General features: G+C 71.7%; 54 protein-coding genes and 1 pseudogene (2 of these 55 cut by a window edge). 31 read left to right on the plus strand and 24 right to left on the minus strand.

Annotated elements, in window-relative coordinates; translation table 11 throughout:
• Both ACZ561_RS14825 and ACZ561_RS14830 read left to right on the plus strand, forming a co-directional pair.
• On the plus strand, positions 1-145 hold the 3' end of the coding sequence (locus ACZ561_RS14825) for a sodium/solute symporter (protein ID WP_470994205.1). It extends 1907 nt beyond the left edge of the window; the window shows 145 of its 2052 coding nt (coding positions 1908-2052); its start codon lies beyond the left edge, outside the window; it ends in the stop codon at positions 143-145.
• A complete protein-coding gene (locus ACZ561_RS14830; protein WP_470994208.1) occupies positions 142-1359 on the plus strand; it encodes a sensor histidine kinase in 1218 nt (405 codons plus the stop codon). Before ACZ561_RS14825 ends, ACZ561_RS14830 begins: the two co-directional genes overlap by 4 nt.
• Here ACZ561_RS14830 and ACZ561_RS14835 read toward each other — a convergent pair.
• The 3 genes from ACZ561_RS14835 to ACZ561_RS14845 all read right to left on the minus strand — a co-directional run bounded on the left by ACZ561_RS14835 (position 1341) and on the right by ACZ561_RS14845 (position 3050).
• A complete protein-coding gene (locus ACZ561_RS14835; protein WP_470994211.1) occupies positions 1341-1847 on the minus strand; it encodes a hypothetical protein in 507 nt (168 codons plus the stop codon). The genes ACZ561_RS14830 and ACZ561_RS14835 overlap by 19 nt on opposite strands.
• A 218-nt stretch (positions 1848-2065) precedes the next feature.
• Complete coding sequence (locus tag ACZ561_RS14840; protein WP_470994214.1) at positions 2066-2479, minus strand: PaaI family thioesterase; 414 nt, start codon at positions 2477-2479, stop codon at positions 2066-2068.
• Positions 2480-2483: 4 nt separating this feature from the next.
• Positions 2484-3050, minus strand: a complete 567-nt coding sequence (locus ACZ561_RS14845) for a sigma-70 family RNA polymerase sigma factor (RefSeq protein WP_470994217.1) — start codon at positions 3048-3050, stop codon at positions 2484-2486.
• Between the two features lie 260 nt (positions 3051-3310).
• Between ACZ561_RS14845 and ACZ561_RS14850 the strand changes: the two genes are divergently transcribed.
• Positions 3311-4507 (plus strand): CapA family protein, encoded by a 1197-nt coding sequence (locus tag ACZ561_RS14850; protein ID WP_470994220.1) that lies wholly within the window; start codon positions 3311-3313, stop codon positions 4505-4507.
• 118 nt (positions 4508-4625) lie between these two features.
• A complete protein-coding gene (locus ACZ561_RS14855; RefSeq protein ID WP_470994222.1) occupies positions 4626-5498 on the plus strand; it encodes a polysaccharide deacetylase family protein in 873 nt (290 codons plus the stop codon).
• 66 nt (positions 5499-5564) lie between these two features.
• On the opposite strand, the gene ACZ561_RS14860 is transcribed toward ACZ561_RS14855, so the two are convergent.
• Positions 5565-6227 carry a class F sortase gene (locus tag ACZ561_RS14860; protein ID WP_470994224.1) on the minus strand — a complete coding sequence of 221 codons (663 nt, stop codon included), beginning with the start codon at positions 6225-6227 and terminating at the stop codon, positions 5565-5567.
• A gap of 368 nt (positions 6228-6595) precedes the next feature.
• On the opposite strand from ACZ561_RS14860, the gene ACZ561_RS14865 reads away from it, so the two are divergent.
• Entirely contained in the window at positions 6596-7147 is a 552-nt protein-coding gene (locus ACZ561_RS14865) for a hypothetical protein (RefSeq protein WP_470994227.1), read from the plus strand.
• A 125-nt stretch (positions 7148-7272) separates the two neighbouring features.
• On the opposite strand, the gene ACZ561_RS14870 is transcribed toward ACZ561_RS14865, so the two are convergent.
• Together ACZ561_RS14870 and ACZ561_RS14875 are read right to left on the minus strand one after the other, a co-directional pair.
• On the minus strand, positions 7273-7833 hold the full coding sequence (locus ACZ561_RS14870) for a hypothetical protein (protein WP_470994229.1): 561 nt from the start codon (positions 7831-7833) through the stop codon (positions 7273-7275).
• Positions 7834-8000: 167 nt separating this feature from the next.
• Positions 8001-8765 (minus strand): bestrophin-like domain, encoded by a 765-nt coding sequence (locus tag ACZ561_RS14875; protein WP_470994232.1) that lies wholly within the window; start codon positions 8763-8765, stop codon positions 8001-8003.
• A 69-nt stretch (positions 8766-8834) separates the two neighbouring features.
• Between ACZ561_RS14875 and ACZ561_RS14880 the strand changes: the two genes are divergently transcribed.
• The 4 genes from ACZ561_RS14880 (at position 8835) to ACZ561_RS14895 (ending at position 13781) form a co-directional block, all read left to right on the plus strand.
• Positions 8835-9251, plus strand: coding sequence for a hypothetical protein (locus ACZ561_RS14880; protein WP_470994234.1), 417 nt, complete (start codon positions 8835-8837; stop codon positions 9249-9251).
• Between the two features lie 305 nt (positions 9252-9556).
• Positions 9557-10540 (plus strand): SCO0930 family lipoprotein, encoded by a 984-nt coding sequence (locus ACZ561_RS14885; protein WP_470994236.1) that lies wholly within the window; start codon positions 9557-9559, stop codon positions 10538-10540.
• A 269-nt stretch (positions 10541-10809) separates the two neighbouring features.
• Complete coding sequence (locus tag ACZ561_RS14890) at positions 10810-11622, plus strand: SAM-dependent methyltransferase (RefSeq protein WP_470994239.1); 813 nt, start codon at positions 10810-10812, stop codon at positions 11620-11622.
• The gene (locus tag ACZ561_RS14895; RefSeq protein WP_470994241.1) at positions 11619-13781 is read left to right on the plus strand and encodes a putative bifunctional diguanylate cyclase/phosphodiesterase; all 2163 of its coding nucleotides are present in this window, start codon (positions 11619-11621) and stop codon (positions 13779-13781) included. Before ACZ561_RS14890 ends, ACZ561_RS14895 begins: the two co-directional genes overlap by 4 nt.
• Before the next feature lie 329 nt (positions 13782-14110).
• Here ACZ561_RS14895 and ACZ561_RS14900 read toward each other — a convergent pair whose 3' ends face one another.
• On the minus strand, positions 14111-14989 hold the full coding sequence (locus ACZ561_RS14900; RefSeq protein WP_376435567.1) for a LysR family transcriptional regulator: 879 nt from the start codon (positions 14987-14989) through the stop codon (positions 14111-14113).
• A gap of 72 nt (positions 14990-15061) precedes the next feature.
• Between ACZ561_RS14900 and ACZ561_RS14905 the strand changes: the two genes are divergently transcribed.
• From ACZ561_RS14905 to ACZ561_RS14915, 3 genes are read left to right on the plus strand one after another with little or no spacing between them, the layout of a single operon-like run.
• Positions 15062-15784: a succinate dehydrogenase gene (locus tag ACZ561_RS14905; RefSeq protein WP_470994244.1), complete on the plus strand. Its 723-nt coding sequence runs from the start codon at positions 15062-15064 to the stop codon at positions 15782-15784.
• Position 15785: 1 nt separating this feature from the next.
• Positions 15786-17729: a fumarate reductase/succinate dehydrogenase flavoprotein subunit gene (locus ACZ561_RS14910; protein WP_470994247.1), complete on the plus strand. Its 1944-nt coding sequence runs from the start codon at positions 15786-15788 to the stop codon at positions 17727-17729.
• Positions 17726-18475: a succinate dehydrogenase/fumarate reductase iron-sulfur subunit gene (locus ACZ561_RS14915; RefSeq protein WP_470994250.1), complete on the plus strand. Its 750-nt coding sequence runs from the start codon at positions 17726-17728 to the stop codon at positions 18473-18475. Before ACZ561_RS14910 ends, ACZ561_RS14915 begins: the two co-directional genes overlap by 4 nt.
• 148 nt (positions 18476-18623) lie before the next feature.
• On the opposite strand, the gene ACZ561_RS14920 is transcribed toward ACZ561_RS14915, so the two are convergent.
• Positions 18624-19478, minus strand: coding sequence for a helix-turn-helix domain-containing protein (locus tag ACZ561_RS14920; protein WP_470994253.1), 855 nt, complete (start codon positions 19476-19478; stop codon positions 18624-18626).
• Positions 19479-19579: 101 nt separating this feature from the next.
• Here ACZ561_RS14920 and ACZ561_RS14925 point away from each other — a divergent pair, with 101 nt between their 5' ends.
• Positions 19580-20131: a YceI family protein gene (locus ACZ561_RS14925; protein WP_470994256.1), complete on the plus strand. Its 552-nt coding sequence runs from the start codon at positions 19580-19582 to the stop codon at positions 20129-20131.
• Between the two features lie 13 nt (positions 20132-20144).
• On the opposite strand, the gene ACZ561_RS14930 is transcribed toward ACZ561_RS14925, so the two are convergent.
• Entirely contained in the window at positions 20145-22499 is a 2355-nt protein-coding gene (locus ACZ561_RS14930) for an ATP-binding cassette domain-containing protein (protein ID WP_470994259.1), read from the minus strand.
• Between the two features lie 26 nt (positions 22500-22525).
• Positions 22526-23539, minus strand: coding sequence for an LLM class flavin-dependent oxidoreductase (locus tag ACZ561_RS14935; RefSeq protein ID WP_470994263.1), 1014 nt, complete (start codon positions 23537-23539; stop codon positions 22526-22528).
• Between the two features lie 435 nt (positions 23540-23974).
• On the opposite strand from ACZ561_RS14935, the pseudogene ACZ561_RS14940 reads away from it, so the two are divergent.
• Positions 23975-24438, plus strand: a pseudogene (locus ACZ561_RS14940) (phosphatase domain-containing protein).
• Between the two features lie 9 nt (positions 24439-24447).
• On the opposite strand, the gene ACZ561_RS14945 reads toward ACZ561_RS14940, so the two are convergent.
• Genes ACZ561_RS14945 through ACZ561_RS14955 form a run of 3 tightly spaced genes read right to left on the minus strand, consistent with a single transcriptional unit; the run spans position 24448 to position 26260 of the window.
• Complete coding sequence (locus tag ACZ561_RS14945; protein WP_376435547.1) at positions 24448-24663, minus strand: dodecin; 216 nt, start codon at positions 24661-24663, stop codon at positions 24448-24450.
• Between the two features lie 33 nt (positions 24664-24696).
• On the minus strand, positions 24697-25461 hold the full coding sequence (locus ACZ561_RS14950) for a GntR family transcriptional regulator (protein WP_470994267.1): 765 nt from the start codon (positions 25459-25461) through the stop codon (positions 24697-24699).
• Between the two features lie 31 nt (positions 25462-25492).
• Entirely contained in the window at positions 25493-26260 is a 768-nt protein-coding gene (locus tag ACZ561_RS14955; protein ID WP_470994453.1) for a GntR family transcriptional regulator, read from the minus strand.
• Positions 26261-26433: 173 nt separating this feature from the next.
• On the opposite strand from ACZ561_RS14955, the gene ACZ561_RS14960 reads away from it, so the two are divergent.
• The 8 genes from ACZ561_RS14960 (at position 26434) to ACZ561_RS14995 (ending at position 35740) form a co-directional block, all read left to right on the plus strand.
• Positions 26434-27693 (plus strand): extracellular solute-binding protein, encoded by a 1260-nt coding sequence (locus ACZ561_RS14960; protein WP_470994269.1) that lies wholly within the window; start codon positions 26434-26436, stop codon positions 27691-27693.
• Positions 27690-28595, plus strand: a complete 906-nt coding sequence (locus tag ACZ561_RS14965; protein WP_470994272.1) for a carbohydrate ABC transporter permease — start codon at positions 27690-27692, stop codon at positions 28593-28595. Before ACZ561_RS14960 ends, ACZ561_RS14965 begins: the two co-directional genes overlap by 4 nt.
• Positions 28592-29425 (plus strand): carbohydrate ABC transporter permease, encoded by an 834-nt coding sequence (locus tag ACZ561_RS14970; protein WP_470994276.1) that lies wholly within the window; start codon positions 28592-28594, stop codon positions 29423-29425. Before ACZ561_RS14965 ends, ACZ561_RS14970 begins: the two co-directional genes overlap by 4 nt.
• Positions 29426-29434: 9 nt before the next feature.
• The gene (locus ACZ561_RS14975; protein WP_470994278.1) at positions 29435-30937 is read left to right on the plus strand and encodes a beta-N-acetylhexosaminidase; all 1503 of its coding nucleotides are present in this window, start codon (positions 29435-29437) and stop codon (positions 30935-30937) included.
• Positions 30934-32376, plus strand: coding sequence for a cellulose binding domain-containing protein (locus ACZ561_RS14980; protein ID WP_470994281.1), 1443 nt, complete (start codon positions 30934-30936; stop codon positions 32374-32376). The genes ACZ561_RS14975 and ACZ561_RS14980 overlap by 4 nt, the downstream gene beginning before the upstream one ends.
• Before the next feature lie 203 nt (positions 32377-32579).
• Positions 32580-33830: an extracellular solute-binding protein gene (locus tag ACZ561_RS14985; RefSeq protein WP_470994456.1), complete on the plus strand. Its 1251-nt coding sequence runs from the start codon at positions 32580-32582 to the stop codon at positions 33828-33830.
• A 138-nt stretch (positions 33831-33968) separates the two neighbouring features.
• Positions 33969-34865 (plus strand): GNAT family N-acetyltransferase, encoded by an 897-nt coding sequence (locus ACZ561_RS14990; protein ID WP_470994284.1) that lies wholly within the window; start codon positions 33969-33971, stop codon positions 34863-34865.
• The gene (locus ACZ561_RS14995) at positions 34862-35740 is read left to right on the plus strand and encodes a lysophospholipid acyltransferase family protein (protein WP_470994286.1); all 879 of its coding nucleotides are present in this window, start codon (positions 34862-34864) and stop codon (positions 35738-35740) included. The genes ACZ561_RS14990 and ACZ561_RS14995 overlap by 4 nt, the downstream gene beginning before the upstream one ends.
• Here ACZ561_RS14995 and egtD read toward each other — a convergent pair.
• The 4 genes from egtD to egtA are packed head-to-tail and all read right to left on the minus strand — an operon-like array spanning position 35635 to position 39921.
• Entirely contained in the window at positions 35635-36600 is a 966-nt protein-coding gene (gene egtD, locus ACZ561_RS15000; RefSeq protein WP_470994288.1) for an L-histidine N(alpha)-methyltransferase, read from the minus strand. The two genes, ACZ561_RS14995 and egtD, sit on opposite strands and share 106 nt — an antisense overlap.
• Positions 36597-37349, minus strand: a complete 753-nt coding sequence (gene egtC, locus ACZ561_RS15005; RefSeq protein WP_470994290.1) for an ergothioneine biosynthesis protein EgtC — start codon at positions 37347-37349, stop codon at positions 36597-36599. The genes egtD and egtC overlap by 4 nt, the downstream gene beginning before the upstream one ends.
• The gene (gene egtB / locus ACZ561_RS15010; protein WP_470994294.1) at positions 37349-38665 is read right to left on the minus strand and encodes an ergothioneine biosynthesis protein EgtB; all 1317 of its coding nucleotides are present in this window, start codon (positions 38663-38665) and stop codon (positions 37349-37351) included. The genes egtC and egtB overlap by 1 nt, the downstream gene beginning before the upstream one ends.
• Positions 38662-39921 (minus strand): ergothioneine biosynthesis glutamate--cysteine ligase EgtA, encoded by a 1260-nt coding sequence (gene egtA, locus ACZ561_RS15015; RefSeq protein WP_470994297.1) that lies wholly within the window; start codon positions 39919-39921, stop codon positions 38662-38664. Before egtA ends, egtB begins: the two co-directional genes overlap by 4 nt.
• A 132-nt stretch (positions 39922-40053) precedes the next feature.
• Here egtA and ACZ561_RS15020 point away from each other — a divergent pair, with 132 nt between their 5' ends.
• Positions 40054-40884, plus strand: a complete 831-nt coding sequence (locus ACZ561_RS15020) for a TIGR02452 family protein (RefSeq protein ID WP_470994300.1) — start codon at positions 40054-40056, stop codon at positions 40882-40884.
• A gap of 4 nt (positions 40885-40888) precedes the next feature.
• Here ACZ561_RS15020 and ACZ561_RS15025 read toward each other — a convergent pair whose 3' ends face one another.
• Complete coding sequence (locus ACZ561_RS15025; RefSeq protein WP_376435509.1) at positions 40889-41305, minus strand: type II toxin-antitoxin system PemK/MazF family toxin; 417 nt, start codon at positions 41303-41305, stop codon at positions 40889-40891.
• A gap of 115 nt (positions 41306-41420) precedes the next feature.
• Here ACZ561_RS15025 and ACZ561_RS15030 point away from each other — a divergent pair, with 115 nt between their 5' ends.
• Positions 41421-41585, plus strand: a complete 165-nt coding sequence (locus ACZ561_RS15030; RefSeq protein WP_175439183.1) for a hypothetical protein — start codon at positions 41421-41423, stop codon at positions 41583-41585.
• Positions 41586-41725: 140 nt separating this feature from the next.
• Here ACZ561_RS15030 and ACZ561_RS15035 read toward each other — a convergent pair whose 3' ends face one another.
• From ACZ561_RS15035 to ACZ561_RS15050, 4 genes are all read right to left on the minus strand, one after another.
• On the minus strand, positions 41726-43144 hold the full coding sequence (locus tag ACZ561_RS15035; RefSeq protein ID WP_470994305.1) for a flotillin family protein: 1419 nt from the start codon (positions 43142-43144) through the stop codon (positions 41726-41728).
• Positions 43145-43226: 82 nt separating this feature from the next.
• Entirely contained in the window at positions 43227-43445 is a 219-nt protein-coding gene (locus ACZ561_RS15040) for a hypothetical protein (protein WP_470994311.1), read from the minus strand.
• Between the two features lie 14 nt (positions 43446-43459).
• A complete protein-coding gene (locus ACZ561_RS15045; protein ID WP_470994314.1) occupies positions 43460-44167 on the minus strand; it encodes an alpha/beta hydrolase in 708 nt (235 codons plus the stop codon).
• Positions 44168-44199: 32 nt separating this feature from the next.
• The gene (locus ACZ561_RS15050) at positions 44200-45462 is read right to left on the minus strand and encodes an MFS transporter (protein WP_470994317.1); all 1263 of its coding nucleotides are present in this window, start codon (positions 45460-45462) and stop codon (positions 44200-44202) included.
• A gap of 150 nt (positions 45463-45612) precedes the next feature.
• Between ACZ561_RS15050 and ACZ561_RS15055 the strand changes: the two genes are divergently transcribed.
• From ACZ561_RS15055 to ACZ561_RS15065, 3 genes are all read left to right on the plus strand, one after another.
• Positions 45613-46635: a LacI family DNA-binding transcriptional regulator gene (locus ACZ561_RS15055; protein ID WP_470994319.1), complete on the plus strand. Its 1023-nt coding sequence runs from the start codon at positions 45613-45615 to the stop codon at positions 46633-46635.
• Between the two features lie 163 nt (positions 46636-46798).
• A complete protein-coding gene (locus ACZ561_RS15060; protein WP_376435494.1) occupies positions 46799-47068 on the plus strand; it encodes a hypothetical protein in 270 nt (89 codons plus the stop codon).
• Between the two features lie 153 nt (positions 47069-47221).
• The gene (locus tag ACZ561_RS15065) at positions 47222-48409 is read left to right on the plus strand and encodes a thiolase family protein (RefSeq protein WP_470994324.1); all 1188 of its coding nucleotides are present in this window, start codon (positions 47222-47224) and stop codon (positions 48407-48409) included.
• Between the two features lie 179 nt (positions 48410-48588).
• Here the strand turns inward: ACZ561_RS15065 and trxA are convergent, their stop codons facing one another.
• Positions 48589-48957, minus strand: coding sequence for a thioredoxin (gene trxA / locus ACZ561_RS15070; protein ID WP_470994326.1), 369 nt, complete (start codon positions 48955-48957; stop codon positions 48589-48591).
• Between the two features lie 196 nt (positions 48958-49153).
• Between trxA and ACZ561_RS15075 the strand changes: the two genes are divergently transcribed.
• Entirely contained in the window at positions 49154-50605 is a 1452-nt protein-coding gene (locus tag ACZ561_RS15075) for a dihydrolipoyl dehydrogenase family protein (protein WP_470994329.1), read from the plus strand.
• Positions 50602-51465 carry a 3'-5' exonuclease family protein gene (locus ACZ561_RS15080; RefSeq protein WP_470994332.1) on the plus strand — a complete coding sequence of 288 codons (864 nt, stop codon included), beginning with the start codon at positions 50602-50604 and terminating at the stop codon, positions 51463-51465. The genes ACZ561_RS15075 and ACZ561_RS15080 overlap by 4 nt, the downstream gene beginning before the upstream one ends.
• Before the next feature lie 174 nt (positions 51466-51639).
• On the opposite strand, the gene ACZ561_RS15085 is transcribed toward ACZ561_RS15080, so the two are convergent.
• Positions 51640-52254: a TetR/AcrR family transcriptional regulator gene (locus tag ACZ561_RS15085; protein ID WP_470994459.1), complete on the minus strand. Its 615-nt coding sequence runs from the start codon at positions 52252-52254 to the stop codon at positions 51640-51642.
• Positions 52255-52394: 140 nt separating this feature from the next.
• Here ACZ561_RS15085 and ACZ561_RS15090 point away from each other — a divergent pair, with 140 nt between their 5' ends.
• On the plus strand, positions 52395-53789 hold the full coding sequence (locus tag ACZ561_RS15090; RefSeq protein WP_470994336.1) for a purine-cytosine permease family protein: 1395 nt from the start codon (positions 52395-52397) through the stop codon (positions 53787-53789).
• 30 nt (positions 53790-53819) lie between these two features.
• On the plus strand, positions 53820-55319 hold the 5' portion of the coding sequence (locus tag ACZ561_RS15095; RefSeq protein WP_470994338.1) for an amidohydrolase. 162 nt of this gene lie beyond the right edge of the window; the window shows 1500 of its 1662 coding nt (coding positions 1-1500); the start codon lies at positions 53820-53822; its stop codon lies off the right edge, out of view.

Genomic DNA, 55319 nt, shown 5'->3' on the forward strand with positions numbered 1-55319 from the left:
CGCGGAAGCCGGCCGTAGTGAGGAGCTCCTGCGCGGGGCGGAAGCCGACCGTCTGGCGGAAGCAGGTCGCGGCGCGGACTCCGAGCCCCGGTCCGACGAGCCGTCTCGCGCGGCCGATCACCGGCCGGGAGGGCGGAAGCGATGACCCCGATCGTGTGCGCCGCGGCCACCGCCGCCGGGGCCGTTCTCCTCGCGGTGGGCTTCGTCCTCGGCCGGCTCGCCGCCCGCCGCGGGGCCGCGGATCTCGACCTCGGCACCCCCGTCGAGCGGGCCACCTTCCACACCCTGCACGCCGCCTCGCTCGCCGCGCCGCCCCTGCGCGGCGGACTCACCGAGGACACCGCGCGCAAGGCCGTCCGACGGCTGCGCTCACTCCTGGGGACGGAGGCGCTCTGTCTGACCGACCGCTCCGCCCTCCTCGCCTGGGACGGGCCCGGCGAGGGGCACCATCGCGAGCATGTCATGGACCAGGTCGCCGGGATCCTCGACTCGGGCCGCAGCAGATCGGAGCACACCGGCTGCACCGATGTCGCCTGCCCGCTGCGCTGGGCGGTGATCGCCCCGCTCACCGGCGAGGACGGGGTGCTCGGCGCGCTCGTCGCCTACGGCTCGCGGGAGTCGGCCGTGCTGGTGCGGGCCGCGACCGAGGTCGCCCGCTGGGTCTCCGTACAGCTGGAACTGGCCGAGCTGGACCGCTCGCGCACCAGGATCGTGGAGGCGGAGATCCGCGCCCTGCGGGCCCAGATATCACCGCACTTCATCTTCAACTCCCTCGCCGCCATCGCCTCGTTCGTCCGTACCGACCCCGAACGGGCGCGGGACCTGCTGCTCGAGTTCGCGGACTTCACCCGCTACTCCTTCCGCCGGCACGGGGAGTTCGCCCAGCTCGCCGACGAACTACGCGCCATCGAGCAGTACTTGGCGCTGGCCGGGGCCCGATTCGGGGACCGTCTCAAGGTGACGCTGCAGATCGCGCCCGAGGTGCTGCCGGTCACCCTGCCGTTCCTCTGTCTCCAGCCGCTGGTGGAGAACGCCGTCAAGCACGGCCTTGAGGACAGCGTGAACGTCTGCCGGGTCACGATCTCCGCGCAGGACGCGGGCGCCGAGGCCGTGGTCGTGATCGAGGACGACGGCGTGGGTATGGACCCGGCCGTCCTGCGCGCGGTCCTGCTCGGGGAGCGGCCCACAAGCTCCGGGATCGGCCTCTCCAACGTCGACGAGCGGCTGCGCCAGGTGTACGGGGCGGAGCACGGCCTCGTCATCGAGACCGGGGTCGACGCGGGGATGAAGGTGACGGTACGGATCCCCAAGTACCGCTCCGGGGTGCACCGTACGAATCCTCAGCCGCCCGCGCCGTAGAGGTGCAGGGCCAGATGGCCCAGCGGGAGCCCCAACTTCCAGGCAGGCAGCCACACTTGCTCGGACTCGTCGACCTGAGGGAAGGACCCGGCCGACGTCAGTCCGCCCAGGTCGGCCGCGCGGATCCGCGTCGCCTCCAGCAGACGCCAGGTATCCCTCGCCATGGCGAGGTCGGGACCATCCTCGCCCGCACGGCTCCGCGCGGCGAGCCGCTCGCGGACCCACTGCGGCCAGGGGTGGTCGTAGGACGTACGGGACAGCCACTCGTCGATGAGGCCCGCGGACCACGACCCGGAGGAGGCGTCCGCTTCGGCGCAGAGATGGATGGTGAGGGCCAGCGTCTGCCGGCCGGCCCGGTACTCCAGGGTGCCGGGCGCGACCAGGCACCCCGTACGCAGGAGATCGTCCGCGGTGAACTCGGCACACAACCAGGCCATCGGGACGGCGAGTCCCCCTCCGCTGGTGCCGTTCGTACTCTCGGGCAGCAACGCTCCCACCTTCTCCCGGACATGTCGGTCGACGAGCCCCGACCACGAGCCTCCACCGAGGAAGACGCGTCCGGGTCGCACTTTGCTCAACTCGCCCGTGTGGTTTCGGATACGTTTCTCCGCCGGATCGGTGCCGGTGGGAAACGTGAGGACACGGGAGGCGTCCGGGGACGATGTGGCAGTCGCGCGCCGGGGGTGGGGCGGGGCGCGGACCGGCCTCAGCCGAGCAGCGCGTACACCGCCGTCGCGTGGGCGGCCGTCTCGTCCGAGCCCTCCGCCGTCATCGTGATGTCGGCGAACGCCATCCGCTTGCCCGCCTTGGTGAGCCGCGCCCGCACCAGGACGTCCGCGGCGACGACTGCCCGCTGGAAGCTGATGGACTGCTGCACCGTCGTCATCGGCACGAAGCCCCCGCGGGCCGCCGCGACCGCGATCACGGTCGCCGTGTCGGCGGCGGCCATCAGTGCCTGACCCGAGAGACCACCGCCCTCCCGGGCGAGCCGATCGGACCAGGGGAGACGCAGGACCGCCTCCTGCCCGTCGAGCGCGACCACCGAGAGCCCCAGATCGAGCACCCAGGGGGCGAAGTTGTCGGCGAGAACCTTTTCCGCGGCGGCGAGAGTCAGCGTCACGCGGTCATTGTGCGGCCCTGGCCCGTGGACGGGCAACGGTACGGCGCCCGGTGCGGTAGCCCGGCAGGCAGTGCCCGAGCTGCCGCAGCGCATAGTGCGAGCGGGACTTGACGGTCCCGGCCGGGATGCCGAGATCGGCGGCGGCCTCGTTGACGGTCAGGCCGTGGAAGTAGAGCCGGACCAGGACAGCGCGGTGTTCGGGGCTCAGGCCCCGTACGGCCGCCCGGACGTCCACCGCCGCGACCGCGGACTCCGTGGCGTCGGCCGGGTCGGGGGTGGCGGCCAGCATTCCGTCGCCGATCTCGGTGGGCCGGGCGAGCCGGGAGCGCCGGGCGTCGATGGCCAGGCGTCGGGCCACCGTGAACAGCCAGGGGCGCATCGACTCGTAGGGCCCGTAGAACGCCTCCGGGTGCAGCCAGGCGCGGACCAAGGTCTCCTGCACCAGGTCCTCCGCGCGCTGCCGGTCGCCGTAGGTCAGGCCGAGCAGGAAGCCGAGCAGGGCCTGACCGTGGTCACGCTGCAGCTCCGCGAGGGCCCGCTCGTCCGTCGTCGCCGTCGTCGCCGTTGTCATGCTCCACACCTCTCCTGCCGGCTCGTCGTCCCGGGCGTATCCGAACGCATGTGGGCGGCAAGGGACAGGGAACGCGCACCTGTCTGCGACGAGCGGTCGCACACTGCGGCGAATGGTGCGGTGAACGGTCAGGCGGAGGCCCTTCATCCTTTTCGGCAGGGTTTGGCGTTCACTGCGGCTTTGACTCTTGACTGCGGCTTTTACGCCCTGTGAATTCATCTGTAGAGATGTTCATAGGACTAATTGGGCGGAGTTGGCGGATGACGCAGCGTACGAGACAAGGGGCGGTGGCCATCCTCGCCGTCGTGCTCACGGCGGCCACCGGCTGTGCCGGGGACGCCGGCACCTCCCGGGGTCCGTCCGCGGGGCGGGATCCGGCGAGCCCCGCATCCCCCTCGTCGGTCGGCGGCGCGCCGTCCGGGCGGACCGGCTTCACGCTCGTCGCCTCCGGTGACGTCCTGCCGCACGAGTCGATCATCCGCCGGGCCGCCATGGACGCGAACGGTCAGGGCTACGACTTCCGTCCCATGCTCTCCGGCGTGAAGAGCGTGGTCGCCGGGGCGGACCTGGCGATCTGCCACATGGAGACGGTGTACGGGCCGGAAGGCGGGCCGTACACCGGCTACCCCGCCTTCAAGTCACCGCCCGAGGTCGCCCCCGCCCTCGAGGAGACGGGGTACGACTCCTGCTCCACCGCTTCCAACCACACCCTGGACGACGGCCCGGCCGGCCTTCGCCGCACGCTCGACGTCCTCGACAAGGCGGGTGTCCGGCACGCGGGATCGGCCCGGACGGCCGAGGAGGCGGCCCGCCCCACGCTGTTGAGGGCGGGGCCCGCGACCGTCGCCCAACTCGCCTACACGTACGACACCAATGGCTTCCCGCTGCCCGAGGGGCAGCCCTGGGCTGTCAATCTGATCGACGAGCGGAAGATCATCGCCGACGCGCGGGCCGCCCGTCGAGCCGGCGCCGATGTCGTCGTGGTCAGCCTCCACTGGGGAACCGAGTGGCAGACGGCCCCCGACGACCGCCAGCTCACCCTCGGCCGCTCCCTCACGTCCTCGCGGACCGGTGGCAGGCCCGACATCGACCTGATCATCGGCACCCACGCCCATGTCCCCCAGGCGTACGAGAAGGTCAACGGCACCTGGATCGTCTACGGCATGGGCGACCAGATCGCCGGCGACATGGTCAACTACGAGGGCGCCTTCGACCCGCGCGGCAACCAGGGAACGCTCGGGCGCTTCACCTTCTCCCCGCCCACGGCTCCCGGTGGGCGCTGGGAGGTCACCCGGGCCGAGTTCCTCCCGCAGTGGTTCGACACCGGCCGGGGCCGGGTGATCAACCTCAACGCCGCCATCAGGAACGGCGAACCCCTCACCGCCGTACGGGACACCATCCGCGACGTCGTCCTGGGACGGGGTGCGGCCAAGGACGGACTGGCGATGGGGGAGTAGGGAGGGCCCGTGCCTCGCGGACGGTGACCCTCCGAGGCTGTCCGCCCATCGAGTGTTTTCGGGCGGACCGTCGGTGTGGGTGAGGGGCGTCGGCGTTCGGCCGTGCGAGCTATTAGTCATGAAAAAGGATCAGATGCCCACCGGGCGGCGGACCGTGCTGCGCATCGCCGCCGCCCTCGGGGCCACAGCCACGGTCGGAGTACTCACGGCGGATCGTTTCGGCGCGCCGCCGGGCGCGCCACCGAGCGGCCGTCCGGACGTCGCCGGAGGGTCCGCTCCCGGCCAGGGGCCGGCGGCGGGCGCGCCCGCGAACCCCCGGCTCAAGCCCTCCGCGTACCGGCTCCAGCCGATGACGGCCGACGCACCCGCGGCCTTCCGCAAGGCGCTCCCCCCGGTCCGGCAGCGGCCGTTCCTGAGGATGTCCGGCGTGGGCCGTTCGATGGTGCTCACCTTCGACGACGGGCCGGACCCCCGCTACACCCCGGAGATCCTCGCCACCCTGCGCCGCTACCGCTGCCGGGCGATGTTCTTCGTCTGCGGCGAGATGGTCGCCGAGAACCGGGACCTGGTCCGGGAGATCGCCGCGGACGGGCACGTGGTCGGGAACCACTCCTGGTCCCACCCGCTGATCCCCAAGCTGTCGCCCTCCCGTATCCGGGACGAGCTGGGCTCCACCAGTGAGCTCGTCGAAAAGATCCTCGGCTCGGCCCCGCTCTGGTATCGCGCCCCGTTCGGGGCATGGAACCGGCACTCCTTCGAGATCGGCGCCGAGCTGGGCATGGAGCCGCTCGCCTGGACCGTCGACACCCTGGACTGGAAGGAGCCGGGTACCGACAGCATCGTGCGCCGGGTACTGGACGGCGCGGCGCCCGGTGTCGTCGTCCTCTCGCACGACGCGGGCGGGAACCGCTCGCAGAGCGTCGCCGCGCTGAGGCGGTACCTGCCAGAACTGCTCGACGCCGGCTACAGCATCACGGTGCCCCGGCGCTGAGTCCGTACGGCGAAGGCCCCCGGCGCGGAGCTGCGCCGGGGGCCTTCGTGCGGACCTGCCGACCTCTCAGGTGGAGCCGATCATGCGTGCGTAGACCACCACGTTGCCCTCGTAGCCCTGCGCCCGGGAGTAGCCGCCGCCGCAGGTGATGACCCGCAGCTCGGGCTCGCCCGTGTCGGAGTAGACCTGGACCCCGGGGAAGTTGTTCTTCGAGTACACCTCGATGCCGTAGATCTCGAAGACCGCGACCCGGCCGTCGTACCGCTCCACCTCGATGTGCTGGCCCTTCTCCAGCGATCCCAGGCCGTAGAAGACCGCGGGGCCCGCCGCGTTGTCGACATGGCCGACGACGACGGCCGTGCCGCGCTGGCCGGGCGCGATGCCGTTCTGGTACCAGCCGGCCAGGTTGGCGTCCTGCGGGGGCGGCGCCTCGATCCAGCCGGCCGGGTCGAGACCCACGTCCATGATCGGCGCGGCGACCCGGATCGAAGGGATCCTGATGCGCGAGGCCGGGGCGTGGGGCAGCGGCTCCACGCCCGTGGACATGGGGGGCGGAGCCCCGATCAGGCTCGCGTCGGGAGCCTCGGCGGCCGCGGGCTGCGGCGGGCCGAGCTCGACGTCCACTCCGTTGCGCATCATCGCCAGACCGGACAGCATGACGAGAGCCAGGACGCCCCACGGTGGGCGTCTTCTTCTCGGCTCAAGGACGCTGAAGTCCTTGGGGCTCATGGTTCTCCCTTCGTGGCGTCGTCAGAACGGTAAGGGCGGCGGCCCGAACCGGCGATCAGAGCGGGGCGAACGGGTGGCGGCCGGCTGCCGGGGAGCGGAACGGGGCCCGTCGGCCCCTTCGTACCCGAGGGCAGGCCGGGTGACGGGGACGATCACCCATCCGAGTAATCATCTGACAATCGCCCTGACGGCCTGTGACCTGCGGCTCCGTCAGATTCAGGGCCGTTTCCCCGGCGTGTCGCCTCACCGGGGTGGCCCAGTGCCGAAATGCGCAGGTCGCCACCGCTTGTGAGGGTTCGTCATGGAAGGCGTACTCGTCGAATCTCCCGGAGCACCGCTTTGGGGCGTCTTCCACTGGAGGTTCAACCATGCGTGCTGCACGCACTCTGGCGGTGACCGCCACCGCGTTCGCGGCGGTCGGGCTCGCAGCCCCTCTCGCCGCCGCCCACGGACCCAGCAACCTGGCCGTCAGCTCCTACCAGGTCGACCAGGGTGGTGATGGTCGGGGTGGTGACGGTCGGGGTGGTGACGGTGCCAACAGCGTCACCGTCTCTCCGCTCGCCGTCCACCAGGGGGCGACCCTCACGATCACCGTCAGGGGTTGCGCCGGTGGCACGGTCACGTCCAACGCCTTCCCGACGGTCACCCTCTCCGGCAATGTCAACGGCGTCTCCACCGCCACCGCCCGCATCCACAACAACGCCACCCCCGGCCAGTACAACCTGGCTGTCCAGTGCAGCGGCCGGACGCTCACCCAGACGTTCCGCGTACTGGCCGGTCAGGGAGCACTGGGCGGCATCGGCGGCTCGCTCGCGCCGAGCTCCGCGGAGATGGCCGTCGGCGGTTCGCTCGTCGCCGCGGCCGCGCTCGGTGGTGGTCTCTTCATCGCCCGGCGCCGTATGAGCAGCGGAAGGGCCTGACCGGCCGAACCTCCCGGTCGGCCGTATACGCCCGTCGCCCCCGAGTCCTCAGGACTCGGGGGCGACGGGCTTGTGCGGGTGTTGCGCGTTCGGGCGCCGGCCGGTGGGAGACACCGTCGCCGCCGTCAGTGACGCCGGCCCCGGTCGGGGTTCATCCGGCGCCGCACGACGAGGACGGTTCCGGTGGCCGCGGCGAGGACCAGGCCGGCCCCGGCCGCGAGCGCCGTCGTGTCGACGCCCTCGACCGAACCGCCGATACCGCCCTGGACGCCCCGTGGGGTGGTCAGGATGGTCGAGCTGGTGGTCGCGGACGCCGTGGTGCCGCTGATGGTCAGGGTGACGGTGTCGGTGATGCCGCCGGTGCAGTTGAACGCGACCGTGTAGACGGCACCGCGCCGGGCGTCCGTGTCCACCGTGGCGGTGGCCGAGGCTCCGGGGGCGATGGTCACCGTGTCGAAGATGCCCGACGACGCCAGCGTCGTACTGCGGCAGCCGGGAGCGGTGAGCGTCACCCGCCCGCCCGGCGCCACCAGTGAGGGTGTCACGACGAAATCGCCCGGTGCCTTCGCTCCGGCGGCATTGGGGTTCGGTGCGGGTGCGCCCTCCGCCGCGGAGGCGACGGGAGCGGCCAGGGCGAGAGTGGCCGCCCCCAGCAGGGCAGTGGACACGGCACGTATCGCGCGCATGGAATCCTCCGGGTCCCCGAGGAGCAGCCGCGGAAGGGGTTTCCGCGCAAGGACAGGGCGTGCACCTCGATACCCGAAACGCTAGGAGCGCACTACCACAGCCGCGATCCCAGACGGGCGAATGGGGTATTCATGTCACCCGTGCGGCCCACTCGTGTCGCGCCCGGCTAGCGCGCGAGGTGCGGGAACAGGTCGGTGAACGGCGTGGCCGTCGCCGAGATCCCACGCCCGAAGGGCGCGTCGAAGTCCCAGATCAGGAAGAGCAGGAAGGCGATGAGCGCGCTGAACAGACCGGCGAGGAGCAGTTCGCGGCCGGTGCGCCGGATCTGCAGGGTGAAGATCAGGCCGACCGTCACCAGCGCTCCGATGATCAGGCCGAACCACACCACCCCGGGCATGGTCGCCCCCGCGTTCTGGCCCCGGGCGCCCCGAGTGTCGTCCACCACCGCCACCTGGTCCACGAGCGGCTGATACGCCTGCCCCTCGTGGTCGTCGGCCGGCTGGTAGTCGGTCACGCTCCGGCGCACCTGCTCCAGGAGCCGGGTGCCCTCCTCGCTGAGCTCGCCGTGCTCGGACATGTGGCTCCACTCCTCGTCGACCACGTACGAGACGTACGCGTCGACATCGGCGCGGATCCGGGTACGGACGTCGACCGGGTACACCTCGACCCGGGCCGAGATCTCGTGCAGCGCCTGGGCCTCCTGGCGCACGGTCTCCTGGGCGGCGCCCCGCGCCTCCCAGACACCGGCGATGGCGAGACCGAGCACGATCGCGTAGATCACGCCGATCATCATCGTCATGTACTCCATGACGTCGGGGGTCTCGCTGGGATCGTCGTCGTCGGGGACCCTGCGGTTGTTGATGACGACGATGGTGAGGACGACCGCGCAGGCGGCGGCCATCGCGATGGTCAGGACAAGCCATTCGGACATGGTGTTTCCTCCGGCGGGGCTCAGCGGGAGCGGGGACGCAGGATCGCGGTCGCGAGCACCGCGGGGGCGGTGACAAGCAGCATCATCGACACGAGCGAGGGACCGCTCCTGGGTTCGGGCCGCGCGGCGCGGCGGTACGCGGGCAGAGCGACCGGGGTCGCGGCAGGCGGGCGCGGGCGCAGCGAGGGAGCCGGGGGCGACGGCGTGGGCGGCGCGGGGGCCTCGGGCGTCGGTACGGGCCGCGGCGGGGCGGGCTTGGGGGGCTCCTGCCTCGGCGGGGGCGGGGGATCCGCGCGTACGGGAGGGGGCGTCGGCGCCGGTGGCGGTGGCGGAGGTGGAGGCGGTGGCGGCGGTGGCGGCGGCGTCGGCTTCGGCGTCGGCTCGGGCACCGGTGGCGGCGGGGGAGGGGTCGGGGTGGGCGAGCACGCCCCCGGCCCGATGACCGCGACCGAGGTGTTCGAGCCGCCGGGCCCGGTCGTGGCGTAGGCACAGGCATCGGCGGCGGCGGGCGCCGGTGCGGCCAGGAGCCACAACAGCGCGGCGGCCGCCAAGGGCCGCGCGAGAGACGATCCGTACAGGGACACGCCGAAGAGCATGATCACAGGTCGGGGGCAGCACGCCGTGAAACGGCCCTGATTCCCCGGATGGTGGGGATCTCGCGGGGGGTGGGTTTGACATTCCCGCGGAAAATTCTTCGCCCCCGTTGAGCGCGATGCCGACGCGCTCCGTATTCAAGGCCGGGAACGGCGTCAGACGCCGCACCAACTAGCCAGGAACAAACGGGAGTTGACATGAAGACCTGGGGCAACGCGGCACTCGCGCTCACGGCGGCGGCCATGCTGGCGCTGACGACGGCGTGCGGTCAGGAGCAGGGCGAGTCGTCGCTCGGCGGCCAGCCCGCCGGAGCGGCGAACCCGGCCGGCGCCCCGGCCGACAACGGCTACAGCTCCGGCGGTTACGCCTCCGGCGGCTATGGATCCGACGCGGGTGCCGGCGCGGCCGAGCCCGCCGGGCAGCTGGCGGTGGCGGACACCAAGCAGCTCGGCGAGGTCGTCACCGACAGCGAGGGTTTCACCCTCTACCGCTTCGACAAGGACTCCGCCTCCCCGCCCAAGGCCACCTGCGAGGGCGACTGCGCCAAGGCGTGGCCCGTGGTGAGCGCTTCGGGCGCCAAGGCCCCGGCCGGCGTGGCGCCGTCGCTGCTGGGCGAGGTCACCCGGACCGACGGCACCAAGCAGCTCACCCTCGACGGCTGGCCGATGTACCGGTACGCCAAGGACACCAAGCCCGGCGACATCAACGGCCAGGGTGTCGGCGGCACGTGGTTCGCCTCCGCCCCTGACGGGAAGAAGGCCGCACCGGGCGCGGGCGGCGGGGCCGACGAGGGCGGCGGCGAGGAATCCGAGGTGGATGCCGCCGGGCTCTCGGTGCGCAAGGACCCCAAGCTCGGTGACATCGTGGTGGATTCGCGAGGAATGACGGTTTACCGCTTCAAGAAGGATTCCGCCTGGCCCATGAAGACGGCCTGCACCGGCGCCTGCCTGGAGAAGTGGCCGGTTGTCGCCCCCGTCGAGAAGAACGACACCAAGGGCATCACCAAGAAGGGTTTCGTGACCTTCAGCCGCCCCGACGGCATCAAGCAGCAGACGATCGACTGCTGGCCCCTGTACACCTTCGCCGGCGACGAGGAGCCCGGAGACACCAACGGCCAAGGTGTGGGCGGCACCTGGTACGCCGTGTCCCCCGAGGGAAAGCTGGTCGGAGCGCCCAAGTAGGTCCCCCGCGCCGCGCTCCCGGCCTGTCGGCCCGCCGTCACTCCTCTCGCGTGACGGCGGGTCGGCGCACGTCCATATGCACGTGAATTTGCACGAGCGGTAGGCGTGAATCCTGCGTTCCGCCTGCACGTGCCAACGGCGTGTGACCAAGAACGGACCGCGAATTTCCGTTTCTACTCGCTCTCCTGGCGGGCGATCAGTAGCCTCGGCTCGAACACCGGCCGCGAACACATGGCCGTATCCCCCGTGGCGACTTGATGGAGACATTGATGGAGCGTCCCGCCTGGGCCCCGCCGGGTATCGATATCTCGGTACCGAGCGTGTCCCGTATGTACGACTTCTATCTGGGCGGCTCGCACAATTTCGAGGTGGACCGGGAAGCCGCCCGCAAGGCCATGGAGTTCATGCCGGGACTCCCCAAGATCATGCAGGCGAATCGGGCCTTCATGCGCCGGGCCGTGCGCTTCGCCGTCGACAGCGGCGTCACCCAGTTCCTCGACATCGGCTCCGGCATACCGACGTTCGGCAACGTCCACGAGGTCGCCCAGGCCGCGTCCCCCGACGCGAGAGTCGTCTACGTCGACCACGACCCGGTCGCCGTCGCTCACAGCCGCGCCGTGCTCGAGGGCGAGGACCGCGCCGCCGTCCTCGCGGCCGACCTCCGCAAGCCGCTCGAGATCCTGCACAGCTCCGAGGTCCGCCAACTCCTCGACATGGACAAGCCGGTGGCGCTGCTGCTCGTCGCCGTCCTGCACTTCCTGGAGGACGAGGACGAACCCGAGAAGGCCGTCGCGGAGCTCGTCGAGGCCCTCGCGCCCGGCAGCCTCTTGGTGCTGACCCACGCCTCCTACGAGGGCATCCCGCTCTCGCAGGACGAGGCCGAGGGCACCGTCGGCGTCTACCGGAACATCCGCAACCCTCTCGTCATGCGCTCGCACGCCGAGATCAGCCGCTTCTTCGACGGCTGCCCGCTGGTCGAGCCGGGGCTGGTGTCCATGCCCGAGTGGCGGCCCGAAAGCCCGGCCGACGAGGAGGATCCTTACGCCTTCTCCGGCTTCGCAGGGGTGGGGCGCAAGGCGTGAAGGTGCCGTCACAGCCGTCCGGTTGCGGCGCGGAACCGGACGGTCTCGAGGACAGACTCAGGCGGTTCGTGACCATCTGGAGCAGAGCCATCTTTCCGGTCACGGCCACCTCGATGACCCGCGCCGAGTTCGAGCAGCATCTGCTGCCGCTCGCCCGCGAGCTGCGTACCGCGCTGCACGCCCGGACCTTCGACACCGCCCCCGCGCACCGCGCGGGGGCCGCGCTGGTCGGCGTCCACTGCACGGACCCCGACGCGCTCAGCCGCACCCTCGGGGTCATCGACGCGTACCTGGTGCTCTACTGCGGTGAGGACGGCACCTCCACCGAGGAGCTACGGGCCCGCTGTTCACGGCTCCAGCACGCCATGGCGGCCGGCTTCGCCCAGGCCCTACGTGAGCGGACCCTCCTGGAGCAGGAGGCCATCGCCCGCTCCGCGCTCAACGCCCGCACCGCCGCCGAAGTCGCCCTGCACACCACCCAGAGCCGCTTCCGGGCGGTCTTCGACGGAGCGGCGGTCGGGATCGGGATCGCCGACCTCGAAGGCAACGTCCTGGAGGTCAACGAGACCCTCACCCGGATGTTCGGCGGCCTGGACCAGCAGATCCGCAGCCGCAAGGTCAACGAATGGGCCCATCCCGAGGACGGGCCGCACGTCTGGAAGCTCTACGACGAGCTGGTACGTGGCGAGCGCGACCACTACCGCGTCGAGAAGCCGTACTACCGGGGCGACGGCACCGTCCTGTGGACCAACCTCACCGTGTCGCTGCTGCGCGACGCCGAGGGCTTCCCCCAGTACCAGCTGGCGCTGATGGAGGACACCACCGAGCGGCGGCTGCTCAATCTGCGGCTGCGGTACGAGGCCACCCACGACGCGCTCACCGGGCTGCCCAACCGGACCCTGTTCTTCGAGCGCCTGGAGAAGGCGCTCGCCCCGGGCGACGGCGCCCGCTTCGGGCTCTGCTACCTCGACCTCGACGGCTTCAAGGCCATCAACGACAGCCTGGGACACTCGGCCGGGGACCGGCTCCTCGTCGAGGTCGCCGACCGGCTGCAGAGCTGCGCCACGGCCCCGGGCGAGATGGTGGCCCGGCTCGGCGGGGACGAGTTCGTCGCCCTCACCACCGGACCCGGCACCGAGCGCGAGGTCGTCGAGCTGGCGAACCGTATCCTCGCCGCGCTCGCCTCGCCCGTACGGATCGACGGCCGTGAACTGACCGTGCGGGGCAGCGTCGGTGTCGTCGAGGGACCGGCGGGGGAGCGGACCCCGGCCGAGGTGCTGCGCAGCGCCGACATCACGATGTACCGCGCCAAGTCGGCGGGCGGCAACCGCTTCGAGTTCGCCGACGCGGAGGCCGACGCACGCGCGATCACCCGGCACGGGCTGACCACCGCGCTGCCGGCGGCGCTGGAGCGCGGCGAGTTCTTCATCGAGTACCAGCCGCTGGTGCATCTCGGCGACGGCAGTGTGCACGGCGCGGAGGCGCTCGTACGGTGGTGCCACCCGCAGCACGGGGTGCTCGGGCCCGACCGGTTCATCCCGCTCGCCGAGAACACCGGCCTGATCGTGCCGCTCGGCCGTTGGGTGCTCCAGGAGGCGGTCCGCCAGGCCCGTTTCTGGCAGACCCGGCACTCCGACGGCGGTCCACTGCGGATCAACGTCAACCTCTCGCCGACGCAGCTGCACCACCCACGGCTGGTCGCCGACACGGTCGACGTTCTGGAGCGCTCGGGGCTGGAACCGGGGGCCTTGTGCCTGGAGGTCACGGAGTCGGCGCTGATCGGCGCGGACGACGATCTGCTGAAGCCGCTGCGGCAGCTCGCCGAGATGGGCGTGGACATCGCGCTGGACGACTTCGGCACGGGGTACTCGAACCTGGCGAACCTGCGCCGGCTGCCGGTGAGCGTCCTCAAGCTGGACCGCTCCTTCACGCGGGGGATGCAGCAGCACCCGGCGGACCCGGTCGACGTCAAGATCGTGGAGGGCATCGTCGCGCTGGCGCACAGCCTGAAACTGGCGGTGACGGTCGAGGGGGTGGAGACGGGGGCGCAGGCGCAGCAACTGCGCGAACTGGGCTGCGACACGGCGCAGGGCTGGTACTACGCCCGCCCGGGCGCCCCGGACCGAATCCACGCGCTACTCCTCGCGGACGCGGTGTAGTTCCCCCGTGGGTGTGGGCAACCCTCCGCCGGGGCGGTGCCCACCCACGCTCCCTCGCCACCCCCCGGTTGTGGGCCTTCGTTCCGCTGGGGCGCGGAACGCCTGCCCACAACCCGCGCGAGCGGGGTTGAGGGGGTGGGCGCTGCCCCGCGGAACGCCTGCCCACAACCCGCGTGAGCGGGGTTGAGGGGGTGGGCACTGCCCCGCGGAACGCCTGCCCACAACCTGCGCGAGCGGGGTTCAGGGGTGGGCACCGCCCTGCGGAACGCCTGCCCACGACCCGCGGGCGGACCGTGGCGCCCCGCAACCTTGGGCCACGGTCATGACGGTCACGTGGAGTGGAGGAGCAGGCGCTGAAGCTCACGCGCCGCCCGTGGGGGTGCCACGTCGCTGCGGTGGGCCAGGGCGATCGTGCGCCGCAGCCCCGGGCGGGCCAGGGACGTGACCCGGAGGTCGCGGCCCGCGCGCGCCGCGACCATCGCCGGGACCACCGCCACCCCGAGACCCGCCCGTACGAACCCCAGCACCGCGTCCATCTCGCCGCCCTCCACCGTGAACGACGGCTCGAAGCCCTCCGCCCGGCACGCCGCCACGGTCAGCTCCCGCAGGTCGTAGCCGTGCCGGAACATCACCAGCGGCTGGTCCCGCAGATCCGCGATCCGCACCGGCCGCCCCGGCGCCGGCGCCGCCGCGCTCGACACCACCACCAGGTCCTCGCGCAGCAGCTCCACCGTCGTCAGCGCCGGTGACGGCGTCGGCAGCGGCAGCACCACCAGGGCCAGATCCAGCGCACCGCGCGCCAGCTCCCGTACGAGATCGTGCGAGCCCCCCTCCTCGATGAGGAGCTGGATGCCCGGGTGCAGATCGTGGAAGGCGCGCAGCACGTCCGGCAGCAGACCCGTGCACAGGCTCGGCGTCGCGCCGAGCCGCACCCGCCCGCGCTTCAGCTGCACCAGTTCCTGCACCTCGTGCCGCGCCGTGTCCGTGTCCGCGAGGATCCGCCGCGCCAGCGGCAGCAGTGCCTCGCCCGCGTCCGTCAGCGCGATGTTCCCCCGCGCCCGGCTGAAGAGCTCCGCCCCCAGCTCCTGCTCCAGGGCCCTGATCTGCTGCGAGAGCGAGGGCTGGGAGACGTGCACCCGCTCGGCGGCCCGGGTGAAGTGCCGGGTCTCGGCCACGGCCACGAAGTACAGAAGCTGCTGGAACTGCATAGGCTCAGCCTATCGAGATGAGCCGGACCATGTCTTGGACCTCTTGGGCCCTTCGCCCCTACCGTCGGTTGCATGGCTCTGGCAACGAAGACGGCACCGACGGAACGACCACCGTCGCCCACGCGCTCACGCGGCTTCTGGGCATCCACGATCGGCAAGAAGACGGTCATGGCCGTCAGCGGCCTGCTCATGCTCGGCTACCTCGTGGCCCACGTCGCGGGCAACCTCAAGGTCTTCTTCGGCCCCGAGGAGTTCAACGCGTACGGTCACTGGCTGCGCACCATGGGCGACCCCGTCCTGCACTACTCCTGGGCCCTCTGGCTCGTCCGGATCGTGCTGCTCGCCGCGGTCGTCGCCCACGCCGTGTCCGCGTACCAGCTCAGCCGGCGCGACATCAAGGCCCGCCCCACCGCCTACGTCCACCGGCGCAAGCGGTCCTCCTACGCCACCCGCACCATGCGCTGGGGCGGGATCATCGTCGCCCTGTTCATCGTCTGGCACGTCCTGGACCTGACCACCGGCACCCTCCACCCCGGCGGCTTCCAGGAGGGCCGCCCGTACCAGAACGTCGTGGACACCTTCTCCACCTGGTACGGCAACGTGATCTACATCGTCGCCATGCTCGCCGTCGGCCTGCACATCCGCCACGGCTTCTGGAGCGCCGCCCAGACCCTCGGCGTCGGCAGCGCCCGCCGTGAGCGGCTCCTCAAGGCGCTCGCGAACGGCCTCGCGCTCGTCCTGACCGTGGGCTTCATCTCCGTACCCGTGGCCGTCATGACCGGAGTGGTGAGCTGACATGAGCTACCTCGACTTCACGACCGGTGAGCCGGTCGTCGACCACAAGGCCCCCGCCGGACCCATCGCCGAACGCTGGGACACCCGCCGCTTCCAGGCCAAGCTGGTCAACCCCGCCAATCGCCGCAAGCACACGGTCATCGTCGTCGGCACCGGTCTCGCCGGCGGCTCCGCCGGCGCGACCCTCGCCGAACAGGGCTACCACGTCGTCCAGTTCTGCTATCAGGACTCCCCGCGCCGCGCCCACTCCATCGCCGCGCAGGGCGGCATCAACGCCGCGAAGAACTACCGCAACGACGGCGACTCCATCCACCGCCTCTTCTACGACACCGTCAAGGGCGGCGACTTCCGCGCCCGTGAGTCCAACGTCCACCGCCTCGCTCAGATCTCGGTCGAGATCATCGACCAGTGCGTCGCCCAGGGCGTCCCCTTCGCCCGCGAGTACGGCGGACTGCTCGACACCCGCTCGTTCGGCGGCGTCCAGGTCTCCCGCACCTTCTACGCCCGCGGCCAGACGGGCCAGCAGCTGCTCCTCGGCGCGTACCAGGCGCTCTCCCGGCAGATCGCCGCGGGCAATGTCGAGATGCACGCCCGCACCGAGATGCTCGACCTGATCGTCGTCGACGGCCGGGCGCGCGGCATCGTCGCCCGCGACCTGATCACCGGCGAGATCTCGACCCACTACGCGGACGCGGTGGTCCTCGCCAGCGGCGGCTACGGCAATGTCTTCTACCTGTCGACGAACGCCATGAACTCCAACGCCACCGCCGTCTGGCGGGCCCACCGGCGCGGCGCGTACTTCGCCAACCCCTGCTTCACCCAGATCCACCCCACCTGCATCCCGCGCACCGGCGACCACCAGTCCAAGCTCACGCTGATGAGCGAGTCGCTGCGCAACGACGGCCGCATCTGGGTCCCGAAGGCGAAGGGCGACACCCGCCCCGCCGCCGACATCCCCGAGGACGAGCGCGACTACTACCTGGAGCGCATCTACCCCTCCTTCGGCAACCTCGTCCCGCGCGACATCGCCTCCCGCGCCGCCAAGAACGTCTGCGACGAGGGCCGGGGTGTCGGCCCCGGAGGCCAGGGGGTGTATCTCGACTTCGCCGACGCCATCCGACGGATGGGCCGCAAGGCGGTCGAGGAGAAGTACGGCAACCTCTTCGACATGTACGAGCGGATCACCGCGGAGAACCCGTACGAGGTCCCGATGCGGATCTACCCCGCCGTGCACTACACCATGGGCGGACTCTGGGTCGACTACGACCTCCAGACCACCGTCCCCGGTCTCTTCGCCATCGGCGAGGCCAACTTCTCCGACCACGGCGCCAACCGGCTCGGCGCCTCGGCGCTCATGCAGGGCCTCGCCGACGGCTACTTCGTCCTTCCCTCAACCATCAACGACTACCTGGCGCGCCACCCGCACGCGGAGCCGGTCACCGACGACCATCCGGCGGTACGCGACGTGCTCGCCGAGACCGAGGACCGGCTGAACCTGCTGCTCTCGGTGGACGGCGACCGGACGCCCGACTCCTTCCACCGCGAACTGGGCGAACTGATGTGGGAGTTCTGCGGCATGGCCCGTACGGACGAGGGCCTGCGCAAGGCGCTCGACCGCATCCCCCAGATCCGGCAGGAGTTCTGGCGCCGCATCAAGGTCCCCGGCACCGGCGAGGAGTTCAACCAGTCCCTGGAGAAGGCCAACCGGATCGTCGACTACCTGGAGCTCGCCGAGCTGATGTGCCTCGACGCGCTGAACCGGGCCGAGTCCTGCGGCGGTCACTTCCGCGAGGAGTCCCAGACGCCGGACGGCGAGGCCGCGCGGCGCGACGAGGAGTTCTCGTACGCGGCGGCCTGGGAGTTCAACGAGGGCGCGGCCCCCGTCCTGCACAAGGAAGACCTCGTCTTCGAGTACGTCCACCCCACCCAGCGGAGCTACGCATGAAGCTCACCCTGCGCGTCTGGCGCCAGAAGAACGCCGACGCCCCCGGCGCCATGTCCACGTACGACGTGGACGGCATCTCCTCCGACATGTCCTTCCTGGAGATGCTCGACACGCTCAACGAGGAGCTCATCCTGCGCGGCGAGGACCCCGTCGCCTTCGACCACGACTGCCGCGAGGGCATCTGCGGCGCGTGCAGCCTGGTCATCAACGGCGACGCCCACGGCCCGGAGCGCACCACCACCTGCCAGCTCCACATGCGGTCCTTCCGGGACGGCGACACGATCGACATCGAGCCGTGGCGCGCCTCCGCCTTCCCGGTCGTCAAGGACCTGGTCGTCGACCGCTCCGCCTTCGACCGCATCATCCAGGCCGGCGGCTACATCAGCGCCCCGACGGGCGCGGCCCCCGAGGCCCATGCGACCCCGGTCCCGAAGGCCGACGCCGACTTCGCGTTCGAGCACGCCGAGTGCATCGGCTGCGGCGCGTGCGTGGCGGCCTGCCCCAACGGCTCGGCGATGCTCTTCACCTCGGCCAAGATCAACCATCTGAACGTCCTGCCCCAGGGTGCCCCGGAGCGCGAGACACGCGTCCTGGACATGGTGGGCCAGATGGACGCCGAGGGCTTCGGCGGCTGCACCCTCACCGGGGAGTGCGCGACGGCCTGCCCGAAGGGGATCCCGCTGCCGTCGATCGCGGCCATGAACAAGGAGTGGCTGCGGGCGGCACGCAAGTCCGGCCGCCGGTAGGGATGTTGCATCCGCACGTCACTCCATGCCGACCACGGCCGGTCCGCGCCTGCTCGACCTCGGCATCGCGGACCTGGTCGACGGCACCAGGCGCATGCGTACCGGCGCCGGACCGGCGACCCCGAACCGGCCCGACGTCGTGGACCGCTCAGCCGCCGACCGCCCGCAAGGTCCCCGGGCGGCGGCCCATCAGGCCGTCGAGAGCCGACGACGTCGGCTCGTCGGCCGGCAGGTGCACCACCATGTGCTGGCCGTCGGTCTCCGGAAGCTCCAGCACCTCGTACGCCAGCCGCAGTTCCCCCGCCTCCGGATGGACGAAGCGGTCGACGCCCGAGCGGGCCCGCAGCAGCCCCGGTGACCGCAGCCGGTCGGAGAACGCCCGGCCCGCCGTCACCGTCAGCTCCTGGGCCAGCTCCGCCATGTGCGTGTCGGAACCGGTCACCGCGAAGGACAGCGCCCCCACCTGCTGATCGGCCACCCGGTCCCAGTCGGGGAACACCTCACGGGCGCGCGGATCGGTGAACACGAAGCGCAGACGGTTCGGCGGATCCCCGTCCAGCAGCCCCACCGGACCGGCCAGCCGGGCATAGCCGTCGCTGTACGCCACGGTCTCGCCCAGCATGTTCTCCACCGCGGCAGGCGTCGGACCCAGCCGGTCCAGCAGCGCACGGACCGTCGCCCGCACCTCGCGGGCCGGACCGGGCGTCACCGCGCACATGTGCCGCTGCATGCCCGACTTCATCAGGTTGCGCAGATGCACCCGGGCGTCCAGCGGCAGCCGGAGCGCCTCACTGAGCGCGCCCAGGACCTGCGGGGACGGATTGCGGTCCCGGCCCTGTTCCAGCCGCGCCAGGTACTCGACGCTGATCCCGGCCAGCATCGCCAGCTCCGTCCGGCGCAGGCCCGGCGTCCGCCGCCGCGGGCCCGCCGGAAGCCCGGCCTCCGCGGGAGTCATCGCCTCGCGTCGGGCGCGCAGGAACGCCCCGAGTTCGTTGTCGCTCATCCACCGATCGTACGAGCGCGGGACGAGCCGAGGGTGGCCCTGTCACTACCAGCCTCGGCACGGCCTTCCTCGCAGCCGGGCCAGGCGGCAGCGTGGAGCCCATGACCACCGAATCGCAGAGCAGCACCACCGTCCTTCCGCTCGTCCCCGGCGACTGGGTCTTCGACCCGCTGCACTCCTCCGTCGGCTTCACCGTCCGCCACCTCGGCATCTCCAAGGTGCGCGGCCGTTTCAACGAGCTCACGGCCGGACTCGTCGTCGGCGACACCCTCGACACCTCCTCCCTCACCGCGACCGTCGCCCTCGCCTCCATCGACACCGGCAACGCCGACCGTGACGCCCATGTGCGCGCGGCGGACCTCCTTGACGTGGAGAAGCGGCCGACGATGAGCTTCCGCTCCACCCGCATCGCCGGCACCGGCGAGGACTGGACCCTGGAGGGCGACCTCACCATCGGCGAGGTGACCCGGCCCATCACCTTCGACGTCGAGTTCGGCGGCGTCGTCGACGTTCCCATGGACGGCAGCAGGCACGCGGGCTTCGACGCCACCGGAGAGTTCCGTCGCAGCGACTTCGGGCTCGACTTCGCCCCCGGCTTCCTCGGCGACGTGATCAAGGTGAACCTGGAGGTCCAGTTCGTCGAGCCCAGGTAGGCGCGGACGGATCTCAGGTGTCGAGTCGGGCCGCCAGATACGGTGCGGTCCGACTCGACGCGACGCGTGCCACCTCCGCCGGCGGCCCTTCGGCGACGATCAGGCCACCGTCCTCGCCACCGCCCGGCCCGAGGTCGAGCACCCAGTCGGCCGTGGCGACCACGTCCATGTCGTGTTCGACGACGATCACCGAATGTCCGGCGTCGACCAGCCCGTGCAGCTGGCTCATCAGCACCTCGACATCGGCCGGGTGCAGGCCGGTCGTCGGCTCGTCCAGGACGTAGAGGGTGTGGCCGCGGCGCACCCGCTGGAGCTCGGAGGCGAGTTTGATGCGCTGGGCCTCGCCGCCGGAGAGCTCGGTCGCCGGCTGGCCGAGCCGCAGATAGCCGAGGCCGACGTCGAGCAGGGCGCGCAGGCTGCGTGCCGCGGCCGGGGTGTCCGCGAAGAACCCGGCCGCGGCCTCGACCGTCAGGTCGAGCACCTCGGCGATGGTGAGCCCGCGCAGCCGGACCTCCAGGGTCTCCGGGTTGTAGCGGGCCCCGTGGCAGTCCGGACAGGGCGCGTACGTACTCGGCAGGAAGAGCAGCTCGACCGAGACGAACCCCTCGCCCTGGCAGGTCTCGCAGCGGCCGCCGGGCACGTTGAACGAGAACCGCCCCGCCTTGTAGCCACGGGAACGAGCCTCCTCGGTGGCCGTGAAGAGCTTGCGTACGACATCGAAGAGGCCCGTGTACGTGGCGAGGTTGGAGCGGGGAGTCCGTCCGATCGGCTTCTGGTCGACCGTCACCAGGCGCTCCACACCAGCCAGTTCCTCCGACAACGCGCCCACCAGCGTCGACTTGCCCGAACCCGAGACACCGGTCACCGCCGTGAGGACCCCGAGGGGGAAGGCCGCGTCCAGGGCCCTGAGGTTGTGGCGTGTGATCGGGCCGGTCCGCAGCCAGCCGGCGGGCTCGCGCACCGCCCGCTCGGCCACCGCCGCGCGGTCGAAGAGGAACCGGCGGGTCGCCGACTCCTCGACCTCCGCCAGTTCGCGCGGTGGGCCGCTGTGCAGCACCCGGCCGCCGTGCACCCCCGCCCGCGGGCCGACATCCACGATCCAGTCGGCATGGCGCATCACGTCGAGGTGGTGTTCGACCACGAACACCGAGTTTCCGGACGCCTTGAGCCGGTCCAGGACCACCAGGAGCGCCTCGGTGTCGGCCGGGTGGAGTCCCGCGGACGGCTCGTCGAGGACGTACACGACACCGAAGAGCCCGGAACGCAACTGGGTGGCGAGCCGAAGCCGTTGGAGTTCGCCGTTGGACAGGGACGGGGTGGTGCGGTCCAGGCTCAGATAGCCGAGGCCGAGCTCGGTCACCGTGCCGATCCGCCCGAGCAGGTCCTCGGTGAGGACCCGCGCGGTCTCCGAGCCGTCGTGCCCCGCGAGCAGCGCCGCGAGGGCCGTCAGCGGCAGTGACGCCAGCTCGGCGATCGTACGACCCGCGAACGTGACGGCGAGGGCCTCCGGGCGCAGTCTGCTGCCGCCGCACACCCGGCACGGCTCGCTGGTCAGGAAGCGCTCCGCCTTCGCACGCAGGGTCGCGCTCTTGGAGTCGGAGAAGGTGTGCATCACATAGCGCCGCGCGCTCATGTACGTTCCCTGGTACGGGCGTTGGATCCGTCCCGCCTCCCGTACCGGATGGACCGTGACGACCGGCTGTTCGTCCGTGAAGAGGATCCACTCCCGGTCCTGTGCGTCCAGCTCCCGCCACGGCCGGTCGATGTCGTGCCCGAGGGTGTCGAGGACGTCGCGAAGGTTCTTGCCCTGCCAGGCACCGGGCCAGGCGGCGATCGCCCCCTGCCTGATCGACAACTCCGGGTCGGGGACCAGCAGTTCCTCACTGGTCGCGTGCACCCTGCCCAGACCCTGGCACGCGGGGCAGGCCCCGGCCGCGGTGTTCGGCGAGAACGCGTCGGAGTCGAGCCTCTCGGCCCCGGCCGGATACGAGCCGGCGCGGGAGAACAGCATCCGGAGCGAGTTCGACAGGGTCGTGACCGTGCCGACCGACGAGCGGGCGTTCGGCGACGAGCGGCGCTGTTCGAGCGAGACGGCGGGCGGCAGACCGGTGATCTCGCCGACCTTCGGCGCGCCCACCTGATGGATCAGCCGCCGCGCATAGGGCGCGACCGACTCGAAGTAGCGGCGCTGGGCCTCCGCGTAGATCGTGCCGAAGGCGAGCGAGGACTTGCCGGAGCCGGACACCCCGGTGAAGACGGCGATCGCGTCACGCGGAATGTCGACATCGACACCCGCGAGATTGTGCTCGCGGGCGCCGCGGACGCGGACGTACGGGTCGTGACGGTGGTCGTCGGAGCTCTCGGACATTCCTCGATACTAGGCGTTTGCCCTGGTCAGGCCGGTATGAGCCCCGCGACACGGGCGAGCCTGCGGTAGGAGTCGCGCAGCGCCTCGCGATCGTGCGTACTGGTCGTCACCAGTACCTCCTGCGCCCCGCTCTCCTTCACCGCCTGCTCCAGCGCGTCGGCGACCTGCTCCTCCGTGCCGTACACATGCCCCTCCAGGCCCGACTCGAAGAAGTCGCGCTGCTTCTCCGTCATCGTGAGCCCCTCGATCCGCTCGACGGGCAGGAGCGGCGGGAACACGCCCTGGGTGCGCGAGTACGCGAGCGACCACGCCTCCGGGATCAGCAGACGCCGGGCCTCCTCCTCGGTCCCGGCCACGGCGACCGTGCCGGCGACGACGACATACGGCTCCTCGGACCAGGAGGAGGGGCGGAAGGCGGAGCGGTAGGTGTCGATCGCGCGCAGCATCCGCTCCCGGCCCCGCAGATCCCCGATGACCATCGGAAGGCCGGCCTCCGCGGCGATCGTCGCGCCCTCGCCGGTCGCGAGGACGTAAGGCGGCACGCGCAGACCCTCGGCCGGGCGGGCGTGCACCTGCGGGTGGGCCGTCTGTGTGCCGGTGAACCAGCCGAGCAGCTCGGTCAGCTGCTCACCGAAGCGCTCGGCGTCGTCCTTGTCCCGGCCGAGCGCCCGCCGGATGCCGTCCGTGAAGCCGACCGAGCGGCCGAGCCCCATGTCGATCCGGCCGGGGAACAGCGACTCCAGGACGCCGAACTGCTCGGCGACGACCATCGGCTGGTGGTTGGGAAGCATCACCCCTCCGGTGCCGACCCTGATGGAGGACGTGGCGCCGGCGACGGCCGCGGCCAGGACCGCGGGGGCGGAGCCGGCCACGCCGGGCACGCTGTGGTGTTCCGAGACCCAGAACCGGTGGTAGCCGAGCGCCTCCGCCTCCCGGGCGAGATCCACGGTGGCGCGCAGGGCGACGGACCCGTCCTCGCCCTTCCGGGTCCGGGAGCGGTCGAGGACGGAGAGACGGATGCCGTCGAGAGAAAGGGTCACGATGGGTTCAACGCCCGAGCGCGGGGAGGATTCCCGCACGGGGCGGATCACCGGCGCGCCGGGGTTGCGGGCGTCGTGTGCGCCGGGGGCTCGGGGGCGTCGCGTGTGCCGGGGCTCGGGGGTCGTCGTGTGTGCATCGGGTCGGGGGGCGTGTGCGCCGGGCCAGGGGAGATTCGGGTGCGCCGCAGGCCCGGGGGTCGTCGTGTGCGCCGGGGCCCGAGTCGTCGCGTGTGCCGCAGGCTCGGGGGTCGACGTGTGTGCCGCAGGCTCGGGGACGTCGCGTGTGCCGGGGGCCGCGCTCTTGAGACCCCGCGCTCCTCGAGGCCCGGGGGTCCCCCACACGCGCGCGTCCCGCCCGCCCGCTCGGGAGGGCCGGTCGCCGGCGTTCGACCCCGCACTGCCTACGCTGTCCGGGTGACGCGAATCAGCAGGCCCATGGCCGTCTTCGATCTCGACAACACTCTCGCCGGCACCGCCCACCGCCAGCACTTCCTGGAGGCCCGGCCGCGCGACTGGAAGGGCTTCTTCGCCGCCGCGCCCCAGGATCCGCCGCTCGCGCAGGGCGTGGCCCTGTGTCTCGAGGCCGCCGAGGAGTGCGAGATCGTCTATCTCACCGGGCGCCCCGAGCGCTGTCGCAAGGACACCGTCTCCTGGCTCGCCGCGCAGGGACTGCCCGAGGGCCGGATCCATATGCGCAGCAACAGCGACTTCCGTCCCGCGCGCCACACCAAGCTGGAGATCCTTCGCCGGCTCGGCCGCGACCGCGACGGATGCTGGTCGACGACGACGAGCTGGTCTGCGACGCGGCCGCCCAGGCGGGCTTCCGGGTCGTCCGCGCCCGCTGGGCCGCGGCGTCGGAGGCCCTCAAGGACGCCCAGGAGAGGGAGGGCCGGACCTGACCGACTGGGTCAGTCGCCGTCCTCCAGCCGGAAGCCGACCTTCAGTCCGACCTGGTAGTGCGCGATCGCCCCGTCGACGAGGTGACCGCGCACCTGTGTCACCTCGAACCAGTCGAGGCCGCGGAGCTTCTGCGAGGCCCGGTCGATGCCGTTGCGAATGGCCTGGTCCACGCTCTCCGTGGAGGTGCCGACGATCTCGGTGACGCGGTAGGTGTGGTTCGACATGAGGGCCGAACTCCTCTCCTTGGACCTTGGGGGTCACTCCACCGTGCCCCACCACGCCCCGGTCCGCGACACGTCGGGCGCCGGGTGGTCGGCGGCGCCCTCGGAGAGGGCGAGCCGGGAGACGATCCGGTAGCGGTCGCCCCGGTACAGCGAGCGGACGTACTCCACCGGCCGCCCGCCCGTGTCCGAGGTGATGCGGTCGAAGAGCAGGGCGGGGGAGAGCACGGGGACGCCGAGCAGTTCGGCCTCCTCCTCGCTCAGGACGGTCGGCTCGATCGACTGGACGGCGTGCGCCGTCCGGATGCGGCACCTCTCGCGCAGATGGGCGTAGAAGCCGCTCTCCATGTCGGCGGGCGTCAGGCCGGGCACCAGATCCGCGGGGACGTGCAGATGCTCCAGGGCGATCGGAGCCCCGTCGACGTGCCGCAGCCGCGCCACGTACACCAGCTCCGCCGCGGGGGAGACCTTCAGCTTCCGTCCGATCCTGGCGCCCGCACGTTCAGTACGGAACTCCAGCACCGTGCTCGTCCAGCTGCCGCGGCTCCGGGGCGCGCCCGCCGCGTGGTCCTCGGCGACGAGCTCCTGGGTGATCTTGGCCGGTGCCACGAACATGCCGCGCCCGTGCTCCCGTACCAGCACCCCCGTCGCGACGAGTTCGTCGACGGCGGCGCGCAGGGTGGGGCGCGAGACGCCGAGCGTGGCGCACAGGGTGCGTTCGGAGGGGATGGCGTCGCCGGGGCGGCGCCCGTCGACCACGGCCAGCAGATGCTCCCGTACCCGCTCCCGCTTGAGCTCCATCGCATGTCCTCCCCGGCCTGTCGTCCGCCGGTCAGTATGCATCCCCGGCCGTCGAGGAGGTCACGACGCCGTCGCGGGTGAAGTCGAGCCGGGAGACGATCCGATAGCGGTCGCCCCGGTACACCGAGTGGACGTACTCCACCGGCCGGCCCGAGGTGTCGAGGGTGAGGCGCTCGATCAGCAGCGCGGGGGAGAGGACGGGGACGTCCAGGAGGGCCGCCTCCGCCTCGCTGACGACCGTGGGCTCGATCGACTGCGTCGCCTCCCGGACATGGACGCGGTGGTGGTCCCTGAGATGGTCGTAGAGGTCGCCGGCCTCCAACTCCTGCGCGGTGAGCGCTGCGGGGACCAGATCCGCCGGGATGTGGAGGTGCTCGATCGCCATGGGGGAGCCGTCGACCAGGCGGAGCCGGGCGATGTAGAGCAGCTCGGCGGCGGGGGAGAGACGGAGCTTGCGGCCGATGCGCGCGCCGGCCCGGAGCCTGGCGGACTCGAGCACCGTGCTGGACCAGCTTCCGGAGGCGCGGGGAACGGTGAAGGCCGCGTCGTCCGGAGCGAGTTGCTGGGTGATCTTGGCCGGTGCGACGAACATGCCGCGCCCGTGCTCCCGTATCAGCGCACCGGTCGCGACGAGTTCGTCGACGGCCGCGCGCAGGGTGGGGCGTGAGACGCCGAGCGTGGCACACAGGCTGCGCTCCGAAGGGATCGGTTCACCGGGGCGGCCTGCCTCGATCAGACCCAGCAGATGCTGCCGTACGCGCTCTCTCTTCAGCACCCCGCCCGAGGGGCCGTCCTTCATGTGCTCTCCCTGACTGGTCAACTGGTAAGTCTCATCCTAACCAGACCTCCTCTCCGTTGATTTGGTGAACAGCGCATATTTTTCAAGGGGTTGACGGTCACATTGGTCCATGCCACCTTCTGGTCACGCATCTGACCACTTGACCAATTGGTCAACCATCCATCGAGGTGCCCGTGAACATCCGCCCCCTCGCCGGCCCCGTCGCGCTCATGGCGACCCTGGCTCTCTCTGTCACCGCCTGCGGTTCCACCGACGACCCCGCGAACGCCGACGGGGCCGCGAAGGTCACCGTCTGGATCATGAAGGACAGCGTCACCGACGACTTCCTCACTCGCTTCCGCACCGACTTCGAGGCGACGCACCAGGGCACCACCCTCGACATCCAGATCCAGGAGTGGGACGGCATCGGCGAGAAGGTCACCGCGGCCCTGGCCAGCAAGGACGCCCCCGACGTCATCGAGGTCGGCAACACCCAGGTCGCCCAGTACGCGGCGAGCGGCGGCGTCCGCGACCTCAGCGCCAAGGTCGCCGAGCTGAACGGCGCCGACTGGCTGCCCGGCCTCGCCGAGCCCGGCAGGGTCGACGGCAAGCAGTTCGGCATCCCCTGGTACGCCGCCAACCGTGTCGTCATCTACCACAAGGAGCTCTTCGCCAAGGCCGGCGTCACCGCCCCGCCGAAGACCCGTGCCGAGTGGCTCACCGTCACCGCCAAGCTCAACAAGGGCTCCACACAGGGCATCTACCTCCCCGGACAGAACTGGTACACCCTGTCGGGCTTCATCTGGGAGGAAGGCGGCGACCTCGCCGTGCAGAACGGCAAGGAGTGGAAGGGCGCGCTCGACACCCCGCAGGCCCTCGCGGGCATGGACTTCTACCGGCAGCTCCAGGCCCTCGGCAAGGGCCCCAAGGACTCCGACGAGGCCAAGCCGCCGCAGGCCGATGTCTTCGCCAAGGGTGACGTCGCCCAGATCATCGCCGTGCCCGGCGGAGCGAAGATCGTCGAAGAGGTCAATCCGGCACTGAAGGGCAAGCTCGGCTTCTTCCCGATCCCGGGGAAGACGGCGGACAGACCCGGCGCGGTCTTCACCGGAGGCTCCGACCTCATCGTCCCCGAGGCCTCCGCCCACCCCGACGCCGCCTACGAGGTCGTCAAGGCGCTCGCCGGTGAGAAGTGGCAGACGGAGATGGCCAGAACGATGAGTTACGTCCCCAACCGCACCTCGCTCGCCCATGTGATCCAGGACGACGAGGGCACCGCGGCCATGGCCGCCGGCGCCGCGCAGGGCCGCGCCACGCCCAACTCCCCGCAGTGGGCCGCCGTGGAGGCCACCAACCCGATCAAGCAGTACATGACCGCCGTGCTCACCGGCACCGACCCAGCGCGGGCCGCCAAGGACGCGTCGGAGAGCATCACCAAGACCCTCGGCTCGTGAGCGGGCCGCGTCGCGGGGCCACCGCCCTCTGGCCCTACCTCCTCGTCGCCCCGACCGTCCTCGGCGGCGCCCTGCTCCTCGGCTACCCCCTCGTCCGCAATCTTCTGATCTCCTTCCAGCAGTACGGAATGGGCGAACTCATCCGGGGCGGCGCCGGGTTCGTCGGCTTCCAGAACTACCGGACGGTCCTGGCCGACCCGGAGTTCTGGGAGGTCGTCCGACGCACCTTCTGGTGGACGCTCGTCAACGTCGTCCTGATCATGGTGATCGGCACGCTCGTCGCGCTGATGATGCGGCGGCTCGGCCGGCGGATGAGGATCCTGGTGACGAGCGGGCTCGTCCTCGCCTGGGCCAGCCCGGTCATCGCCACCACCACCGTCTTCCAGTGGCTCTTCGCCTCCCGCCTCGGCATCGTCAACTGGGTACTCGTACGACTGGGATTCACCTCCTTCGAGGGGTACTCCTGGCTCGCCGACGGCACTGCCGCCTTCACCGTCCTCGTCCTGCTCGTGGTGTGGCAGTCGGTCCCCTTCGCCGCCATCACCCTGCACGCCGCCCTGCTGACCGTCCCCGAGGAGCTGTACGAGTCCGCCCGGCTGGACGGAGCCGGCGCCCTTCGGATCTTCCGCTCGATCACCCTGCCGCTGCTCCGGCCGATCTTCGGGCTGGTCCTGTGCCTGGAAGTCATCTGGGTCTTCCGCTGCTTCGCCCAGATCTGGGCCGTCACCCGGGGCGGCCCCGGCGAGGCGACGACCACCCTGCCGGTCTACGCGTACCGGATCGCCCAGTCGCTCCACCGCTACGACCTCGGCGCGGCCGTCTCCACCCTGACGGTGCTCATCCTCGTCGCCGTGTTGATCGCCTACTTCCGTCAGATGCTCCGGCAGGAGGCCGACCGGTGAAACCCCGCGCGCTGCGCCGACTCCCCCTGAACACCGCCGCCGCGACCGTCTTCGCCCTCGCCGTCTTCCCGGTGTACTGGATGGTCTCCACGGCCTTCAAGCCCACCCCCGACATCCAGGCGGAGACCCCCGTCCTGCTGCCGACCTCCCTCACTCTCGAGCATTTCGCGCACGCCGTCGAGGCGGACGGATTCTGGCTCTTCTGGCGCAACAGCCTCATCGTCACCGCCGGTTGCGTCCTGCTCGCGCTCGTGGTGGCGCTCGGCGCCGCCTTCGCCGTCGCGCGGATGCGCTGGCGCGGCCGGCGCGCCTTCGTCCTCATGGTCTTCATCGCACAAGTGGCGCCCTGGGAGGCGCTGTTGATCCCGATGTACGTCATCGCCCGGGACGCCGACCTGCTCGACCGGCTCGAAACCCTGACCCTGATCTACTTCATGATCACCCTGCCGTTCACCGTCGTCACCCTGCGCTCCTTCCTCGCCGCCGTCCCCGCCGAGCTCGAGGAGGCCGCCCAGGCCGACGGCTGCACCCGCGCCGAGGCCTTCCGCCGCGTGACCCTTCCCTTGCTGGCCCCCGGTCTGCTGGCCACCTCGCTCTTCGGATTCATCACCGCCTGGAACGAGTTCGCCTTCGCCAACATGCTCATCATCAAGAACCAGGACGACCGGACGCTGCCCGTCTGGCTCTCCTCCTTCTCCAACGTCTTCGGCACCGACTGGGGCGCCACCATGGCGGCGTCCACCCTCTTCGCCCTGCCCGTCCTCGTCCTCTTCCTGGTCCTGCAGAGCCGGGTCGCCGCCGGGATGACCGGCGGAGCCGTGAAGGGATAGCGCGCCGTCATGCCCGTGCCCCAGCTCATTCCGCACCCCACCCAACTCACCGTTCTGTCCGGCAGGTTCACCTTCGACGCCGATACCGCCCTCAAGATCGCCCCCGGTGCCCGGGTCGCCGCGGAGCTGCTGCGCACGCTCCTGGGGCCGGCCACCGGACTCCGGCTGCCCGAGCGCCCGGACGGCCCCGTCGTCCTCGCCCTCGACCCGGCCCTCAGCGGCCTCGGTGACGAGGGGTACGGCCTCACCGTCGGCCCCGAGGGCGTCCTGCTGCGCGCCGCCCGCCCCGGGGGCCTGCTCGCCGGAGTCCAGACACTCCGTCAACTCCTGCCCGTCCAGGCCCTTCTCGACGAACCCGTCACCGGCGTCGACTGGTCCGTGCCCTGCGTGCAGATCACCGACGTGCCCCGGTTCTCCTGGCGCGGAGCCATGCTCGACGTCGCCCGCCACTTCCGGCCCGTCTCCTTCCTCCGGAGATACGTCGACCTCCTCGCCCTCCACAAGCTCAACGTCCTCCACCTCCACCTCACCGACGACCAGGGCTGGCGCATGCCGATCGCCGGCCGCCCCCGGCTCACCGAGATCGGCGGCCTCCCGCACGGCGGCGCCTACACCCGCTCCGAACTCGCCGGTCTGGTACGGCACGCGGCCGCACGGGGAGTCACCGTGGTGCCCGAGATCGAGATGCCCGGCCATGCCAGAGCGGCCCTGGCCGCCTACCCCGAACTCGGCAACCGACCGGACCGCGCCCTGGGCGTCTGGGACCGCTGGGGTGTGTGCGACACCGTCCTCGGCGTCCACGACGGGGTCCTCGACTTCTGCCGCGACGTACTCGACGAAGTCCTCGACGTCTTCCCCTCACCGCACATCCACATCGGAGGGGAGGAGTGCCCGACCACCGAATGGCACGCCTCGCCCGTCGCCCGCCGGCGCGTCGCCGAGGCGGGACTCGACGGCCCGGACGCCCTGCACGGCTGGTTCATGGAACAGGTCGGGCGCCATCTCCTCGACGCCGGCCGCCGACCGCTCGGCTGGACCGAGACCGGCGCCGACCTCCCCCCGTACTTCACCGTCATGCCCTGGCGGGACACCGTCCACGGGCGCACGGCGGCCCGCAGGGGCCACCAGGTCGTCATGGCTCCCCACCGCTCCACGTACCTCGACTACCCCCAGTCGGCCAGGTTCGACGAGCCGCCCGGTCAGCCGGGCGCCGTCGTCGACCTGCGCGCCGTCCACGGCACCGATCCCGCCCCGGCCCACTGGAGCCAGGAGGAGACCGCGCGGGTCCTCGGCACCCAGGCGCAGCTGTGGACCGAGTTCGTCCCCACCGCCGCGCACGCCGAGTACCTGACCTTCCCCCGGCTCTGCGCCCTGGCCGAGACCGCCTGGACCGGGCGCCGGGACTGGCCGGGCTTCCAGGCCCGGCTGCGCCACCACCGGACCCGGCTCGACACCCTCCGGGTGCCGCGCCGCCTTTCCCCCACCTCCGTCCAAGGAGAGGAACCCCGATGAGCAACCGACCGATGCGTGCCCGACCGATCGGCGCCGGCCTGCGGATCCGCGCCGCACTCGCCGCCGCCGCCGTGACCGGCCTCGGTGCCACCGCGCTGACCGCGCTCCCGGCCGCCGCGGCCGGCGAGGCCGTCACCGTCCAGTACCGACAGAGTTCCACCGGGAGCGACCAGGTGGAGCCCTGGCTCAAGGTGGTCAACACCGGTTCGTCGAGCGTCCCGTTGAGCCAGGTCAAGGTGCGCTACTACTTCAAGGCCGACCCGGGAGCCTCGTACACCTACGCCTGCTCCTGGGCGGTGAAGGGCTGCGCCAATCTGACCGGCACGTTCGGCACGCTCGCGAATCCCACCGCCACCGCCGACCGCTATCTGGAGGTCGGCTTCACCGCCGGCGCCGGCAGCCTGGCCCCCGGCGCCGACACGGGCGACATGCAGCTGCGCTTCCACCGCTCCAACTGGCAGCCGCTGAACCAGAACGACGACTACTCCTTCGGCCCGGCCCAGACCACGTACGCGAACTGGAGCAAGGTCACCGCCACGGTCGGCGGCTCCCCGGTCTGGGGCACCGCCCCCGCGGGCAACGAGCCCACCCCGACGCCGACCGACCCGACCACCCCGCCGCCCACCGGCGGTCCGGCGCTCTTCGACGACTTCGACTACACCGGCCACACCGACCCGGCCATTGCCGCCCACGGTTGGAGCGTGCGCTCCAACTCCGGCGGACCGGGCGTGCCCGGCGCCGGCTGGGCGCCCGAGAACGTGACCTTCGCCAAGGAGGGCACGAACTCGATCATGAACCTGAGGACCTCGACGGCCGGGACCGCCGAGTCCACCAAGCAGACCGAGATCCTCACCCGGTCCATGAAGTTCAAGAACGGCACCTACGCCGCCCGGGTCCGCTTCTCCGACGCGCCGCTCTCCGGGCCGGACGGCGACCGTCTCGTCCAGACCTTCTTCACCATCAACGACCTCAAGGCGCCGATGGCGGACGACTACGCCGAATACGACTTCGAGTACCTGCCCAACGGCGGCTGGGGCGAGCCCGCCAACATCCTCTACACCACCTCGTGGGAGACCTACCGGCCCGACCCCTGGGAGGCCGTCAACCAGCACTCCGAGGTCCGGGCGAGCTACGCCGGCTGGCACGACCTCGTCCTGACCATCGACGACAACACGATCGTCTACTACGTCGACGGCCAGGAGTTCGGCCGACACGACGCCCGCTACCTCCCCGAGCGCCCGATGTCCATCAACTTCAACCAGTGGCTGATCGACCTCGCCGGCCAGACCTCCACCACGGCGCGGTCCTACGACCAGAAGGTCGACTACGTCCTGCACGTGAAGGACCAGGTCCTGACCCCGGCCCAGGTGGCCGCCAAGGTCGCCGCGTACCGCACGGCGGGCACGGCCTTCGAGGACTCCGTACCGGCCGTCCCGTAGCGGTTGTCCCGCCCGTACCGGGCATAACGGGCGGGCGTGCCCGGCACGCCCGCCCCGAACCGGATCGTTCGGGACTTGACCGGTTGGTTGGTCCAGACCAGAATCCAGGCCACATACCCGCGCGAACACGCCGTTCGGTCCCCCCACGACGGGTCAGCTCCCCATGCCGCACTCCATTTCATGGAACGCAGAAGGTGACCTACGTGAAGAACCGCCATCTCGTCTGTCCGCTGGCAGCCGCCACCGCCCTCGCCCTCGCGGGCTGCGGCCTCCTGCCCGGCGCCGCCGAAAGCAGCCGCACGGTCGACGTCTGGCTGATGCGCGACAGCGTCAGCGAGGACTTCCTCACACGCTTCACCGAGGCGTACGAGGCCGAGCACGAGGGCATCGAACTGGAGTTCACGTTCCAGGAGTGGACGGGGATCGGCAAGAAGGTCACCGAGGCGATCAGCGGCAAGGGCGGCCCCGACGTCATCGAGGTCGGCAACACCCAGGTCGCCCAGTACGCGGACACCGACAAGCTCTACGACCTCACCCTGGAATCCGTGCGCGACCTCGGCAGCGAGGACTGGCTGCCCGGTCTCGCCGAGCCGGGCCGCATCAGCGGAGCCCAGTACGGCATCCCCTGGTACGCCGCCAACCGTGTCGTGATCTACCACAAGGACCTCTTCCGGCAGGCCGGGATCACCAAGCCGCCCGCCAGCCGGGCGCAGTGGCTCGACGACACCGAGAAGCTCAACCGCGGCGGCTCTCAGGGCATCTACCTCGCGGGACAGGACTGGTACACCCTCGCGGGGTTCATCTGGGACGAGGGCGGCGAACTCGCCGAGGACAAGGGCGGCGACTGGACCGGCGCCCTCGACAGCCCGGCCGCGCTGCGCGGCATGGACTTCTACAAGGAGCTGCAGTCGCTCGGCTCCGGACCGAAGAACGCCGACGAGCAGACCCCGCCCCAGGCCGAGGTCTTCGCCAAGGGCGATGTCGCGCAGATCATCGCGACCCCCAGCGCCGTCGCCGCCATCACCAAGGCGAACCCGGCGCTCGAGGACAAGCTGGGCTTCTTCCCCATACCCGGCAAGAAGGCCGGGCAGCCGTGCGCCGTCTTCACCGGCGGCTCCGACCTGATCGTCCCGGAGAACGCGCCGGAGCGGAACGCGGCCATCGACGTGGTCAAGGCGCTGGCAGGGGAGAAGTGGCAGGCCGAGCTCGCCCGTGCCATGAACTACGTTCCCAACAAGAGCTCCCTCGCCTCCGTCGTCGAGGGCCAGGAGGCCACCGCCGTCATGGCCGTCGGCGCGGCCCGCGGCAAGGCCACCCCCAACTCCCCGCAGTGGGCCGACGTCGAGGCGTCCAACCCGATCAAGCCGTACATGACCGCGGTCCTGCAGGGCGAAGACCCGAAGAAGGCCGCCGAGTCGGCTTCGGAGCAGATCACGCGGACCCTCGCCGAATAGCATTCAGCGACCGCACACCCGCGATCCCCCGAACGGTCATGTCGAATCCAGTCGGTCACGGAAGAAGTAAGGAGCCGGACCACCGCTCACCCGGTCCGGCCCTCACCGTCCCCCTTCCGTACGCCGGAGGAGCCCGACATGCCCGCACCGTCGCCCGCAGCCGCCGCGGCCCCCGCTGTCCCCGTCCCCGCCGGTCTCCCCGTTCCCGCGGGTGCCCCGTCGGGTGTCACCGCCACGGCCGTCCCGTTCGCCGGTGTCCCGGCCCAGCCGCAGCCCCGGTCCGCGGTCCCGGCCGCCGACCCTGAGCCGCGCTACGTCGTCTGTCTCGCCCGCACCCAGGAAGACGTCCGCGCCGCCCAGCGCCTGCGTCACCAGGTCTTCGCGGGCGAGATGGGCGCCCGACTCGACGGACCCGAGCCGGGCCTCGACATCGACGCCTTCGACGCCTACTGCGACCACCTCCTGGTACGCGAGGAGGCCACCGGCGAGGTCGTCGGCACGTACCGCGTCCTGCCGCCCGACCGCGCCCGGATCGCCGGACGCCTCTACTCCGAGAGCGAGTTCGACCTCGGCCGGCTCGCCCCCGTCCGCGACGACCTCGTCGAGGTCGGCCGCTCGTGTGTCCACCCCGCCCACCGCAACGGCGCCGTCATCGCCCTGATCTGGGCCGGGCTCGCCCGCTACATGACCCGCACCGGCCACAACTGGCTCGCCGGGTGCTGCTCGATCCCGCTCGCCGACGGCGGCAGCCTCGCCGCCGCCACCTGGGACACCGTCAAGGCCAAGCACCTCGCGCCCGAGGAATACTGGGTCACCCCGCACAAGCTCTGGACCCCCGACGGCATCACCCGCCCCCAGGGCCGCGTCGAACTCCCGCCGCTGCTCCGTGGCTATCTGCGGCTCGGCGCATGGGTCTGCGGCGCACCCGCCCACGACGTCGACTTCGGCGTGGCCGACCTCTACGTCCTGCTGTCGCTGCGCAACACCAACCCCCGCTACCTGCGCCACTTCCTCTCCCTCGCACCGGCGCAGTGACCGCCGCCGGCTCCGCCTCCGCCTCGCCCTGGCTGCCGACCTCGCCGTGTGCCCCCGATCCCTGCGCACGGCACACGGGTCCGGCCGCCGGGCCCGTACGGGCCGCGGCCCGGCTTGCCGTGGGTGTCGCCGCCGTCCTGGTCGGGGTGCTGCTCGCACCCCTGGCGGCGCCGCTGCCGCCCGCCCGCCGGCGGGCGCTCGCCCGCCGCTGGTGCCGAGTGGTGCTCCGGGCGTTCGGCGTCCGTCTGGAGGTCACCGGAGTCCCCGCCGACGGGCCCCTGCTGATCGTCGCCAACCACATCTCCTGGCTGGACATCCCCCTCGTGGCCGCCGTCCTGCCCGGCCGGATGCTCGCCAAGAAGGAGATCCGGGCCTGGCCGGTGCTCGGGCCGCTCGCGGCCCGGGGCGGCACCCTCTTCATCGACCGCGACCGGCTACGGGCCCTGCCCGCCACCGTCCGCTCCATGGCGCGGGCTCTGGCGGGCGGCGGCCGGGTGATCGTCTTCCCGGAAGGATCCACCTGGTGCGGCCGGGGCGGAGGAGCCTTCCGGCCGGCCGCCTTCCAGGCCGCCCTCGACGCCTCCGTCCCCGTCCAGCCGGTACGGCTGGAGTACCGGCCGACCGGGCCCGCCGCGTTCGTGGGGGACGATCCGCTCGCCCTCTCGCTCTGGCGGATCGCCGCGGCCCGCGGACTCACCGCGGAGATCCGGATATTGGATCCGATATCCAGCGTCCAATATCCGGACCGCCGCTCGCTGGCCCGGGCGGCTCAGAGAGCCGTCGCCAGCGACAGCGCGAACCGCCCGTCCTTGTCCGTCCACCAGCGGGTCAGATCGAGCCCGGCCGCCGCCAGCTCCGCGCGCACGCCCGCCTGACGGAACTTCGCCGACACCTCCGTCCGTACCTCCTCACCCGCCTCGAACGGCACCACCAGATCCAGCTCGGGAATCTTCACCGTGAGCGCGTGGCGCGCCCGCAGCCGCATCTCGATCCACTCCCGTTCGTGGTCCCACAGCGCCACATGGTCGAAGTCGTCCGGCTGCACATCCGCGTCCAGCTCGCGGGCGATCACCGCCAGCACGTTCTTGTTGAACTCCGCCGTCACCCCGGCGGAGTCGTCGTACGCGGCGACGAGCGTCGCCTCGTCCTTCACCAGGTCCGTGCCGAGCAGCAGGGCGTCGCCCGGCGCCAGCATCGCCCGCACCGAACGCAGGAAGACCTCGCGCTCGTGAGGCAGCAGATTGCCGATCGTGCCTCCCAGGAACGCCACCAGGCGCGGCCCCGGTGTGCCCGGCAGTGCCAGCCCCCGAGTGAAGTCGGCGACCAGGGCGTGGATGTGGAGCCCGGGCCGCTCCACGAGCAGCGCCTCCGACGCACCCCTCAGCGCCGACTCGCTCACGTCCACCGGTACATAGCTGTCCAGCTCGGGCAGCAGCGCGTCGATCAGGAACCGGGTCTTCTCGGAGGAGCCGGAACCCAGCTCCACCAGCGTCCGCGCCCCCGTCGCCGCGGCGATGTCATGGGCCCGGGCGATCAGGATCTCCCGCTCCGCGCGGGTCGGGTAGTACTCGGGGAGCTTGGTGATCTCCTCGAACAGTTCACTGCCGCGCGCGTCGTAGAACCACTTCGGCGGCAGCTCCTTGGGCAGGCGGGTCAGACCGTGCAGGACGTCGGCGCGCAGATCGGCGTCCGTGGCGTCCTCGGGAAGGGTGCGGGTCAGCTGGAACGGACTCACGAGGAGGGCTCCTTGAGCGAGGTGAGGGTGACATCGGCGCGGGTGGCGGTCAGCAGGGTGCGGTCCGGCACCTCGCGCCAGAGCGGATCGTCGTCGTACGGCTCCGAGGCGACGACCGTGCGATCGGGGCGTTTCAGATACCAGAGGGAGTTCCCCCAGCTGGTCGCGGTGATCTCGGTGCCGTCGGTGAGCAGGAGGTTGAGCCGGGACTCGGGGTCGGCCTCGGCGACCTCCCGAACGGTGTCGCCAAGCGCCCGCCCGGGCGCGTCGCCGGCCCGCAGCCGGTGCAGTACGAGGCCCCACACCAGCGCCGAGTCCGTGCGGGCCTCCAGGGCGAGAAGTTCCCCGGCGGTCAGTGACGCGGCCAGGGGAGTCAGGGCGTCGGGCCAGTCCGCCACCGCTCCGTTGTGGCTGAACAGCCACGGCCCCGCCGCGAACGGGGCCGCCGCGGCCTCCCCGTCCGCGCCCGGCCGGGTGGCGCCCCGGACCGCTGCCAGCAGCGCCCCCGTGCGCACCACCCGCGCGAGATCGGCCAGGGAGCGATCGCCCCAGATGGGCGCGGCCCGGCGGTAGCGGGCCGGCACCGGGTCGCCCTCGGCGTACCAGCCGACGCCGAAGCCGTCCGCGTTCACCACCCCGCTGACCTGGCTGCGCGGTTGCCACGCCTGCCGCTCCAGCGAGTGCGGCGGCCGCAGCAGCAGCTCGCCGAGTGGCACCGGATCGCCGAGAAAGGCGATATGACGGCACATCAGGAGAGCTCCGCATCCCGCGCGGTCCGGAAGCCGGAGAAGATCTGCCGGCGCACCGGCAGGTCCCAGTTCCGGAAGGTGCCCCGGCAGGCCACCTCGTCCACCGCGAAGGACCCACCGCGCAGCACCTTGTGCGCCGGGCCGAAGAAGACCTCCGAGTACTCCTTGTACGGGAAGGCCGTGAATCCCGGATACGGCAGGAAGTCGCTGGACGTCCACTCCCACACGTCCCCGATCAACTGCCGTACCCCGAGCGGCGAAGCGCCCTCCGGGTAGCTTCCCGCCGGGGCGGGCCGCAGATGACGCTGGCCGAGATTCGCGTGCTCGGGCGCCGGGTCGGCGTCGCCCCACGGAAAGCGGCGCGAGCGCCCGCTCGCGGGATCGTGCCGGGCCGCCTTTTCCCACTCGGCCTCGGTGGGGAGCCTGCGTCCGGCCCAGCGGGCGTAGGCGTCCGCCTCGTACCAGCTGACATGCACCACCGGCTCGTCCTCGGGCACCGGCTCCGTCACGCCGAACCGGCGCCGTGTCCACTGGCCGCCGTCGCGCCGCCAGAACAGCGGTGCGGCGATGTCGTGCCTACGGATCTGTTCCCAGCCCTCCGCCTGCCACCAGCGCTCGTCCGTGTAGCCGCCGTCCGCGACGAACGCCATATAGGCGCCGTTGGTGACCGGGACGGTGTCGATGAAGAACGCCGGGACCATTCGGGCGTGCGCCGGGCGCTCGTTGTCCAGTGCCCACGGCTCGTCCGAGGTGCCCATGGTGAACGACCCGCCGGGGACCAGGACTTCGGCGGTCAGCCCGCCGGAGCCGGTGGCCGGCGGCGGGGGAGCGGTCAGCGCCTGCGGTCCCTTTCTCAGCTGATGGGTAATCAACATGGTCTCGTCGTGCTGCTGTTCGTGCTGGGCGATCATCCCGAAGGCGAACGCCGCCTCTACGAGCGGCCGGCCCTCCAGCGGGGTGGTCGCCAGCACGTCCAGGACCCGGCCGCGTACATCGGATGCATAGGCCCGGGCCTCGGCCGGAGGCAGCAGGGGCAGGGTCGGACGGCTGGCGCGCGGGTGCTCGAAGGCGTCGTAGATCGAGTCGATCTCCGGGCGCAGCGCGTCACGCCCCGCGACCGCCCGCCACAGCCACTGCTCCTCCTGGTTGCCGATGTGCGCCAGGTCCCACACGAGTGGAGACATCAACGGGGAGTGCTGCGCGGTGAGTTCGTCGTCCTCGACACAGGAGGTGAGCAGCGCGGTACGCTCCCGCGCCGTCGTGAGCGCGTCGAGAGCACGCCGACGCAGGGCCGAGGGATCCGTCGTCACGGTCATGACGCCACCTCCTGAAGTTCGTCGGCGGGACAGCTGCCGGGGAGTACGTACTGTTCGTGGAAGGCGGCCACCGCCTGCTGCACGGCCGGGCTCGCCCCGATCCGGGGGAGCGCCTCCAGCGCGGCGGGGAACGCCACGAGGGCCGCGGCGTGCAGATCGGGGTCGGTGAGCCCGTCCCTGGCCGCGGCCAGCCAGAGTGGGTTGCGCGGAGCCGCCTGCGGACCGGCCCGCTCGGCCAGGGGCTTGACCGCCCGGTACACGCTCTCGGCGGCCTCCGGATCGTCGAACAGCGCGGCTGCCACGGCCACCGGCACGATCCAGCCGTCCGAACCGCGCTGCGCGTCGACCATCCGCAGCTCCAGATGTCCTCGCGGCCGCACCGGCGGGAAGAGCGTCGTCAGGTGGTACCGCAGATCGTCCTCGTCGGCCGGTCGGGGGAGGCCGGTGCGCAGCCACTCGCGGAAGGTGAGCCCCTGCGGCACCGCCCACGGCGCCTCCTCGCCCCGTACGCACATCACCGGGGTGTCCAGCACATGCGTCGCCCAGGCCGCCCGTGGTTCTCCGTCCGGGGCCGGGGCGAGCGCCCGGGCCGGGTCGAGGTCGGTCCACAGCGCCTGCCGCGTCGACCGCCAGCCGGTGCGCCGCCCGCCGTGGACGGGCGAGTTGGCGAACGCGGCCACCAGGACCGCGCCCAGCAGATGGGCCAGCTGCCACCGGCGGTGGTAGCCGAGCGGTCCCGGCTCCTCGTGACCGGCGTCCAGGCAGATCTGCACCGACGCCGAGTCGCACATCATGGCCCGGCCGGACGGTCCCGTGCGATCGAGAGCGGCCTCCATCGCGTCGTACCGGGGCTCGCGGAGCAGCCGGTCACGCGGCGCGTTCCAGGGATCGACCCCGTATCCGCTGAGCGAGAGTCCGAGGGGGGAGAGCGCGTCCCGTACGGCGCGGAGATCGGCCGAGAGAGTGTCGACGCACTCCATGAGCGAGGCGGCGGGCGGCGAGCTGAGCTCCAGCTGTCCGCCGGGTTCGAGGGTGATGGCCGAGGCCAGTGGCAGGGACCGTACGGTGTCGACGGCCGAGGCCAGCCGCTGCGGTCGGACGGGAAGCCGCGGGTCACGCAGCTCGTGGACGAGCCATTCCACCTCCACCCCGAGCGCGCGGGGTGGGCCCGTCTTGAAGCAGATACATCGCAGCAGGTCCTCGGCCTCGTCCTCGGTGAGGGCGGAACCGCTCTGCGGTATGCCGCTCGACGACATGTCGTTCCTCCTGTCTCGGAAGGCGCTGATTCCACCTAAAGCCACGTCCGACCGGTGTGCAAGAGCGCCCTCTCGGCAGCACGGTGAATATCCCGTTGCCCCGGAGGAGCCGATTCGATCAAGCTTGCGCGCATGAGTGCACGACTGCGGGGGATCGCGAAGCAGACCGAGGAGATCGTCGAGGCGGGTCGATACAGGGCGCCCGGCGGCCGGATGGTCTCCATCGAGGCGGAGCTGAGCGCGGCCGTGGCCGGGACCCGTCTCTACGGCCCCGAGCCCGTCCCGGTTTCCTTCGCCCCGGACCCGCACCGCACCGCCGTCATCACGGTCACGGACGAGAGCAGCCTGGTCGCCGCACGACGGCTGACCAGGGACGATGCCGCCCCGGTCGCTGTCCTGAACTTCGCGTCCGCCCGCAACCCCGGCGGCGGCTACCTGAACGGCGCCCAGGCCCAGGAAGAGGCCGTCTGCCGCGCATCCGCCCTCTACACCACACTCCTGCGCGCCCCGGAGTACTACGCGCACCACCGGGCCGAGAGGGACGCCTTCTATACGGACCGGGTGATCCTGTCGCCCGGCGTCCCCGTCTTCCGGGACGACCGCGGCGAGTTGCTCGGCGAGCCGTTCACGGTCGGTTTCCTGACCTCGCCCGCGCCCAACGCGGGAGTGATCCGCAGGCAGACCCCCGAGCTCGCCGACCGTGTCCCGGCCGTGCTCGCGGCCCGCGCCGAGCGCGTCCTGGAGACCGCCCTGGCGGGCGGCTACCGCCGGCTCGTCCTCGGCGCCTGGGGCTGCGGCGTCTTCCAGAACGACCCCGCCGAGGTCGCCTGCGCCTTCCGGGCGCTGCTGACGGACGGGGGCCGCTTCGCCGGCCACTTCGACGAGATCGTCTTCGCGATCCTCGACCGCACCAAGGACCGGGCCACGCTCGGCGCCTTCCAGCGGGCGCTCGCCGGCTCCTGACCGGCTACGACCAGCCGTAGCGCTCGATCAGGCGCTCCACCACACGGTCGAATCGCGGCCGGTCCAGGGCGCACGCCTCCCGGCGCATCCCCGCCTCGTGGACCCGCAGCACCCGGTCCAGATCGACCCAGGACTCGCGGCGCGCGCTGTCCCAGTCGCCCACCCCGATCGCCACCCACTCGCGATCGCTGTCATGGCGCTTGCTGGACAGCTGGACGGCGAGCAGCGTCCCGGCCTCCTCCCGGGCCACCACCAGAACCGGACGGTCCTTGCCCCGCCCGTCGTTCTCCTCGAAGGGCACCCAGGTCCACACGATCTCCCCGGGATCCGGGGCGCCGTCGCGGTCGGGGGCGTAGGACGTGCGGACGGGGCCGATCGCGTGCGGGTCGGCCTCGGTCGTGGAGTACTGGAAGGTCGTCACGTGACCACCGTAGGGCCCCGGCCGGGCGCGACGTCCCTGACATGCGGTGTTCCTACACGCGTGCGAGGCTGAAAACGGCCCCAGCGTCCGATTCTCGCTGTCAGGAGGCACGATCGTGGGCAAGAAACAGACCCGGGTGAACCGCGGTGCCCGTACGGGCGGTCACGAGCACAGGACCGAGGCGACGGCGAAGGAACAGACCCCTGCCGTACGTGAGACCCCGCGGCCGATCATCGAGCAGGTCTCCCACAAGAAGGAGCGGAAGTTCGGCCACAACTGACTTCCGTACGTCCCCACAACTGACGTCCGTACGACCGACTTCCACACGACTGGACATCCGACGGATCTGCCGCGGACGCACGACCGGGGCCCGACGCCAGTACGGCGCCGGGCCCGGCCTGTCGTCGCGCTCCGGAGCGGCTAGTCCTGGTCGTCCCCGACCGGGATCACCTCCGCCCGGGGAGCCGGCGGCGCCGCCCCGTTCACCGAGGGCGCCACGGCGGTCCGGGCGTCCGGACCCATCGTCGAGAGCAGCTGACGGGCCAGGCCGAGGCCGGTCCCGCCCATGGTCAGCGCCTTCGCGAACATCTCCGCCATGCCGTCGGCGCCGTTCAGCAGGACCATCTGGTCCACGTTGCCGAAGGCGGACGCGCCCGCCTCGACGATCTCCGGCCACTTCTCGGCCAGCTGCTGGGCGACCACGGCCTCCTGGTTCTCGGCGAGCGCCGCGGCCCTCGCCTTGATCGACTCGGCCTCGGCCAGACCCTTGGCCCGGGTCGACTCGGCGATGGCGAGCCCCTTCGCCTGCTGAGCCGCAGCCTCCGCCTCACCGGTCAGCCGGGTCGCCGTCGCCTGCGCGGCACTGGCCAGCTCCGTCTCCTTGGCCTCCGCCTGCGCCGCCGAGATCCGGGCGTCGCGTTCGGCCTCGGCCCGCGTCCGGGTCTTGTACGCCTCGGCGTCCGCGGGCTTGCGGACATCCGCCTGGAGCTGCTGCTCCTTGCGGTGTGCCTCCAGCTCGGCGACACGGGTCTCCTGGACGACGACCTCCTGACGCGCCCCGGCCTCGGCCAGCGGACCGGCCTGCCGGGCCTTCGCGGACGCCTGGTCCCGCTCGGCCTGATAGCCGGCCTGAAGGATCTCGCTGTCGCGGGTCGCCTCCGACATCCGCGCCGCGGCCTGCTGTTCGGCCTCGGTCGCCCGCCGGTTGGCCTCCGCCTGCGCGATACGGGCGTCGCGCTGGACCGCCGCGGCGTGCGGCGCGGCCAGGTTCTTGATGTACCCGGTCGGGTCCTCGATCTCGTGGATCTGCAGCGAGTCGACGATCAGACCGAGTTTCTCCATCTCCGTGCCACAGGCCGAACGGGCCTGCCCGGTCAGCTTCTCCCGGTCACGGATCATGTCCTCCACCGTCAACCCGCCGACGATGGCGCGCAGATGACCGGCGAAGACGATGTGCACCCGCTCCGACATCAGCTTCTGCTGGTCGAGGAAACGGCGGGCCGCGTTGGCGATCGACACGAAGTCGTCGCCCACCTTGAAGATCACCACACCCCGGACCTTGAGCGGAATGCCCTGGTGGGTCACGCACTCCACCTGCAGCTGGGTCTCGTTGAGGTCGAGCGACAGCTTCCGTACCGCCTGGACGCCCGGCAGCACGAGCGTGCCGCGCCCGGTGACGATCCGGAAGCCCATCCCCTCGCCGAGCCCCTCCATCTTGTGGTTGGAGCCGGAGATGATGAGCGCTTCGTTGGGTTCCGCGACGCGCCACATCAGTTTGAACAGTGCGATGAGAACGAGGACGGCGGCGATCGCGCCGCCCGCAAGGATGCCGATGCCCATGGGCAGCTCCCCCTTCACCGGAGCCGTGCGGATCCGGTGAAGGGAGTGTGCGCCTCCTCACGGCAGACGCTCAATGGATCGGTCAACTGTCGTACGCGGCTGTGACATAGACGGTGCGTGGAGGGAGATGTTCCATGACCAGCACCACCGTTCCGGTCTCGATCCGCTCCTTGGGATTGGCGGCATGGGCGAGGAAGTGCTCCGCGCCGCCCCGGATCCGGACGATCACCTCGCCGACGAGGCCGGGTCCGACGGTGCCGGTGACCCGGCCGAGCATTCCGACCATCGAGACGTCGTCCATGACCAAAAGGTACGTCAGATCCAGCCGTCCAGGGCGGTCATGAACCCTTCGAAGTCGTCCCGGTGGATCGTATGACCCGCGCCGACGACCGTACGGAGTTCGAACCCGCGCTCCTTGAGCATCTGGGCCTTGTCGGCCGGGATCAGGAAGCTCGGGTCGGCCAGCGTGATCAGCGACGGGACGAACGGCCGCACGGGCCACATGTCCCGGCCGACGACGTCCACCAGACCGTGGGCGGTCCGCTCGTCCCAGAGCTTCACCGTCTCGACCTCGATGTCGAGATCCACCTCCGCCCAGCGGCGGTTGAGGATCCTGATGTGCTCGCGGGTGAGGGACTTGCCCTGGGTGAACAGCTCCGGGCGGTAGCCCTCCTCCCCGGCCGGCAGATGCCAGGCCGGGTCGGAGTAGACCGCGCGGCGCGGTGCGAGCCGCTCCACGGCGGCGGCGAGGGCCAGTGCGCCGAGCGAGTGGCCCACAGCCAACTCGGCTCCGGCGGGCAGGGTTTCGACGAGGTCGTCGGCGTAGTCCGACGGGCGGTAACCCTCGGGGCCCTCGGCGCGCGGGCTCACGCCGTGACCGCGCAGGTCCACGGCGATCACCCGGTAGCCGCGCTCGGCCAGGGCCGGTCCGACCTGCCGCCAGGTGCGGTGGTCGGCCATGATGCCGTGGACCAGCAGCGCGATCCGGTCACCGGATCCCCAGGTGGTGGTGTTCAGTCGCACGTCGATGCCTCTCGGGTGTCGTCTTCTCGTCTTCAGCGCACGGTACGGATCGGGCGCACGGCGAGCGCCCCGAGCACCGACAGTACGGCGGCGACCAGGAAAAGCGCGGTGTATCCGCCGCTCAGCGAGACGATGAGCGAGGCGACGAACGGCGCGACGATCTGCGGCCCGGCGTTGGCGACGTTGAGCACGCCCATGTCGCGGGCCGCGTCCTCGGCCTTCGGCAGCACCATGGTGACCAGCGCCGTGTCCACGGCCATGTAGCAGCCGAAACCGAGGCCGTTGACGACGGAGAAGGCGATCATCGCTGTCCAACTCGTCGACACCGCCGGGATCGTGAGGGCGACGGCGGCGAGCGCGGCCGAGGCGCCGACGAAGAGCTTGCGGCGGTCGTAGCGGTCGGAGAGCCAGCCGCCCAGCACCGTGGAGACGATCATGGCGACCGCGTTGAGCGGCATCAGGATCGCCACGGCCTCCTCGGCCGTGAGCCCGGCCGGCAGGTCGGTGTGGTCCTTGAGGATGTACAGCTGGAAGCCGGCGACCGCGAAGTAGCCGAGGATCAGCAGCGCGCGGCCGATGAACGCCCAGCGGAACTCGTGGTCCTTCAGTGCGCTGCCGAAGGCGGCGATCTGCTGCTTCACGGGCAGCGGGGCCTTGGCGGGCATCCGCTGCTCGCGGGCGCACGTGGTGAACAGGACGGCGGCGGCCGCCACGATCACGCCGAAGACCAGATAGCCGGTGCGGTAGTCCTCCGAGAACGCGGCGCCGATCAGCGCGCCGATGGTGGAGCCGATGGGCAGGCCGAGCCCGACGGCCGCCGATGCCTTGCCGCGTGAGGCCATCGGCACGCGGTCGGGTACGACCGAGGTGATGGCGGCCTGGTAGACGTTCATGACGGCCTGGCCCAGACACCAGGCGATCATCACCAGCAGGATCGTGTGCACGCTGCCGAGCAGGAACATCACGGGTATCGCGAGCAGGCCGCCCGCCAGGATCCAAGGGTTGCGCCGCCCCGAGCGGTCCGAGAGCGCGCCGGCCACCGGGTTGAACACGGTGGCGAAGATGGCGGAGACGCCGGAGACCAGGCCGAAGTTGGCCACCTTGTTCGCCGGATCGATGTCCTCGATCTGGAGCGCGAGGAGCATCCCGGGGACGCCGACGTACAGCGCGTACATCGCCGTGTTGCCGGTCAGGAGCAGGGACAGCAGACCGCGGGTCGGCCCGGGGGCCGAGGGGGAGCCGACGCCGGGGGTGGTGCCGGCGGTGGTGCCGGAGCCCGGGGAGGAAAGGGCCACAGTGCCCTCCTGAGGAGATCGCCCGTGCGGGGCGAGGAGCGGATCGAGAAGGGTGACACGTGTCAGTGACACGCGTCAGCACTGTGTAGCACTCGATTCCGGCCATCCGCCAGACCCTGGGCCGGATTGGTCTGGAAAGATGCCGGAGCGATGAGCCAGTCACCCAGACAGTCCGCCGAACGTGCCGTCCCGACCAGTGCCGATGTCGCACGTCTCGCGGGCGTCTCCAGAGCGACCGTGTCGTACGTGCTGAACAACACCGCGGCCGTACGGATCAGCGAGCCGACGCGCCAACGGGTGCGCGAGGCGGCGGAGGAGCTCGGCTACGTGCCCCACGCCGCGGCCCGCAGCCTGCGCGCCGGCCACAGCCGGATGGTCCTCCTGCCCACCGCGCAGGTGCCCATCGGCCCGCTCTACAGCACCTTCTTCAACGAACTCCAGTGGGCCCTGCGCCGCCTCGACTACACCGTGGTGCAGTACGGCAGTCTCGGCCTCGACGGGGACGAGGCCGCCCGCGCCTGGGCGGAGCTCCGCCCGGTCGCGGTGGTCTCCTTCGGCGAGGTCGAGCTGACGCCGAACGGCGTCGAGATCCTCAAGCGCTCCGGTGCGAAGGCCGTGATCACCGTCGGTCCCCAGCGGGTCGCGGGAACGCACGCCCTGGTCATGGACCAGGGGAGGGTCGGCCGCGTCGCCGCCCGGCATCTGCTCGAGCGGGGCAGGCGCCGGATCGGCGTGGTGGTTCCCGAGGAACCGGGTCTGGAGATGTTCTCGGGCCCCCGGCTGGACGGCGCGCGGCAGGCGGTGGCGGGGACGGAGGCCACTGTCGTACCTCTGCCGCTGCGGTACGAGGAGGATGCGGCGAACGAGCTCGCCGGGCGGTGGCGTGAGCTCGGGCTCGACGCCGTCTTCGCGTACAACGACGAGTACGCGATGCTGCTGATGCGCGCCCTGCAGGATGCCGGGATCTCCGTCCCGGAGGAGACGGCGGTCGTCGGATCCGACGATCTGCTGCTCGGGAGGCTGCTGCGGCCCAGGCTGACCACGGTCCGGATCGACATGGTGATCGGCCGGCGCCTCGCGGAGCTCGTCGACAGCGCGGTGCGCGATCCGGAGGGCACTCCTGAGGCGCGGGAGCTGATGGCCTCGCAGGTCGTGCCCAGGGAGTCCAGCTGAGCGCTCGACGCCGGAAGTCGAGCTCGGTGCTCGCCTTTCAGGGGCCCGCCGAGCGCTCGGCTCCGGGGAGTCGAGCTCGGTGCTCGCCCTTCGGGGCCCCATGAGTGCTCGCCCCCCGGCGGTCGGCTGAGCGCTCGGGGCCGCGGCGGCTTAGCGTCGAGGCATGAGCACCTTTCCGAGGCGTTTCGAGATCCTTCTCGTTCCCGAGCACGTGGAGGACCGGGGCGGACGGTCCGTCGAGGACAGCGCGGTCCGGTCGGCGGTCGTCGAGGCCACCGGCCGGACCGGCTCCTCGGGGTATCCGCGCTACGAGGGCCACGGCCTGGCCGCGGACATCGACCCCGAGACCCGCACCGTCGAGGCGCTGCTGGTCGACGGCCGCGAGCTGGACTACGGTCTGACGGCGCTGATCCGGCACGCGACGGGGGAGTGACCCGCGGGTTCCGGTGGTATCGGTTCATCCGCCACGCATCGAAATGCGGGACCGTTGACATGAGGCGCCGCCCGACGGAGACTCGGCGCGCACGAAATGAAGGAAAATTCACCAGACGAACGCTGCATCCGAAGGTCACGTGGGAGAGAACCGATGAGCATCCGCGACGTCTACATCGTCGACGCCGTCCGTACGCCGATCGGCAAGTTCGGGGGCGCGCTCTCCTCCGTGCGGCCCGACGACCTCGCCGCACACGTGGTGAAGGCGCTCGTGGATCGCACGCCCGACCTCGACCCGGCCCGGATCGACGACGTCTACTTCGGCGACGCCAACGGCGCGGGTGAGGACAACCGCGACGTGGCCCGCATGGCCGTCCTGCTCGCCGGGCTCCCCACCTCCGTCCCGGGCGTCACCGTCAACCGCCTCTGCGGCTCGGGTCTCGAGGCGGTCATCCAGGCCGCCCGCGCCGTCGCGCTCGGCGACGCCTCCGTGGCGATCGCGGGTGGTGTCGAGTCGATGTCCCGCGCCCCCTGGGTCCTGCAGAAGCCCGAACGCGCCTTCCCGGCCGGCCACCAGCAGCTCCACTCCACGACGCTGGGCTGGCGCATGACCAACCCGCGGATGCCCGCCGAGTGGACGGTCGGCCTCGGCGAGGGCGCGGAGCTCGTCGCCGACAAGCACGGCATCACCCGCGAACAGCAGGACGCGTTCGCCCTGGCCAGCCACCAGAAGGCCGCCGCGGCATGGGGCAAGGGGCTCTACGACGGCGAGGTGGTGCCGTACGCGGGCGTGGACCTCGCCCGCGACGAGTGCATCCGCGACACCACCTCGATCGAGGCTCTCGCCAAGCTGAAGCCTTCGTTCAGGAGTGAGGGCGGCACGGTCACCGCGGGCAACGCCTCGCCGCTCAACGACGGCGCCGCGGCCCTCCTCCTGGTCGACGAGGACGGGCTTCGGGAGACCGGCCGCGAGCCGCTGGCGCGCATCCGCGCCTCCGCCGTCACGGGGATCGAGCCGCAGCTCTTCGGCCTCGGTCCGGTCGAGGCGGTCCGGCGCGCCCTCGAGAAGTCGGGACGCTCCTTCGCCGACCTGACGACGTTCGAGCTGAACGAGGCCTTCGCCGCCCAGTCGCTCGGCTGCCTCGCCGAGTGGCCCGAACTCGACCCCGAGATCGTCAATCCGCGCGGTGGCGCCATCGCCATCGGCCACCCGCTGGGCGCCTCCGGCGCGCGGCTCGCCGGCTCGGTGGCCCACCAACTCGCCGCGGCGGGCTCGGGCACCGGCCTCGCGGCCCTGTGCATCGGCGTCGGCCAGGGGCTGGCGCTGGTCCTGGAGCGCTGATCCTGCGGGGCCGAGTCGGCAGCGCTGAACCTGCGGGGCTGAGTCGGCGGGGCTGTGTCGCCGAGTTGAGCCGGCGGCGGGTGAGGCAGGGCAGGCGCTCGGCCTTGCGTGCCCCGCGTGACCACGGGAATGCCGGAGGGGCGGTACGGGAGATCCCGTACCGCCCCTCCGGCTCGCTCCTACTGCTGCTGCTTCGCGTCCTCGATGGACTTGCGTACCTCGTCCATGTCGAGCTTGCGCGCCTGACCGATCACGTCCTCCAGGGCGGCCTCCGGCAGAGCGCCGGGCTGTGCGAACACGGCCACGTTGTCGCGCACGATCATCAGCGTCGGGATCGAGCGGATCTCGAACGCGGCGGCCAGCTCCTGCTGCGCCTCGGTGTCGACCTTGGCGAAGACGAGGTCCTCATGACGCTTGGACGCCGCCTCGAAGACCGGTGCGAACTGCCGGCACGGACCGCACCAGGAAGCCCAGAAGTCGATCAGAACGAAGTCGTTGTCACTCACGATCTGGTCGAAGTTTTCCTTGGTGAGCTCAACAGTGCTCATGCTTTCTACCTCTCCGGGTCTCCTGGCGGGTGTCCCTCACGGTCCCCTGGGGACTCGCCCCGCACAACGGTGTATCGAGTCGCGCTATTCCACGCGGTTCCACGCTGTTCGGCGCGGGCACGGCTCTCGTTCCGAGCGTGCAGGGCCGCGCCTTCCCCTGTGGCCGCGGCGCACACCTGCCACCAGACTGGGGCCCATGACACATGAGGTGGAGCACGCGTACGACGTGGTGGTCCTGGGTGCGGGGCCGGTCGGCGAGAACGTCGTGGACCGGGCCAGGGCGGCCGGACTGAGCGTGGCGGTCGTGGAGAGCGAACTGGTCGGCGGCGAGTGCTCGTACTGGGCGTGCATGCCCAGCAAGACGCTGCTGCGCCCGGCCATCGCCCGCTCCGACGCCCGCATGGTGCCGGGGCTGCGCCAGTCGGTCCAGGGACCGCTGGACGCGGCGGCCGTGCTCGCCCACCGCGACTACTACGTCTCCGACTGGAAGGACGACGGTGCCGTCCGCTGGCTCGACTCCACCGGCGCCCGCCTCTACCGCGGGCACGGCCGACTGCGCGGCACCCGCAAGGTCGCCGTCGCGGGGCCCGAGGGTGAGCACCACGTCCTCACCGCCCGGCACGCCGTCGCCGTCTGCACCGGAACCCGCGCCGCGCTGCCCGATCTGCCCGGCCTGACCGGGGCCAGGCCCTGGACCAGCCGCGAGGCCACCAGCTCCCACCATGTCCCGGGCCGGCTGATCGTGGTCGGCGGGGGAGTGGTCGCCGCGGAGATGGCGACCGCCTGGCAGGCCCTCGGCTCCCACGTCACGGTCCTCGTACGCGGCAAGGGGCTGCTGTCCCGGATGGAGCCGTTCGTCGGCGAACACATCGCCGACGCCCTCACCGAGCGCGGCGCGGACATCCGAACCGGCGTCGACGTCGCGGCTGTCGTACGTGACGGGGGTACGGGGCCGGTCACCGTGGTCCTGGAGGGCGGCGACCGGGTCGAGGGCGACGAGGTCCTCTTCGCCACCGGCCGCAGCCCGCGCACCGACGACATCGGCCTGGAGACCGTCGGCCTGGAGCCGGGCTCCTGGCTGCCCGTCGACGACACCCTCCGTGTCACCGGCAGCGACTGGCTGTACGCCGTCGGGGACGTCAACCACCGTGTCCTGATGACCCATCAGGGCAAGTACCAGGCCCGGATCGCCGGGGCCGCGATCGTCGCACGGGCGGCCGGCGCCGAGGTTTCGGAGACCGAGCGCTGGGGCGCGCACACGGCCACCGCCGACCACGCTGCCGTGCCGCAGGTGGTCTTCACCGACCCCGAGGGTGCGTCGGTCGGACTCTCCCTCGCCGAGGCCGAACGCGCCGGACACCGCGTCCGCGCCGTCGACCTGGACCTCTCGGGCGTGGCCGGCGCGGGCCTGTACGCGGACGGATATCGCGGCCACGCGCGTATGGTCGTCGACCTGGACCGCGAAACCGTCCTCGGGGTCACCTTCGTGGGTCCGGGCATCGGCGAACTGCTCCACTCGGCGACCGTCGCCGTCGCGGGCGAGGTGCCGATCGACCGGCTCTGGCACGCCGTCCCCGCGTACCCGACGCTGAGCGAGGCGTGGCTGCGGCTCCTGGAGGCGTACCGGGACGGTGCGGGGGAGTCATGACCCCCGGGGCCCCGGACCTCACCAACGACTACGACGGGCCCTGCGCCGTCTGCGGGGCGGTCGTACCGGCCGGGGCCGGAGTGCTCCGGCACGGCCCGACCGGCGGCTGGGAGGTCTTCCACCCCGGGCACGTACCTGAGCCCGCGCCGCCGGCCCGGCAGGATCTTCCGGGCTGGCACCGGCGCCATCTCCTGGCGCTGGACATCTCGACCACCGGCAACAGGGTGGCCGTCGACCGGATCCTTGCCGCGGCCGTCCGGGGCAGTGACGGTGCGATCGGAGATTGGATCATGGATCCTGGATCCAATGTCCAATATTCGTCGCCGGACAGGATCCATGGAGTCACTCCGGAGCGTGCCCCGGCGGAGGGGGTGCCCGCCGCCCGAGCCCTGGACGAGGTGGCCACCCTGCTCGCCGACCACCTGGCGTCGAACGAGATCCTGGTCGTCTGGTTCGCCCCGTACGTCCTGACCATGCTCCACACCGAGCTGCTCCGTCACGGCGTGCCCACGTTGACCGACCGGCTTCCGCACGGAGTGGCGCCGGTCTGCGATCCCCTGGTCCTGGACCGCCACGCCGACCGCTACCGCGCCGGCTCCCGCTCCCTGCGGACCGTCACCGCCTGGTACGGCATCCCGCACGACCGCCCCGGGGAGCCCGCGTCCGACGCGGAGGCCACGCTGGAGCTCGCCCAGGCCCTCGCGGCCTCGTACCCGTCCCTCGCCCGGCTCTCGCGCCCCGCACTGCACACCGAGCAGATCCGCTGGAACGCCGAGCAGTCCCGCTGCCATCCCGACGCCCTGGAGTGGCCGTTCGCCACCGTCGAGCCCTTGCCGTGGGAGGCCCCGCCGGCCGACTGACGGGGTTGTTCGCCCGGAGCCCTCGCGGCCCCGGCCGCCCCGCGGCCTCGCGCCGCCCTAGCGGCCCGGCCGCCTGGAAGCCTCGCGGCCCGCCGCCCCGCGCCGCCCTCGCGGCCCGCCCGGCTGCCCCGCCGCCGCGCCGACGACGCTGAAGAACCGTCGAGCGCCCCCGCCTCAAGCTCTCGGGATCAGCCGGTCCGCCGCCGCGCGGGCCGCCTGGAGCGCCGGGCGCGCGTCCGGTCCGGATTCCTGGCCGAGGACCACGCGGGTGCTCAGACCGTCGAGGAGTGCCAGGAGTTCGGAGGCGCGGGCCGTGACGTCGGCCGCGTCCATCGGTGCGAACCGGGACTGGGCCACGCCCTTGGCGAGCAGCGTCTCCAGATCCTCCTGCCAGCCGCGGTCCAGCTCCCGCTGGGCCTCGCGCAGGGCTTCGTTCCCCGGGGTGCGGGGCCAGAGCTCGATCCAGAGCGTCCAGCGCGGATCGCGCGGGCCGTGCGGGAGATAGAGCCGCAGGAAGAGGTCGAGCTTGCGCTCCGCCGTCAGCCGCCGCGCGAGCAGCGTACGGCGCTCCTCGGCGAGGGCCGCCTCGCTCCAGCGCAGCACAGCGAGCAGGAGCAGATCCTTGCTGCCGAAGTAGTACAGGATGTGGCCGCCGCTCGTCCCCAGGCGTTCGGCCAGCGCCGACATGGTCAGCGAGGCGAGGCCGCCCTCGGCGATGGCCGCCATGGCTTCCTCGAGCATCCGTTCCTGGGCGATGTGCCCGTCGCGTCGCCGCGCTGCCCCTGCCACCCGCTCCGCCTCCGTCACCCCTGACCCGATGGTCACGACTTTAACCGGGGGCCCGGAAGGTCTTGACGCGGCGGACCCCTCTCCCACATCTTGAATGCCATTCTAAGTTCTAGAACGGCATTCAAAGTCTGGGAGTGCGCATGGTGCAGATGGAGACAGCGGCGGACGTCGGTCGCGACCAGGTCTTCCAGGTCGAGGGCCACGGCATCGACCCCATCCCCGACGCCGAACGCCACGGCAGCGCCAAGGACGTCTTCTGGCTCTGGTTCGGCTCCAACCTCACGTTCACCTACGTGATCAACGGCGCTCTCGCCGTCGCCTTCGGGCTCTCCTTCTGGCAGGCCACCGCGGTCGTCGTCATCGGCGGACTCTCCTTCTTCGTCATCGGCGCCGCCGGACTGAGCGGCGTCCGTACCGGCACCGCCACCCTCGTCATATCCAGAGCCGCCTTCGGCGTCCGCGGCAACTGGCCCGCCGGGCTGCTCAACTGGGTCGTCAGCATCGGCTACACCATCGTCAACACGGTCGTCGGCACCCTCGCCCTCGACGCCCTCTTCGCCGACCTCGGCTGGAGTGCCGGGCACGCCTCGCGCGCCCTCGCCCTGTTCGTCACCCTCGCCCTGACCTTCGCCGTCGCCCTGTGGGGCCACGCGACCGTCCAGTTCGCCGAACGCTGGATGGCCTACGCCCTCGCGCTCGGCTTCGCCGGCCTGCTGGTCTTCGTGCTCCCCGGCGCCGACACCGCCGCACCGGCCGCGGGACCCGGCGCCACCGGCTGGAGCCTCGCCTTCGTCGTCATGCTCGCGGGCCCCTTCTCGTACCTCCCGATGCCCGCCGACTACACCCGCTACCTGCCCCGCACCACCTCGCTCAAGGCCCTCACCTGGAGCGGGGCGCTCGGCGGCTTCCTCTCCTCCGTCGCCCTGGGCGTCGCCGGGGTCGCCGCCGCGACCCAGGCGGACATGACGGACGCGGTCGCCGGCGCCGAAGGGCTGCTCCCCGGCTGGTTCCAGCCCCTCTTCCTCGCCCTGATCCTCGGCGGCTCGGTCACCAACTCGATCATCACGCTCTACTCGTCGAGCCTGAACCTCCAGGTCCTCGGCATCCCGTGGAGTCGCGCCCGCGCCATCGTGATCAGCGCCGCCGTCACCGCCCTCGGCTCGCTCGGCGCACTCTTCCTCACCGACTTCACCACCTCGCTCCTCGCCTTCCTCTCCCTCCTGATCATCGTCTTCGCCCCCTGGGGCGGCGTCTTCCTCGCCGACATGGTCCTGCGCCGCTGCGCCTACGACTCCGACGCCCTGCACGCGGGACCGGGCGGCGGCTACTGGTACCGCTCCGGCTGGCACCCGGCCGGGATCGCCGCCCTGCTCGCCGGAATGCTCTTCGCCGCCCTCACCTGCGACTCCGAGCTCTGGACCGGTCCGCTCGTCGCCCCACTCGGCGGCGCCGACCTCACCCTCCTCGGCGCGGCCGTCTCCGCCATCGTCTACGTCCTCCTCGCCCGCCGCAGCGTCACCCCCGCACGGCCGTAACACCCCTGAAAGAAGCTGGAGTCCGCCCGAATGAACAGCACCACCCCCGCCGATCTGGTCCTCACCCGGGCCCGGATCCACACCGTCGACCCCGCCCTGCCGGAGGCCGAGGCGCTCGCCGTGCGCGACGGACGGATCGTCTGGCTCGGCGCGGACGCCGACGCGGCGATCTGGGCCGGACCCGACACCCGGATCATCGACGCGGGGGGCCGACTTGTCCTGCCCGGGTTCATCGACGCCCACAACCACGTACGCCTCGGCTCCGACGACGCCTGCGTCCAGCTCGCCGGTGCCCGTACCCTCGACGAGATCCATGAGCGGATCCGCACCTGGCACACGGCCCACCCCGACGCCCCGTGGATCGAAGCCGAGGCCTTCGACTACTCGGCGATCCCCGGCGGGCGGATGCCGACCGCCGCCGACCTCGACCCGGTCACCGGCGACACCCCCGCACTCGTCCTCAGCTACGACGTGCACACCGCCTGGCTCAACACCGCCGCCCTGCACCGCCTCGGCATCGACCGGGACCATGTCGACGTACCCTTCGGCACCGCCGTGACGGACCCCGAGACCGGCGAACCCACCGGATTCGTCAAGGACTTCGCGGTCAAGGGGCTCTCCCGCGCCGGCCACCGCGCCCTGCGCGAGCTCGGCCTGCCGTGGGCCGCGCCCGACCGTCAGTACGGTCGGCTCGCCAAGAGCCTCGACGACGCCATCGGCTACGGCATCACCACCGTCGTCGAACCCCAGAACTCCCTCGACGACCTGGCCCTCTTCGAGCGGGCCCGCGCCGAGGGCCGGCTCCGTTCCCGGATCGTCGCCGCCCTCTTCCACCCGCGTGGCACCACAGAGGCCGATCTCGACGAATTCGCCGCCGCTGCACGGAAGTTCGACGACGACCGGTTCCGGGTCGGTCCCCTCAAGCTGTACATCGACGACGTCGTCGAGCCCCGTACGGCCGCCCTTCTGGAACCGTACGCCGGGTGCGGACACCACCGCGGCGACACGTTCTACCCGCCGGAGGAGTTCGCCGACCTGCTCACCGGACTCGACGCGCGCGGCTTCCAGTGCTTCGTGCACGCCACCGGCGACCGCGGCATCCGTACGGTCCTCGACGCCGTCGCCCGCGCCCGCGCCGCCAACGGGCCACGCGACGCGCGCCATCAGGTCGTCCACGTCGAGTGCCTCGACCCCGCCGACACCCCGCGCTTCGCCCAACTGGGGGTCGTCGCCTGTATGCAGCCCCGGCACGCGGCCCCCGACATCGCGGGACCCGGCCAGGACTGGGCGGAGAACATCGGCCCCGACCGCTGGCACAAGGCCTGGCCCCTCCGTAGCCTGCACGCCGCCGGAGCCGTTCTCGCCCTCTCCAGCGACTGGAACGTGGCCGAGATGGACCCCATGGTCGGCATCTACACGGCTGTCACCCGCCGCCCGCTCCACGGCGGCGGGGAGCCCTGGACCCCGGAGGAGACGATCGACGTCGCCACCGCGATCGAGGGCTACACCATGGGTTCGGCGTACGCCAAC

The organism is Streptomyces sp. NPDC039609 (assembly GCF_055596705.1).

Excerpts from the sequence above, each read along its gene's own strand:
- ACZ561_RS14845 (WP_470994217.1), bottom strand. The coding sequence starts at position 3,050 with ATGACAACGGCGACGACGGCGACGACGGACGAGCGGGCCCTCGCGGAG.
- egtA (WP_470994297.1), bottom strand. The coding sequence starts at position 39,921 with ATGTCGTCGAGCGGCATACCGCAGAGCGGTTCCGCCCTCACCGAGGAC.
- ACZ561_RS14850 (WP_470994220.1), top strand. The coding sequence starts at position 3,311 with ATGACGCAGCGTACGAGACAAGGGGCGGTGGCCATCCTCGCCGTCGTG.
- ACZ561_RS14890 (WP_470994239.1), top strand. The coding sequence starts at position 10,810 with ATGGAGCGTCCCGCCTGGGCCCCGCCGGGTATCGATATCTCGGTACCG.
- ACZ561_RS14885 (WP_470994236.1), top strand. The coding sequence starts at position 9,557 with ATGAAGACCTGGGGCAACGCGGCACTCGCGCTCACGGCGGCGGCCATG.
- ACZ561_RS14955 (WP_470994453.1), bottom strand. The coding sequence starts at position 26,260 with ATGAAGGACGGCCCCTCGGGCGGGGTGCTGAAGAGAGAGCGCGTACGG.
- ACZ561_RS14945 (WP_376435547.1), bottom strand. The coding sequence starts at position 24,663 with ATGTCGAACCACACCTACCGCGTCACCGAGATCGTCGGCACCTCCACG.
- egtC (WP_470994290.1), bottom strand. The coding sequence starts at position 37,349 with ATGTGCCGTCATATCGCCTTTCTCGGCGATCCGGTGCCACTCGGCGAG.
- ACZ561_RS14910 (WP_470994247.1), top strand. The coding sequence starts at position 15,786 with ATGAGCTACCTCGACTTCACGACCGGTGAGCCGGTCGTCGACCACAAG.
- ACZ561_RS15035 (WP_470994305.1), bottom strand. The coding sequence starts at position 43,144 with ATGGGCATCGGCATCCTTGCGGGCGGCGCGATCGCCGCCGTCCTCGTT.
- ACZ561_RS14975 (WP_470994278.1), top strand. The coding sequence starts at position 29,435 with ATGCCCGTGCCCCAGCTCATTCCGCACCCCACCCAACTCACCGTTCTG.
- ACZ561_RS14980 (WP_470994281.1), top strand. The coding sequence starts at position 30,934 with ATGAGCAACCGACCGATGCGTGCCCGACCGATCGGCGCCGGCCTGCGG.
- ACZ561_RS14830 (WP_470994208.1), top strand. The coding sequence starts at position 142 with ATGACCCCGATCGTGTGCGCCGCGGCCACCGCCGCCGGGGCCGTTCTC.
- ACZ561_RS14870 (WP_470994229.1), bottom strand. The coding sequence starts at position 7,833 with ATGCGCGCGATACGTGCCGTGTCCACTGCCCTGCTGGGGGCGGCCACT.
- ACZ561_RS14925 (WP_470994256.1), top strand. The coding sequence starts at position 19,580 with ATGACCACCGAATCGCAGAGCAGCACCACCGTCCTTCCGCTCGTCCCC.
- ACZ561_RS14905 (WP_470994244.1), top strand. The coding sequence starts at position 15,062 with ATGGCTCTGGCAACGAAGACGGCACCGACGGAACGACCACCGTCGCCC.
- ACZ561_RS14875 (WP_470994232.1), bottom strand. The coding sequence starts at position 8,765 with ATGTCCGAATGGCTTGTCCTGACCATCGCGATGGCCGCCGCCTGCGCG.
- ACZ561_RS15060 (WP_376435494.1), top strand. The coding sequence starts at position 46,799 with ATGAGCACCTTTCCGAGGCGTTTCGAGATCCTTCTCGTTCCCGAGCAC.
- ACZ561_RS15020 (WP_470994300.1), top strand. The coding sequence starts at position 40,054 with ATGAGTGCACGACTGCGGGGGATCGCGAAGCAGACCGAGGAGATCGTC.
- ACZ561_RS14855 (WP_470994222.1), top strand. The coding sequence starts at position 4,626 with ATGAAAAAGGATCAGATGCCCACCGGGCGGCGGACCGTGCTGCGCATC.
- trxA (WP_470994326.1), bottom strand. The coding sequence starts at position 48,957 with ATGAGCACTGTTGAGCTCACCAAGGAAAACTTCGACCAGATCGTGAGT.
- ACZ561_RS14920 (WP_470994253.1), bottom strand. The coding sequence starts at position 19,478 with ATGAGCGACAACGAACTCGGGGCGTTCCTGCGCGCCCGACGCGAGGCG.
- ACZ561_RS15090 (WP_470994336.1), top strand. The coding sequence starts at position 52,395 with ATGGTGCAGATGGAGACAGCGGCGGACGTCGGTCGCGACCAGGTCTTC.
- ACZ561_RS15075 (WP_470994329.1), top strand. The coding sequence starts at position 49,154 with ATGACACATGAGGTGGAGCACGCGTACGACGTGGTGGTCCTGGGTGCG.
- ACZ561_RS14865 (WP_470994227.1), top strand. The coding sequence starts at position 6,596 with ATGCGTGCTGCACGCACTCTGGCGGTGACCGCCACCGCGTTCGCGGCG.
- ACZ561_RS14990 (WP_470994284.1), top strand. The coding sequence starts at position 33,969 with ATGCCCGCACCGTCGCCCGCAGCCGCCGCGGCCCCCGCTGTCCCCGTC.
- ACZ561_RS14900 (WP_376435567.1), bottom strand. The coding sequence starts at position 14,989 with ATGCAGTTCCAGCAGCTTCTGTACTTCGTGGCCGTGGCCGAGACCCGG.
- ACZ561_RS14915 (WP_470994250.1), top strand. The coding sequence starts at position 17,726 with ATGAAGCTCACCCTGCGCGTCTGGCGCCAGAAGAACGCCGACGCCCCC.
- egtB (WP_470994294.1), bottom strand. The coding sequence starts at position 38,665 with ATGACCGTGACGACGGATCCCTCGGCCCTGCGTCGGCGTGCTCTCGAC.
- ACZ561_RS15055 (WP_470994319.1), top strand. The coding sequence starts at position 45,613 with ATGAGCCAGTCACCCAGACAGTCCGCCGAACGTGCCGTCCCGACCAGT.
- ACZ561_RS14860 (WP_470994224.1), bottom strand. The coding sequence starts at position 6,227 with ATGAGCCCCAAGGACTTCAGCGTCCTTGAGCCGAGAAGAAGACGCCCA.
- ACZ561_RS15040 (WP_470994311.1), bottom strand. The coding sequence starts at position 43,445 with ATGGACGACGTCTCGATGGTCGGAATGCTCGGCCGGGTCACCGGCACC.
- ACZ561_RS14930 (WP_470994259.1), bottom strand. The coding sequence starts at position 22,499 with ATGTCCGAGAGCTCCGACGACCACCGTCACGACCCGTACGTCCGCGTC.
- ACZ561_RS15065 (WP_470994324.1), top strand. The coding sequence starts at position 47,222 with ATGAGCATCCGCGACGTCTACATCGTCGACGCCGTCCGTACGCCGATC.
- ACZ561_RS14950 (WP_470994267.1), bottom strand. The coding sequence starts at position 25,461 with ATGGAGCTCAAGCGGGAGCGGGTACGGGAGCATCTGCTGGCCGTGGTC.
- ACZ561_RS15080 (WP_470994332.1), top strand. The coding sequence starts at position 50,602 with ATGACCCCCGGGGCCCCGGACCTCACCAACGACTACGACGGGCCCTGC.